Annotated in this window: 59 protein-coding genes and 1 tRNA gene (1 of these 60 running past the window's edge); 19 read left to right on the top strand and 41 right to left on the bottom strand. The window is 44.3% G+C overall.

The annotated features are described in order from the left end of the window. The 4 genes from nifA to B5D54_RS00285 form a co-directional block, all read left to right on the top strand. On the top strand, positions 1–1,570 hold the 3' portion of the coding sequence (nifA, locus tag B5D54_RS00300) for a nif-specific transcriptional activator NifA (RefSeq protein WP_078924475.1). Its footprint begins 29 nt before the window's first position; 1,570 of the gene's 1,599 nt are visible here — the last part of the coding sequence; its start codon lies off the left edge, out of view; the stop codon is at positions 1,568–1,570. Positions 1,571–1,712: 142 nt separating this feature from the next. After that, on the top strand, positions 1,713–3,038 hold the full coding sequence (gene nifB / locus B5D54_RS00295) for a nitrogenase cofactor biosynthesis protein NifB (RefSeq protein ID WP_078924474.1): 1,326 nt from the start codon (positions 1,713–1,715) through the stop codon (positions 3,036–3,038). Next, complete coding sequence (locus B5D54_RS00290; RefSeq protein ID WP_078924473.1) at positions 3,016–3,276, top strand: 4Fe-4S dicluster domain-containing protein; 261 nt, start codon at positions 3,016–3,018, stop codon at positions 3,274–3,276. Before nifB ends, B5D54_RS00290 begins: the two co-directional genes overlap by 23 nt. After that, complete coding sequence (locus B5D54_RS00285; protein ID WP_078924472.1) at positions 3,276–3,800, top strand: nitrogen fixation protein NifQ; 525 nt, start codon at positions 3,276–3,278, stop codon at positions 3,798–3,800. Before B5D54_RS00290 ends, B5D54_RS00285 begins: the two co-directional genes overlap by 1 nt. A 91-nt stretch (positions 3,801–3,891) precedes the next feature. On the opposite strand, the gene modC is transcribed toward B5D54_RS00285, so the two are convergent. The 19 genes from modC to nifH all read right to left on the bottom strand — a co-directional run bounded on the left by modC (position 3,892) and on the right by nifH (position 20,686). After that, on the bottom strand, positions 3,892–5,001 hold the full coding sequence (gene modC, locus B5D54_RS00280; RefSeq protein ID WP_078924471.1) for a molybdenum ABC transporter ATP-binding protein: 1,110 nt from the start codon (positions 4,999–5,001) through the stop codon (positions 3,892–3,894). An 8-nt stretch (positions 5,002–5,009) separates the two neighbouring features. Then, the gene (gene modB / locus B5D54_RS00275; protein WP_078924470.1) at positions 5,010–5,678 is read right to left on the bottom strand and encodes a molybdate ABC transporter permease subunit; all 669 of its coding nucleotides are present in this window, start codon (positions 5,676–5,678) and stop codon (positions 5,010–5,012) included. A 20-nt stretch (positions 5,679–5,698) separates the two neighbouring features. After that, the gene (modA, locus tag B5D54_RS00270; RefSeq protein ID WP_078924469.1) at positions 5,699–6,445 is read right to left on the bottom strand and encodes a molybdate ABC transporter substrate-binding protein; all 747 of its coding nucleotides are present in this window, start codon (positions 6,443–6,445) and stop codon (positions 5,699–5,701) included. Next, a complete protein-coding gene (locus tag B5D54_RS00265; RefSeq protein WP_078924468.1) occupies positions 6,432–7,286 on the bottom strand; it encodes a peptidylprolyl isomerase in 855 nt (284 codons plus the stop codon). The genes modA and B5D54_RS00265 overlap by 14 nt, the downstream gene beginning before the upstream one ends. 10 nt (positions 7,287–7,296) lie before the next feature. After that, a complete protein-coding gene (locus B5D54_RS00260; protein ID WP_078924467.1) occupies positions 7,297–7,749 on the bottom strand; it encodes a nitrogen fixation protein NifZ in 453 nt (150 codons plus the stop codon). A 4-nt stretch (positions 7,750–7,753) separates the two neighbouring features. Further along, a complete protein-coding gene (locus B5D54_RS00255) occupies positions 7,754–8,047 on the bottom strand; it encodes a nitrogenase-stabilizing/protective protein NifW (protein WP_078924466.1) in 294 nt (97 codons plus the stop codon). Between the two features lie 25 nt (positions 8,048–8,072). Then, complete coding sequence (gene nifV / locus B5D54_RS00250; protein ID WP_078924465.1) at positions 8,073–9,215, bottom strand: homocitrate synthase; 1,143 nt, start codon at positions 9,213–9,215, stop codon at positions 8,073–8,075. A 10-nt stretch (positions 9,216–9,225) separates the two neighbouring features. After that, positions 9,226–10,458 (bottom strand): cysteine desulfurase NifS, encoded by a 1,233-nt coding sequence (gene nifS / locus B5D54_RS00245; protein ID WP_078924464.1) that lies wholly within the window; start codon positions 10,456–10,458, stop codon positions 9,226–9,228. After that, on the bottom strand, positions 10,448–11,338 hold the full coding sequence (nifU, locus tag B5D54_RS00240) for a Fe-S cluster assembly protein NifU (protein WP_078924463.1): 891 nt from the start codon (positions 11,336–11,338) through the stop codon (positions 10,448–10,450). Before nifU ends, nifS begins: the two co-directional genes overlap by 11 nt. A gap of 272 nt (positions 11,339–11,610) precedes the next feature. Then, positions 11,611–11,895 carry a ferredoxin III, nif-specific gene (gene fdxB / locus B5D54_RS00235; protein ID WP_229601068.1) on the bottom strand — a complete coding sequence of 95 codons (285 nt, stop codon included), beginning with the start codon at positions 11,893–11,895 and terminating at the stop codon, positions 11,611–11,613. 21 nt (positions 11,896–11,916) lie between these two features. After that, entirely contained in the window at positions 11,917–12,396 is a 480-nt protein-coding gene (locus B5D54_RS00230; protein ID WP_078924462.1) for a NifB/NifX family molybdenum-iron cluster-binding protein, read from the bottom strand. Next, entirely contained in the window at positions 12,393–13,763 is a 1,371-nt protein-coding gene (gene nifN, locus B5D54_RS00225; protein WP_078924461.1) for a nitrogenase iron-molybdenum cofactor biosynthesis protein NifN, read from the bottom strand. Before nifN ends, B5D54_RS00230 begins: the two co-directional genes overlap by 4 nt. A 1-nt stretch (position 13,764) precedes the next feature. Next, positions 13,765–15,183, bottom strand: a complete 1,419-nt coding sequence (gene nifE / locus B5D54_RS00220) for a nitrogenase iron-molybdenum cofactor biosynthesis protein NifE (RefSeq protein WP_078924460.1) — start codon at positions 15,181–15,183, stop codon at positions 13,765–13,767. Between the two features lie 145 nt (positions 15,184–15,328). Further along, positions 15,329–15,646: a DUF6129 family protein gene (locus tag B5D54_RS00215; protein ID WP_078924459.1), complete on the bottom strand. Its 318-nt coding sequence runs from the start codon at positions 15,644–15,646 to the stop codon at positions 15,329–15,331. Then, positions 15,624–16,334, bottom strand: a complete 711-nt coding sequence (locus B5D54_RS00210) for a NifB/NifX family molybdenum-iron cluster-binding protein (RefSeq protein WP_242004479.1) — start codon at positions 16,332–16,334, stop codon at positions 15,624–15,626. Before B5D54_RS00210 ends, B5D54_RS00215 begins: the two co-directional genes overlap by 23 nt. Positions 16,335–16,349: 15 nt before the next feature. After that, positions 16,350–16,571: a putative nitrogen fixation protein NifT gene (nifT, locus tag B5D54_RS00205; RefSeq protein ID WP_078924458.1), complete on the bottom strand. Its 222-nt coding sequence runs from the start codon at positions 16,569–16,571 to the stop codon at positions 16,350–16,352. A 60-nt stretch (positions 16,572–16,631) separates the two neighbouring features. Beyond that, a complete protein-coding gene (gene nifK / locus B5D54_RS00200) occupies positions 16,632–18,197 on the bottom strand; it encodes a nitrogenase molybdenum-iron protein subunit beta (RefSeq protein WP_078924457.1) in 1,566 nt (521 codons plus the stop codon). A 78-nt stretch (positions 18,198–18,275) separates the two neighbouring features. Beyond that, complete coding sequence (gene nifD, locus B5D54_RS00195) at positions 18,276–19,745, bottom strand: nitrogenase molybdenum-iron protein alpha chain (RefSeq protein ID WP_078924456.1); 1,470 nt, start codon at positions 19,743–19,745, stop codon at positions 18,276–18,278. 65 nt (positions 19,746–19,810) lie between these two features. Beyond that, the gene (gene nifH, locus B5D54_RS00190) at positions 19,811–20,686 is read right to left on the bottom strand and encodes a nitrogenase iron protein (protein ID WP_078924455.1); all 876 of its coding nucleotides are present in this window, start codon (positions 20,684–20,686) and stop codon (positions 19,811–19,813) included. 443 nt (positions 20,687–21,129) lie between these two features. Between nifH and B5D54_RS00185 the strand changes: the two genes are divergently transcribed. Then, on the top strand, positions 21,130–21,708 hold the full coding sequence (locus B5D54_RS00185; protein ID WP_078924454.1) for a DUF6795 domain-containing protein: 579 nt from the start codon (positions 21,130–21,132) through the stop codon (positions 21,706–21,708). 2 nt (positions 21,709–21,710) lie between these two features. After that, the gene (locus B5D54_RS00180; protein WP_078924453.1) at positions 21,711–22,847 is read left to right on the top strand and encodes a lipase family protein; all 1,137 of its coding nucleotides are present in this window, start codon (positions 21,711–21,713) and stop codon (positions 22,845–22,847) included. A 154-nt stretch (positions 22,848–23,001) separates the two neighbouring features. Here B5D54_RS00180 and B5D54_RS00175 read toward each other — a convergent pair whose 3' ends face one another. Continuing rightward, positions 23,002–23,676, bottom strand: coding sequence for a fructose-6-phosphate aldolase (locus tag B5D54_RS00175; RefSeq protein ID WP_078924452.1), 675 nt, complete (start codon positions 23,674–23,676; stop codon positions 23,002–23,004). 223 nt (positions 23,677–23,899) lie between these two features. Here B5D54_RS00175 and B5D54_RS00170 point away from each other — a divergent pair, with 223 nt between their 5' ends. From B5D54_RS00170 to B5D54_RS00160, 3 genes are all read left to right on the top strand, one after another. Further along, complete coding sequence (locus B5D54_RS00170; protein WP_078924451.1) at positions 23,900–24,829, top strand: glycyl-radical enzyme activating protein; 930 nt, start codon at positions 23,900–23,902, stop codon at positions 24,827–24,829. A gap of 2 nt (positions 24,830–24,831) precedes the next feature. Further along, positions 24,832–27,255 (top strand): formate C-acetyltransferase/glycerol dehydratase family glycyl radical enzyme, encoded by a 2,424-nt coding sequence (locus tag B5D54_RS00165; RefSeq protein ID WP_078924450.1) that lies wholly within the window; start codon positions 24,832–24,834, stop codon positions 27,253–27,255. A 75-nt stretch (positions 27,256–27,330) separates the two neighbouring features. Further along, complete coding sequence (locus B5D54_RS00160) at positions 27,331–28,071, top strand: DeoR/GlpR family DNA-binding transcription regulator (protein WP_078924449.1); 741 nt, start codon at positions 27,331–27,333, stop codon at positions 28,069–28,071. 274 nt (positions 28,072–28,345) lie between these two features. Here B5D54_RS00160 and B5D54_RS00155 read toward each other — a convergent pair whose 3' ends face one another. Then, positions 28,346–29,908: an alpha-glucoside-specific PTS transporter subunit IIBC gene (locus tag B5D54_RS00155; protein WP_078924448.1), complete on the bottom strand. Its 1,563-nt coding sequence runs from the start codon at positions 29,906–29,908 to the stop codon at positions 28,346–28,348. A 59-nt stretch (positions 29,909–29,967) separates the two neighbouring features. Continuing rightward, entirely contained in the window at positions 29,968–31,293 is a 1,326-nt protein-coding gene (locus B5D54_RS00150) for a 6-phospho-alpha-glucosidase (RefSeq protein ID WP_078924447.1), read from the bottom strand. A 185-nt stretch (positions 31,294–31,478) separates the two neighbouring features. On the opposite strand from B5D54_RS00150, the gene B5D54_RS00145 reads away from it, so the two are divergent. After that, complete coding sequence (locus B5D54_RS00145) at positions 31,479–32,192, top strand: GntR family transcriptional regulator (RefSeq protein ID WP_229601069.1); 714 nt, start codon at positions 31,479–31,481, stop codon at positions 32,190–32,192. Between the two features lie 385 nt (positions 32,193–32,577). Here B5D54_RS00145 and B5D54_RS00140 read toward each other — a convergent pair. After that, positions 32,578–32,665 (bottom strand) — tRNA-Ser (locus tag B5D54_RS00140). A 310-nt stretch (positions 32,666–32,975) separates the two neighbouring features. On the opposite strand from B5D54_RS00140, the gene B5D54_RS00135 reads away from it, so the two are divergent. Next, positions 32,976–33,545, top strand: coding sequence for a UPF0149 family protein (locus B5D54_RS00135; RefSeq protein ID WP_078924445.1), 570 nt, complete (start codon positions 32,976–32,978; stop codon positions 33,543–33,545). Between the two features lie 116 nt (positions 33,546–33,661). Here the strand turns inward: B5D54_RS00135 and nadA are convergent, their stop codons facing one another. The 16 genes from nadA to cysS form a co-directional block, all read right to left on the bottom strand. Continuing rightward, a complete protein-coding gene (nadA, locus tag B5D54_RS00130) occupies positions 33,662–34,723 on the bottom strand; it encodes a quinolinate synthase NadA (RefSeq protein ID WP_078924444.1) in 1,062 nt (353 codons plus the stop codon). 153 nt (positions 34,724–34,876) lie between these two features. Beyond that, positions 34,877–35,659 carry a tol-pal system protein YbgF gene (ybgF, locus tag B5D54_RS00125; protein ID WP_078924443.1) on the bottom strand — a complete coding sequence of 261 codons (783 nt, stop codon included), beginning with the start codon at positions 35,657–35,659 and terminating at the stop codon, positions 34,877–34,879. Between the two features lie 14 nt (positions 35,660–35,673). Continuing rightward, positions 35,674–36,216 carry a peptidoglycan-associated lipoprotein Pal gene (gene pal, locus B5D54_RS00120; protein WP_078924442.1) on the bottom strand — a complete coding sequence of 181 codons (543 nt, stop codon included), beginning with the start codon at positions 36,214–36,216 and terminating at the stop codon, positions 35,674–35,676. A 48-nt stretch (positions 36,217–36,264) separates the two neighbouring features. Next, positions 36,265–37,617: a Tol-Pal system beta propeller repeat protein TolB gene (gene tolB, locus B5D54_RS00115; protein WP_078924441.1), complete on the bottom strand. Its 1,353-nt coding sequence runs from the start codon at positions 37,615–37,617 to the stop codon at positions 36,265–36,267. Positions 37,618–37,629: 12 nt separating this feature from the next. Continuing rightward, the gene (tolA, locus tag B5D54_RS00110) at positions 37,630–38,703 is read right to left on the bottom strand and encodes a cell envelope integrity protein TolA (RefSeq protein ID WP_078924440.1); all 1,074 of its coding nucleotides are present in this window, start codon (positions 38,701–38,703) and stop codon (positions 37,630–37,632) included. Between the two features lie 14 nt (positions 38,704–38,717). Beyond that, positions 38,718–39,161 (bottom strand): protein TolR, encoded by a 444-nt coding sequence (tolR, locus tag B5D54_RS00105; RefSeq protein ID WP_078924439.1) that lies wholly within the window; start codon positions 39,159–39,161, stop codon positions 38,718–38,720. A 3-nt stretch (positions 39,162–39,164) separates the two neighbouring features. Beyond that, positions 39,165–39,848 (bottom strand): protein TolQ, encoded by a 684-nt coding sequence (tolQ, locus tag B5D54_RS00100; RefSeq protein WP_078924438.1) that lies wholly within the window; start codon positions 39,846–39,848, stop codon positions 39,165–39,167. After that, complete coding sequence (ybgC, locus tag B5D54_RS00095) at positions 39,838–40,245, bottom strand: tol-pal system-associated acyl-CoA thioesterase (RefSeq protein ID WP_078924711.1); 408 nt, start codon at positions 40,243–40,245, stop codon at positions 39,838–39,840. The genes tolQ and ybgC overlap by 11 nt, the downstream gene beginning before the upstream one ends. Positions 40,246–40,426: 181 nt before the next feature. Then, a complete protein-coding gene (gene ybgE, locus B5D54_RS00090; RefSeq protein ID WP_167514898.1) occupies positions 40,427–40,732 on the bottom strand; it encodes a cyd operon protein YbgE in 306 nt (101 codons plus the stop codon). Then, positions 40,716–40,823 carry a cytochrome bd-I oxidase subunit CydX gene (gene cydX / locus B5D54_RS00085; protein ID WP_000270284.1) on the bottom strand — a complete coding sequence of 36 codons (108 nt, stop codon included), beginning with the start codon at positions 40,821–40,823 and terminating at the stop codon, positions 40,716–40,718. Before cydX ends, ybgE begins: the two co-directional genes overlap by 17 nt. 11 nt (positions 40,824–40,834) lie before the next feature. Beyond that, positions 40,835–41,971: a cytochrome d ubiquinol oxidase subunit II gene (cydB, locus tag B5D54_RS00080; RefSeq protein ID WP_078924436.1), complete on the bottom strand. Its 1,137-nt coding sequence runs from the start codon at positions 41,969–41,971 to the stop codon at positions 40,835–40,837. Positions 41,972–41,987: 16 nt separating this feature from the next. Beyond that, entirely contained in the window at positions 41,988–43,574 is a 1,587-nt protein-coding gene (gene cydA / locus B5D54_RS00075) for a cytochrome ubiquinol oxidase subunit I (protein WP_078924435.1), read from the bottom strand. Positions 43,575–44,032: 458 nt separating this feature from the next. Beyond that, complete coding sequence (gene ruvB / locus B5D54_RS00070) at positions 44,033–45,037, bottom strand: Holliday junction branch migration DNA helicase RuvB (protein ID WP_078924434.1); 1,005 nt, start codon at positions 45,035–45,037, stop codon at positions 44,033–44,035. A 132-nt stretch (positions 45,038–45,169) separates the two neighbouring features. Further along, on the bottom strand, positions 45,170–45,787 hold the full coding sequence (ruvA, locus tag B5D54_RS00065; protein ID WP_078924433.1) for a Holliday junction branch migration protein RuvA: 618 nt from the start codon (positions 45,785–45,787) through the stop codon (positions 45,170–45,172). Between the two features lie 98 nt (positions 45,788–45,885). Then, positions 45,886–46,407: a crossover junction endodeoxyribonuclease RuvC gene (gene ruvC, locus B5D54_RS00060; RefSeq protein WP_078924432.1), complete on the bottom strand. Its 522-nt coding sequence runs from the start codon at positions 46,405–46,407 to the stop codon at positions 45,886–45,888. A 106-nt stretch (positions 46,408–46,513) separates the two neighbouring features. Further along, positions 46,514–47,896: a cysteine--tRNA ligase gene (gene cysS / locus B5D54_RS00055; RefSeq protein ID WP_078924431.1), complete on the bottom strand. Its 1,383-nt coding sequence runs from the start codon at positions 47,894–47,896 to the stop codon at positions 46,514–46,516. A 146-nt stretch (positions 47,897–48,042) separates the two neighbouring features. Here cysS and B5D54_RS00050 point away from each other — a divergent pair, with 146 nt between their 5' ends. The 4 genes from B5D54_RS00050 (at position 48,043) to B5D54_RS00035 (ending at position 51,148) form a co-directional block, all read left to right on the top strand. Then, positions 48,043–48,537 (top strand): peptidylprolyl isomerase, encoded by a 495-nt coding sequence (locus tag B5D54_RS00050; RefSeq protein WP_078924430.1) that lies wholly within the window; start codon positions 48,043–48,045, stop codon positions 48,535–48,537. A 57-nt stretch (positions 48,538–48,594) separates the two neighbouring features. Beyond that, positions 48,595–49,314 carry a UDP-2,3-diacylglucosamine diphosphatase gene (lpxH, locus tag B5D54_RS00045; protein WP_078924429.1) on the top strand — a complete coding sequence of 240 codons (720 nt, stop codon included), beginning with the start codon at positions 48,595–48,597 and terminating at the stop codon, positions 49,312–49,314. Between the two features lie 102 nt (positions 49,315–49,416). Beyond that, the gene (locus B5D54_RS00040; RefSeq protein ID WP_078924428.1) at positions 49,417–50,631 is read left to right on the top strand and encodes an EAL and HDOD domain-containing protein; all 1,215 of its coding nucleotides are present in this window, start codon (positions 49,417–49,419) and stop codon (positions 50,629–50,631) included. Positions 50,632–50,689: 58 nt separating this feature from the next. Next, complete coding sequence (locus tag B5D54_RS00035) at positions 50,690–51,148, top strand: YchJ family metal-binding protein (RefSeq protein WP_078924427.1); 459 nt, start codon at positions 50,690–50,692, stop codon at positions 51,146–51,148. Between the two features lie 40 nt (positions 51,149–51,188). Here B5D54_RS00035 and B5D54_RS00030 read toward each other — a convergent pair whose 3' ends face one another. Then, positions 51,189–51,857, bottom strand: a complete 669-nt coding sequence (locus tag B5D54_RS00030; protein WP_158117415.1) for a DUF2057 family protein — start codon at positions 51,855–51,857, stop codon at positions 51,189–51,191. Between the two features lie 78 nt (positions 51,858–51,935). Further along, a complete protein-coding gene (locus B5D54_RS00025) occupies positions 51,936–52,877 on the bottom strand; it encodes a porin (RefSeq protein WP_158117416.1) in 942 nt (313 codons plus the stop codon). A 587-nt stretch (positions 52,878–53,464) separates the two neighbouring features. Between B5D54_RS00025 and dinG the strand changes: the two genes are divergently transcribed. The 4 genes from dinG (at position 53,465) to rsmS (ending at position 57,266) form a co-directional block, all read left to right on the top strand. Beyond that, positions 53,465–55,537 (top strand): ATP-dependent DNA helicase DinG, encoded by a 2,073-nt coding sequence (gene dinG, locus B5D54_RS00020; RefSeq protein ID WP_078924424.1) that lies wholly within the window; start codon positions 53,465–53,467, stop codon positions 55,535–55,537. Between the two features lie 193 nt (positions 55,538–55,730). Then, positions 55,731–56,510, top strand: a complete 780-nt coding sequence (locus B5D54_RS00015; RefSeq protein ID WP_078924423.1) for a sulfite exporter TauE/SafE family protein — start codon at positions 55,731–55,733, stop codon at positions 56,508–56,510. After that, positions 56,507–57,070, top strand: coding sequence for a primosomal replication protein PriC (gene priC, locus B5D54_RS00010; RefSeq protein ID WP_078924422.1), 564 nt, complete (start codon positions 56,507–56,509; stop codon positions 57,068–57,070). Before B5D54_RS00015 ends, priC begins: the two co-directional genes overlap by 4 nt. Before the next feature lie 16 nt (positions 57,071–57,086). Continuing rightward, a complete protein-coding gene (gene rsmS / locus B5D54_RS00005; RefSeq protein WP_078924421.1) occupies positions 57,087–57,266 on the top strand; it encodes a pleiotropic regulatory protein RsmS in 180 nt (59 codons plus the stop codon). The last annotated feature ends 405 nt before the right edge of the window (positions 57,267–57,671 follow it).

Below are 57,671 nucleotides of genomic sequence, written 5' to 3'. Positions count from 1 at the left end.
AGAGCGCCAATTACTGGCGGCAATGTATCGGATATCTAGTGTGCTTAACGCTAGTCTCAATTACGTTGAATCATCCGATAAAATACTGAAAATTCTGCACGATGAGTGTCGTTTACAGTGCGGCATGCTCACCATTCTTGACCACCAGAGAAACCTATTATTGGTCAAGTCGGTACACAGCCCAATTAACAACAACAGCCAAGAGCAGAAGAACGTTTACTATAAAACGGGGGAAGGTATTGTCGGCGAGGTCCTTAGCCGAGGAAGCTCCATGGTGATTCGCAACCTAGGGAGTGACCTACGCTTTGCGGACAAATTAGCCATCTATGACTATGATAAACCCTTTATCTGTGTCCCACTCAAAGATAGCCATAGTAAACTTCTTGGCGCACTTTCAGCCCAGCCACCTAATGTCAGTGACGAACACCTAACGCTCCTGTCAAAATTTCTCGATATGATTGGTAATTTAATCGCCAAAAATATTCAATTGTCTCAGAACGTTGAGCAAACTGAAAAAGAGCTTGTTGATGAACGAGATGGGCTACGCCGTAAAGTTCGGAATAAATATAGTTTCCACAACTTAGTGGGACACACCAAAAGCATGAGACAGATTTTTGATCAGATCCGGCTGGTCTCTCGTTGGGATTCTACCGTGCTGGTTCGTGGTGAGTCTGGTACCGGTAAAGAACTCGTAGCGAATGCTATCCACTACAACTCACCTCGAGCTGATCGCCCATTCGTAAAACTCAATTGTGCAGCACTGCCCGATAACCTACTCGAATCAGAACTATTCGGTCATGAGAAAGGCGCATTTACAGGGGCGGTAAAACAACGCAAAGGCCGTTTTGAAATGGCGCATAATGGCACCATTTTTCTTGATGAGATCGGTGAAACGAGTGCTGCTTTTCAAGCAAAATTGTTACGGGTACTACAAGAGAAAGAGTTTGAGCGAGTGGGTGGAACCACAACCATTACGGTCAACGTACGTATTATCGCGGCAACGAACCGACATCTGGAAGATGAAGTGGCGCAAGGGAACTTCCGTGAAGATCTGTATTACCGACTGAATGTTATGCCAATGCACTTACCTCCTCTCCGAGAGCGAATTCAAGATATCCCTGAGCTTGCTGAGTTCATGCGAAAAAAACTCAGTAAGCAACAAGGTCGTCACCTCACCATCAGTGACGATGCAATACGAGTAATGATGAATCACAATTGGCCGGGTAACGTGCGTGAACTGGAAAATGCCTTAGAACGCGCATCGGTATTGTGCGAATCGGGTGTCATTGATGCCAGTTTAATCGCAATAAACCAAGCGGAACCCAGTTTTTCAGCATCGGCTTCCCCCCTGTATTCCCCCTCACTGGCGACGCCCCCTCCTGCTCGTGTTGCCGAAAATAAGCTGATACTACGGGAAAAAAGCAAACCAGCAGATGAGAGAGAACGGGTGATTGATGCGCTAGAGCGCTCCGGTTGGGTAAAAGCCAAAGCCGCAAGGTTACTCAACATGACACCGCGTCAAATCGCATATCGCATTCAAATATTGAATATTGAAATGAAACAAATCTGACAATTTTCGAAAGCTAAATATTGTCAGCTATCAGACAATTGTTATGAGCGACTACCATTTGTTTTTTGAAAATCAATAAATTAAATACGGAATAATGATTGCAATGTTCCTTATTAAAGGCATTTAATCATAAGGGGCAGACATGGACAGTCCTTCACCAGAGGCCAAAAGTGACGAGGGTACAAAAGATAACCTTCATCATTTTTTTAATAAACAAACTCAGGATAACATTGCGAAACACCCTTGCTATTCAAAGCAGGCTCATCAATATGCGCGCATGCACTTACCTGTCGCACCCGCCTGTAACATACAGTGCAACTACTGTAATCGGAAATATGATTGCAGCAATGAATCTCGCCCGGGTGTGGTGTCACACATTATGGATAGTGCCGCGGCGATCAAGCAGTTCTCTATTATTCAAAAACGGGCGCCGAATCTTACTGTGGTCGGGATCGCCGGCCCCGGTGACGCACTCGCCAACCCACAAGCCACATTTAAAACGCTTCTCGATATTCGTAAAGCCGACCCCAATGTACAGCTATGTATTTCAACTAACGGGCTCGCGCTTGCTGAACATGTTACGACACTGGCCGCACTGGGCGTTAATCATCTCACCATTACGATTAATTGTATTGATGCTGACATCGGGGAAAAAATTTATCCTTGGATTTTTTACAACAGGAAAAGGCTCAAAGGCAGAATCGCTGCCACAATGCTCATCGAGCGTCAATTGCTCGGATTAGAGTTAGCCGCCAAGGCTGGTATGCTAGTCAAAGTCAACACGGTACTGATACCGAGTATCAACGATCATCACATCGCTCAAGTATCAGAAAAAGTGAAATCTCTGGGTGCCACATTGCATAACATCATGCCCTTGATTTCAGATCCCAGTCACGGCACCTATTTTGGGCTGAATGGTCAACGAGGACCCACGGACGAGGAGTTAGAACATGTCCGAGAAAAATGTAGTGTACACATGCCACAAATGACCCATTGCAAACAGTGCCGTGCAGACGCGATTGGGATGCTGAGTGATGAAAATGCCGCTCCCTGTGATCCCTCTTCCCAATCATCAGTCTATAGAGTCGCCGTTGCCAGCCATGGGGAAACTCATATCCGATTGCATTTTGGTCACACTGAACGCTTTGAGATCTACCAATACGACCAACAATCTCAGCAATTCTTGTTTGAAGAATCACGTAATGTGGCTCAATACTGTCACGGTCAACTCTCCTGTGGTGAAGAGACACAAAAGGACGCTTTGTTCAACACTATCGCCGACTGCCAAATGGTTCTCAGTGCAAGAATCGGGATCACGCCATGGCGTGAACTCGAGAAACTTGGCGTGGCTCCCAACGTTGATTTTGCCTTCCAACCCATCAGCAGCAGCCTAGAAGCAATAGCAAAACAATATTGTCGTGAAACTGAGCATACGGAGGCAAAACATGAGCTTTTCCATCAACAATAAATGTATCGGCTGCTACGCCTGTATAGCGGTTTGCCCGAATCAAGCAATATATAGGAATGATAGCGCAGACAAACCCTTTGCCATTCATACCAAACGATGTGATGAGTGTGCTTCTTTCTGGCACGAACCACAATGTGTCAGTATTTGTCCTGTCGAAGAGGCGATTGTTGATAGAGCTAACCACCCCTTAAATCCTCTAGGTAGCTTAAGCCCTCCACCGCAAACAGGAGCGGTGTAGTGCAAGAGGAAAAATACCATCAGTACTGGCGCCCGATCATCCACTCTTATTTGAGTGGGCAATCGGCGCTGCCACTCTACCTCGGGTTAGACAAAAACCGCTTTATCCAAGTGATCGAATCCCTCGATCTTAAAATCAACTTAACCCATCTAGAAACAAAACCCGCCACGTTACGTAGCGAATTAATGGCATTCAGAACAGAAGAGTACAACCAGCTGCACCAATTGTTATGTCAGAACCTAGATAACTCCTGCAAGTTTGCCGCAGAAATGGCTATCGTCATATCAAGTGGCTGCTTGGGAAGCCAGCACCTCTGGTATGACTTAGGCCTTCCCAAACGAGCGATATTAACGCATTTGTTTTCTGACTACTTCCCGGCCTTATCCATAGCCAATGTCCACAACATGCGTTGGAAACGGTTTTTATACCGCCAGTTATGTGAAAACGGGGGGGACTATCTATGCCGTTCACCCAGTTGTGAAACCTGCTCAAGCTATCGTGAGTGTTTCGAAATAACCTCATAGCCCCACTCGATGCTGACCCACAGATATTTCTTGAACAGCACAGCCATTGCTTGCATAACAGAGAGAGGGTTTGCATAACACAAGGATTGTTTTAACAAATAGCGACCGCTTTAATCAGCGCCCAAACACGTTTCCCTTGGTGTAAATTGAGTTCATGAAGTGATTTTACGGTTACCTTAGCAAGTAAACGCTGTTGATTAATCAGTTCCAATACCACTAAAACTTCACCCATTTGAATGGATGCGGATTCAACCTCGATAATCGTTGCTGGTAATCGGTTAAGCACCGTCGTAGAAACCGGCTCGTCCAATGCTATCCCCACATCGCTTGCCAAAATACGACATCGCTTTCGTTCTCCAAGAGTGGCGATTTTCCCGGGGACATGAAAAATAACATCACCATACATTAACTCCGTCATTCCGTACTTTTCACCATGTTTTTTTACTACGGTATCAAACACACTCCCCATCTCTTCACCCAATAGATGACTAAATTTAGCATCCGACATGATCTGTTGAGCTCCACCACTGGCGACGATATTTCCCTGATGAAACAAAACGATATGATCAGCTAACCTAGCCAGCTCTTGCACCGAGTGAGTAACATAAATGATAGGCAAATCCCACCTTCGCTGAAGGCGCTCAAGGTAAGGTAAAAACTCTTCTTTTCTGGCATGGTCTAGGGCCGATAACGGCTCATCCATCAGCAACAATTGGGGTTGTGTTAACAATGCACGAGCAATCGCCACCCGCTGTTTCTCGCCTCCGGAAAGTTGGGATGAATAACGATTCAGTAAGGGATTGATGTCTAATAGCGCCAAAATGCTGTCTCGATTAAAAAGGATCGGCGATGTTCTTACCCTCTTCTCCGCATAAGCAAGATTTTGAGCAACATTGAGATGAGGGAATAGGCTGGGCTCTTGAAACACATAACCGATTCGACGTTCAAAGGGAGGAATGAAAACTTTTCCGTCCCAGCTTTGCCACTGTTCGCTGTTGACTCGCACCTCACCTTGTTTGAGCCTGACGAGTCCGGCAATGGCTCTTAAACAAGAGGTCTTCCCACAACCTGAATGACCAAAGAGAACAGTCACACCTCGGCTAGGCAGTGCTAACTCAACCTTAAGCTGAAAATCATCATAGTCGATATTCAGCTTAGCTCGGATGGCACCTTCATTGTCAGTCACTGCCGAATTGTTCATACGTTCTCCTACTCCATTCTGGCTTTATGAAGAGTATTGAGCCAATGAATCAACAACAAGGCTAAAAAAGAAAAACCGACTAGTCCCGCCGATAAAAGATGGGCACTATGGTAGTCGAGCGCTTCGACATGATTGTAAATTTCGACCGACATCACCCGAGTCTTTCCCGGTATATTCCCCCCGATCATAAGCACGATCCCAAATTCGCCTAGAGCATGACAAAACCCCATGACAGCCGAAGATAAGACCCCCGGCCATGCTAAAGGTAACGTGACCGTAATAAACGTATCGAGTGGTGAGGCGCATAAGGTTGCCGCTACCTCTATCGGCCTTTTGCCAATGGCAGCGAATGCGTTCTTAAGCGGTTGGAGGACAAAGGGTAGCGAGTGAACCGTACAAGCGACCGCGATACCCGTGAAGGTAAAAGGCAGCTGTTGCCAGCCCAATTGATAGAATATCTGCCCCACGCTGCCCTGCGGTCCAAGCAGCACGAGCAGGTAAAAACCGAGAACCGTCGGGGGCAACACCAAAGGTAACAGGAGCACAGATTCTATCACGGGCTTAAAACGTGATTGGCTATGGCATAACCACCAAGCTGTAGGTATACCAATCACCAGCAGTGTGCACATGACAACCAAAGCCAACTTCAGTGTCGTAACAATCACTAAACCGTCCAATCGATCCCTTCCCCCTTCTTTCAGTCGGTCAAATACCCATAACTATGAATAATCTCTTTAGCTCGTTCACTGTTTAGATAAGAGATAAATGACTTCACACTGACTTTATCTTTGCTCAACTTTAGAATCACCGCATCTTGCTTAATTGGCGAGTAGTCACCTAAAGGCACTTGCCAAACGCTCCCAGACTGAAATTGTCCTTGCTGATAAACCTGGGATTTTGCCAATAAACCAATTTGAGCATTGCCAGTAAAAACAAATTGATAAGCTACGTTTACCCCTTTCCCGATAACCAGCTTGTTTTGTACACGTTGCCATTGTTGGTATTTTTCCAACACCTGCTGAGCAGCAAGACCATAAGGGGCAAGCCTTGGATCAGCGATGGCTAAATACTGAAAATGCTCTGAAAGCATTTCTGTTTTAACGTCAATATGCTCAGTCGGTGACCATGCGACCAACACACCTTGTGCATAGGTAAAAGTTTCATCAGCCAATTGCTGTTCCACTAGCCACTGAGGGCGATGTTGATCGGCAGAAAAGAACAGATCAAAGGGTGCCCCGTTGAGGATTTGCGCATAGAGTTGTCCACTGGAACCCGTACTGACCTCGACATCATGACCCTGCTGTTGTTTGTAATCTCTCACCAGTGCGTTCATCGACCCGTAAAAATTATTTGCAACCGCGATGGTCAACGTCTGACTTAACGCCGTATGAGAGAACAGGGAAAGCACGAAGCAAGATTGCCAAATAGGTCTATTCTTTGCCATCAAACGCCCCCTCCTCTACCAGCAACTGCGACACCCACTGCTTTTGTATGTACGCTTTAGCTCGTTGTTGATGTTTTTGCTTTAGATATGGATAAGCTTGCTCAAATGAGACCAACTCACTAGGTTTGACGGAGTGAACACGAACTAAGTGAAACCCTATCTCTGTCTCGATGACTGAACTGATCTCCATCAGATCAAGACGTGGCAACTGCTGCACAATTTGCGGAAATAACTTGGGAGCTTCACACCACCCTAGATAACCATCGTTGACCGCACTTAGACACTCAGAATACTTAAGTGCAACAGAAGAAAAGTCTCTCGCTTTTAACTCTTGTTTTGCGGCCTGAATGCGAGCAAAAGCCGCCTCTCGGTGATTTTCTTCAAATTCTCTATTGATGGTGACCAGTATTTGACTCAGTTCCCATAAGCTGGGGCGTACAAACTTATCCTGATTGGCCTGATAATGTTCAAAAGCAACCTCTTCACTGAGTTCGGGAACATCACGACTCACGTGTTCTAACACTTTATTGCAACGAAGTTCATCTTTTAACGCTCGCCTCAGCTCACTTTCCGACAACTGCTGACCTCGCAGAGCACACTCGAACGCTTCCAAACTGGGATACCCACCCATCACATGATCCATCGCTTCTTCGAGTTCACGGTCATGAACATAAGTTTGGATACCTAAACGAGAACTCAGCACGGCAGACTGAATTCGAAATAGCTGTGCAACCTGAACATCGACCGCTTGTCGCTGTTGCTCACTTAGCCACTCAGGGTTTAATTTGAATCTTTCTGCCGCTACTTTTGCGGTAAGGTAGTGACGTTGATACGCTTCCATGCTGACACTCCTATGCCTCTACTGGGGTTAATCGGGAGGCCTCTAACCGGATAATGTGCTCCCCAAATTTAACGTCATAATTCACTGAGCCATCGTCCAAATTTCGGTATGCTCGATGCACGTCGATTACATCACCTTTCGAGGCGAGCGGTTTACCAAACATCGTCAAACTACAGGTGAGCTTTGCTTTATCCTGAGATCGAAATAGACAAGGAACCCAAGGTAATGCGGCGTCAATCACTTCACTCTCTCTCACACCAACCACTTTATTCTCGGCTTCAATAAAAACCTGATAAATGCGCTGTGACTGTAAAAAATCACCGTAACTTCGAACAATACCGATGCTTCCCGAGGTAACCAGTAACTCTCCCTTGTCTCGGTCTTGAAAAGAGCCATCATTACGAATATTTCTTATGACTCTGACTTCGTGACCCGGCTCAAAACGAGGTCTGTTTATCAGCATGTTGTTACTCCGTTTTATCGCAGTCCAATTGACACGTTGCGCAAGCGCTTTTCTTCAATGTCGGCAGTCGCCCATGTGAAATTTGTCTATAGGCCGTTGAGAGTGCATCGCGGTAATCGTCATAATTATCCGTCGCTTTTTTCGCCGTTAATAACTGTCGACACAGCCTTAATAACGGAATGTGCTTGCTTTGCACCACCTGACTGCTGTATTCAATAGCGAAATACTCTAAAAAGTCCTCTACACTCTCAAGTTGCTCGCAATCTTTAATGAACCGATTCTGTTCGGTGATCTCCATATCATTCACTCCTAAGATGCTGAGGCTAAGCTTTGTGTAGGATCATTGAGGTAAAATGCCTTAACTGCTGTGGGTCAGGAACGCATTTATACGTTTCTGACCAATGAACCAGCTGTACTTTGATCAATTCACACTGCGCTTTAGTCAGTCGAATTCCCATCCCTGCATAGATTGACTCAATAGCTTGAATTCCTGAGTGCTTCCCTAACACCATTTGATGAGTCCGACCCACTAAACTAGGGGAAACGCCCTGATAGTTATTGATATCTTTAAGTAAACCATCGACATGGATACCCGACTCATGCGTAAAAACACACTCACCAACGATCGCTTTTTGTGGAGTGGACTGTCGTCCAGATGCGATCTGAACATAGCGGCATAATTCATCCAGTTTTAACAAATCAACGCCGGTTTCCGCTTGATTCAACACATTCAAGGCAACGGTTATTTCCTCTAGTGCCGCATTACCGGCACGCTCACCAAGACCATTGACGGTTGTATTGATAGAGTCCGCGCCTGCACGTATCGCAGCCAGAGAATTCGCGGTCGCCATTCCCAAATCGTTGTGCGCATGCATTTCAAGCTGTAAGTCGGTTTTTGAACGTATTTCAGATATGATCTGGTAAGTCGTAAATGGGTCAAGAATCCCGAGTGTATCAGCAAAACGAATTCGGCTAGCGCCAGAAAGTTCTGCCACTTCGAGTACCCTATATAGCACATCATGATCAGCGCGTGATGCATCCTCCATCCCCACACAAACTTTCATTCCGCTCTCAAGTGCTTGTTGAATAATGCGTTCGCAACCCATCAAAACATCAGTCAACGTTTTATTTAACTTATGTTTCATTTGCTGATGCGAAACGGGGACGGAGAGATCGAGCCAGTCGAGTCCGAGGTTACTCGCTCGCTGAACATCTTCTGCCAACATACGACACCACCCCATCGCTTCTGCCTGAGTCAAATGACGAGTGATCGTTTTGATGGTTTCACGTTCTTGTTCTCCCATCGCTGGAATGCCCACTTCAAGCTCGGTGACGCCAGCCGATTCAAGTAACAACGCAATCTTTACCTTTTCTTCGGTCGTAAAACCCACTCCTGGGCTTTGTTCTCCATCACGCAGTGTCGTGTCATTGATGATGACCCTTGCCGACTGCACATCCTTGTCCATAACCATACTCCTAGGCATATACAGGAATGAATTCCGTGGCACTCCCTTGCTGAGTTTCCGTATTCCAGTACGGCGACATTTCGCGCAAGCGCTCCACGATGGGAGGCAAATGCTCTAGCACATGATCGATATCTTCATCACTCGTGAATCTCGATAATGAAAAACGCAATGTGCCGTGTGCTGCAGTAAATGGAATCTGCATGGCTTTCATCACATGAGAAGGCTCTAAAGAACCAGATGTGCAAGCCGACCCCGACGATGCCGCGATTCCGACTTGATTCATCATTAACAAAAGAGCTTCACCTTCAATATATTCCACCGCAATATTGGTTGTGTTCGGAACGCGTCGCTTAGGGAAACCGGTCACAAAGCAGCTTGGAATGCGAGCGAGTAGCCCTTGCTCAAGACGGTCGCGCATCATTTGAATACGCTGGGTCTCTGTTTCCAAAGCCAGGTAAGCCAGTTCAGCGGCTTTCCCCATGGCAATCACAGAAGCGGCATTCTCGGTGCCCGCTCGTCGGCCTCGTTCTTGGTGTCCACCACGGAGTAACGGGCGAAATTTAGTACCCCGCTTTACATAGAGTGCACCAATCCCTTTAGGCGCGTGGAACTTGTGACCAGAAATAGACAACATATCGATAGGGCAGCTTTGCACATTAACCGGACATTTCCCGACCATCTGTACCGCATCGACATGAACGACAACACCATATCTTTTCGCAAGCAAGGCCACTTGCTCAACGGGGAATATCGTGCCCGTTTCATTGTTCGCCCACATGATGGAAAGTATCGCAACATTACGGTTTAAAGCCGCTTTCAACGCCGGCATATCGAGACGACCTTTCTTATCGACACCTATCCAGTGGACAGTGTAGCCTTTACGCTCCAATGCCTGACAAAGTTGCAGTGTCGCCGGATGTTCTACTTGTGTCGTAATGATTTCCTTCTTGTCTGGGTAAGCCTCAACCGCAGATAAAATGGCCGTTGATGTGGCTTCGGTCGCGCAAGAGGTAAAGATGACTTCGCTCGCATATTCCGCACCAATTAACTGTTGGACTTGTTCACGAGCGGTCTCCATCGCATGTCCAACAACAGAGCCTAAGCGATGAAGAGAAGAAGGATTGCCATAGAAAGTCTCTAAATACGGTAGCATCACTTCCAGAACTTTAGGATCAATGCATGTTGTTGCATTATTATCGAGGTAAACCAGCTTATCACTGCTTAATGTTGCGTTAAACGTCATAAGAGCCTTCCTTTTGCATTGTGTTCGATAGGTTTTGCTGAACAGGGAACACCGTATAGGTATCACCCAAAGCTTGGGTAATTTTCTGTTCCAGATTGGCCAGAGTCAGGCCAGATAAGCCACAACCGACACACGCACCACTCATCTCGACAAAGACAATGTTGTCTTCAATATCGAGTAAGCGAACGTCCCCCCCATCGGCTTGTACTGATGGACGAACCTTTTCAATGATCGACTCAACAATAGCAACGATCTCTGTGCTTGGTTCCTCACGGCTTTTGACTCCCTCTGTCATTAGCCCTTTCTCTGCCATTTCTTTAAGGCAACATTCCAGAACCCACTCAATTTTCTCATGACAAGAAGTACACGCCCCACCCGCCTTGGTGTAATTGACCACTTCTTCGAGGGTGCTGAGCTTATTCGCTTCCACCACACGTTTTATCATCAAGTCATCAATAGCAAAGCACTTACAGATGAGCTCCCCTTCCTCATGATCCTCTTCTAACGTTTCACCTCGATAGTTAGCAACTGCCGCATGTAACGCTTCCATTCCCATGACAGAACAATGCATTTTTTCTGGCGGTAACCCATCAAGATATTCCGCGATATCGTTATTCGTAATGCTCATGGCCTCATCCAATGATTTGCCTATGATCATCTCCGTTAAGGCTGATGACGACGCGATGGCACTACCACATCCGAATGTTTGAAAACCCGCATCTAAGATCACGTCACTGTCCGGCTCGACTTTAAGCGTTAAGCTCAAAGCGTCACCACAACTGATTGAACCAACATCTCCACGTGCATTAGCATCACCCACTAATTTTGCATTTCTTGGATGAAAAAAATGTTCCTTCACCTTTTCTGAGTAATCCCACATAGCCCACTCCTTGGTTGGATACCTTTCTACTCTGTCGATATTGTTACCGTTGCAATAAACCCACCAAGATCACAAAAAATATAACCTCATGATTTACATAACCTAAAATAGGCACTTTATGTGGCATCAAAATAACCACAACAAATTTGTCACATTATTTGTAAGGTTTATAACAAAACAAATTGTCCGGTAAGAAACATTAGATCTGGTAAGAAACATGAGAGATGGAGAGTCAATGGGCGAAAAAAGATAAAAGCCCACTCTTTTACCCCTTATGCTGCAGGCGCAGTAAAGGTTTGACAGTTTTTAGGACAAACTTTGGCACATGACATGCACCCTATGCAGTCCATTTGATCTTTTAAAGTCATCACCATCATCATTTCATCATAATCATCCTCTTCGCCAATCTCTTCTTTCTCAATTAAATCGAAGACATTACGTGAACACACTTTAAAACACCGCCCACAGCCTATACATTTTTGCTCATCAATGGCCTCAATAAATTGAGGTGCCCACGGTTCACCACCTCGGGTATAACTAAATTTCGTCGTCATCATGAATCCTCCTTGTATTGAACGTTACCATTCTTCATCCATTAGCTGAGTTAACCTTTTTTGGGTATCAGAAAGATCAGGCAGTTTATTCTTCTTTAGGGCTCGGGAAAGCCATCCCGTCTGAGTACCGTTTAATTCTGCCATCACTTCCGTCAGTAAAAAGTGAATGTGACACCCCTCACTGACTTTGACGGGCTGGATATCACACTCAATCAATTGTCGGATAGCCAGCGCACCACATGCGTTACAAAAGAGCACCGCACACCCTGATAAGTCAGCGATACGGCTCGGCAATTTATCATGTGCAAAACCGCTAGAGCTGTATTCAATCGCTTCCATCAGATGCCATTCGGTGCTGTATATACCATAAATCAATACGCCTTTTGCGGACCCAAAATGCTGGTCGACGGTTTGTCTATCTGAGGTGGTAAACGCGATTTTAACACGCAGGTTATCCTGAGTTGGCTCCGGTGGGAGGTGTAGCCTTCTTTTTGTCGGCCTCATAACCCCTCCGCAGTCGGTAATACGTCATGCGCACTGAAACGATAGGCACTAACGTGTGGTGTTACCTCGTCTTTATGGTTATGAAGTAATAAGTTAGCCAGAGAAAACAATCGTTGCCGAGCACCTTCGTACCCGACTTGTTTTATATCCATGTTGCCAAATTGGTCAAAACATGGGAAGCCGACGCGCATCACCGGAACAACCGACTCACACACATTGGCACAATGGCTATTACCAATCACTAACGTTAAGTCAGGGTTTGCTAAATCAATACACGATAAATCACCAACAATCACTTCTCGTGCCTCCATGTCTTGCAAACTCGGCACATCGAGTGTCGTGACGACTTGACTAACCTCCCCCCCAGCCATAGTAATGAGATCAACGTAACCCTTCGCTAAATCAGGTTCAAGTGCAATGGTGTATTGCTCACCGCTGAGTAGAAAGTGGACATCAAGCAGTGCATCCTGTAATCGTTGGCGTTCACGTGTTATCCACCCCGGTACTGGACGGCCGCTGATCTCAGAAAGCGTCATGATCAATGGATCAATGCTGTCTAAATTCATCGCCATCCCGAACTGGCGATAATGAATACCAAATCGTACATTCAACCATCTTGCGACATCTTCCAGAGACTCGCCAAAGACCAAAGTTTTCGAACTGTCGGCCATGAGCTCAATTTCAAGGACGGAAGTTCCCCCTGAACTCGTTGCACTGAAGTCCTCTCGACCTAAATGACCATCTAACGAAAGCGATAAATCGGGCACAATAACAGAGTCCAAATCGAAGGCTTCCACATAACGTTTAATCGTTTCAATATCAGCAGATGTCATTCCAATAGAACAGAGAACATTCACTTGTGTGCGCTGTTTTTCACGCCCTGTTGGTCCTTTAACCAATTGTTTCACAATGCTACGAACCGTATGCGCGTAACCGGTTTGCATTGACCCGATGAAGTCTGGAGTTATGACTGGGACAATGCTTGTCTCCGAATATTGCGGGTACTGGAGTGTGAACTCAGTAACGATACGATACAGGTCAACCCCCTGCATTTCCGTCAGCCCCGTACTCATGATGACAATCAGTTCAGGGGAGTGCTTCTCGCATAACACCTGTAATGCTTCGCTTATGTTACCCTCTCCCCCCATGACCGCAGAAACTTGGTCAATTGCCGTGTTCTGTAATGGAATGGGCTCCCTTAAATGTTGGATAAGGTAAACCTTAGTAAAGGCACTGCAACCTTGAGAACCATGCATCAAAGGTATGGAACCAGAAAAACCCAGTGTCGCTAAAGTGGCTCCGGTTGCCGGGCTCGTTTTTAATGGCTGAGTAACCAGTGGGGAGTGTTGTTTGATTGGAATAACCATATCAGGCTCCTTTTTCAATGATGGTAGAAGTGAAGGTTACGTCTTCGACTATCCATGGAGCTTGGCGTTGAACCGTCTGCCAGATAGGGGTGTCTATTGTTCTGCACAGTTCTTGCGCTAAGGTGAGCATTCCTTCATACCCAGCATAAGCATGTTCACGTTCTTGGTTGATATCCAAAAACGGCAACTTCGCTTTTAAGGCCGTGTACATGTTTCGGCCCCCCGCAATCATGACATCAGCATGATGCTGGTGATAAGTATCGAGCAGTAAAGTCGCGCCACCTTCATCGAGCATGAGCGCTTCTTTACCCATAATGTCTAGGATTTTATTTTTATCCGATTGTGTGGATTTACGGGTGCCTGTGGCAACACACTCAATGCCTAACTCTTGCAGAGCGCTCACGACTGACCAGGACTTAACCCCTCCGGTATAAAGCAGCGCTCGCTTGCCATTCAACTTTTCTATGTAAGGGGTCAGCGCTGAGCGAATGCGACTTTCTTCCTCTGTAATCAAAAGTTCGACTTCTCTGCTCAGTTTTGGGTCGCCAAGTAGACGGGCAAATTCTCGCAGTGAATGTGATGTATCTTCTATACCGTAGAAACTGCCTTCAAACCAAGGTATGCCCCATCTCTCTTCCAGCTTTCGTGCCACATTCACTTGTGCTCGAGCACAAACCACCATGGCCGCGTCCGCACGGTGCATCGTCTGTATTTGATGAAATTGAGTATCACCCGCCATACAGCACAACACTCTTAACCCTAAACGCTCAAACAGTGGCGACACATGCCAAAACTCTCCGGCGATGTTGTATTCACCGATAAGAACAATGTCATGGACGAGGCGAGTTGAATCATGTCGCATTTGGGGCTTTGGTGGAGGCTCTGCCGACCCAACCACTCGTTCAACCATCACGTTGCCCGCAATTCGGTTACCCAGATTCTTATTGCCATAAAAGCCCGCCGCATCGACAGGGATCACAGGCGTCGCCCAACGCTCGGTTGCTAGAGAGCAAATGGCTTCAATATCGTTTCCCTCTAGGGCGGGAACGCAAGTCATATACACAAAAACCGCAGGAGGCTGATATTGTTTAATCAGCTGTTTTATCGCATGTAACAGCCGTTTTTCCGCACGTCCCATGATGATATCCTGCTCATTAAGATCCGTGGTAAATCCATAACGAAACAGGTTTCTGCCCAGAGCACGAGTCCCGCGATTGTTCCAGCTATTTCCCGCACAACCAATTGGCCCATGAATGAGGTGCCCCACATCCGCGATGGGCAGCAAGCTTATCTGAGCACCATCAAAACAGCATCCTCCAGCCGTTGCGCCCGGTTTAGGTCGGCTACAACCACTTTTTTCTCCACTGTTGTGCTCACAGGCGGGTTCATCTTGCAGTAACGTGATCTCTGATCGCTTCATGCGGCTCTCCTTGAGTTGCAGCAGTTAAAATTGAGATACTGAATACTTCGTTAACTGCAAGTGTTATTCCACTCATAACTTATTGATTAAACTCAACACTGACAAAGACAAAGACTGACATTGTCGTAAAACGAACAAAAAATACTTAACGATCGTGAAGCGCAATCACCACCCCAGAAGCCTGTGTTAACTCCTGAGTCAACGAACTGCACCCAGACAGACGATGAGAGACTAAATGGAGATCAAAACCACTCGCTTCGATGTACGCCTCATGTGAACCCATCTCTTCATCAAAACACAGAGTGAAACGCAATTCAGGGTAACGGACTTGCAAGCGAGATAAGGTGTCCTGACTTATCTCTGATTCATTGCCTAACTGCGAAACAATGTCAGACAACACCCGTTCAGATAAATGGCCCCGTTCAAAGTCAATATCACACTTAGTCGTTGTAGCATGGCTCACCGCTCTCTTCCTCCAAGCGTTTTTCAGATATCTTCATGCCTAGAATACGTTTAATCCATGGCGGTGGGTTGGTGGCAATCACATTTGAGAGCTCCGCTAATACCGCTTCAGCAGACATCGGCGTTGGCTTTTTAATCGGATGAATATTGGCGCGAGTGACGCGAGCAGCCGCAGGCCCCCCGATAGACAATGTGAATAACAGGTGACAATCACGAATTTTATCTAACATCAAGATTGCACGTTCTTCACCCTTTCTCCCTGTCGGCATTTCGCGTACGTCAACCAGACGATGTTCCATTGCACTGACTTCATAAATCAATACCCGTAAACAAGAACCATAATGACCATTCACCATTTCCCCCTGATTCGAGGTCAATGCGACTTTGAGTTTTGGCCCCGTCATCGGCTCTTGTACCGGAACGTGTGGTGCCGAGGCATCGCTCACGTCAGGATGGCACAACACATCCAAAGCACCCGATACCTCTTTGCGTGTTGCTCCAGAACCCAGCGAACTCACCATTAAACGAAACGCTTTCGGTGATAACCCCACTAACTTAGTTTCCGTCAGCGGTTCACCCAGATGTTGGATCAATAGCCCTAACAAAGAACGTAAGTCGATATCAGGTAGCAATTTAGACGCCAACGCAACTCGAAGAGCGGCTTGATCAGAAATCGTCGTGTCCATCATGAGATTCTCCTTAATTTACGCTGCTTGTAACCGTCTGGCTTTCACCGTAATGGGCAATCTTGGTTTACTGGTCATTGGAGCAATATGATAAATAGCACCATTGGCCAAATGCACTTCACCGCCCCATTTCTCTTCAGAATCGAATTCGAAGAAAGTAATGACCTCTTCCAAATCCTTCTTCGGTAAATAAAGCGATAACTGGTGACTTTCGTTGTACTGAATCATGACATTCGCCATAACACATCCCTCATTTTCGGCTAAAAAATGACCGACGATAAATAGCGTCGGTCATTTAAGTTAACGAACTAAATCAAAACCAAGGTCTGTTTTGCCTAGGTCGCTGGTATCACGATCCAGCTTAGCCAGCACTTCGTTAACTAAAGTGGTTAAGATGTACATTGCCCCTTCGTAGGCCAGCGTTGATTGGCGATGCAAGTGGTGACGGTCAAAAATAGGGAAACCAATACGCACCAGTGGTACTTCAAACTCGGTTCCTTTCGCTTTTGTATCCCGCTCGATGAACTTACCATACGAGTTACCGATCAATAGATCGGGCTTGTCCGTAAACATCAGCGAACGTAAGTGCCACAAGTCTTGTTTGAAGAACACTTCTGCATTGGCACCGTATGGTGTTTCTGCCAGTTGTGCTTCCATTTCTTTTTTCCACGCTTTAGAACCGTTATTACAAAGAACGTGTTTAATTTCACAACCCAGCTCGGTTAGGAACTTACACATGCCCAATAGATAATCAGGATCGCCATACAGTGAAATCGTTACGCCGTGTAACCAAGTATGGGAGTCGGTCATCATGTCAACAAGACGACCTCGCTCTTTCGTTAACGATGCCGGAATAGGCTTACCCGTGACCTCAGAAACTTTCATTAAAAATTTGTCCGTCCACTCTAACCCCATCGGGATAGTCGTTTTAGGAACCTCGTGTTTCCAAACACCTTCAATGTATTTCTTAGACTTCACAAGTTGATTTGGCTGAAGCAAGAAAGTGGTTTTAGCATTCGGTGCCTCTTTCATCTCTTCAATGGGCGTTCCACCAGCATACATGCGGTATTCACCGTCTGCCGGGGTATCGAGGACTTCAGAGGGATCACAAAGGAAAGAGTAATCAACGCCCATTTCATTCAACATGCGGTGAATAACACGATAGTTACCAAGATACGTTTCAAATCCGGGAATAATATTGATTTTACCGTTGCTACCGACCTTAATACTTTCTTGATCAGTAAAGTATTTCATCATGCCTTCAAACATGCCATCCCAACCTGTCACATGACTACCAACAAACGATGGTGTATGTGCAAATGGGGTGGGTAGCGCTTTGGGAATATGGCCTTTATCTTTGGCATTATTAATAAACGCATTCAAATCATCACCAATAACCTCAGCCATACAGGTGGTAGACACTGCAACCACCTCGGGTTTATAAAGCGCGAACGCGTTTTCCAAACCCTGAAACAGGTTTTCCTGCCCACCAAAGACTGCCGAATCTTCTGTCATGGAGTCAGAAACACACGCAATGGGCTCTTTGAAGTGACGGTTAAAATAACTCCGAAAGTACGCAACGCAACCTTGAGAGCCGTGTACATAGGGTAATGTTTTCTCAAAACCTAGCGAACACAATACCGCTCCCAATGGCTGACAAGCTTTGGCCGGGTCAATGGTGATGTGCTTACGAGCAAAGTTAATCTCTTGGTATTCTTTCGTGGTTGTCCATTCAAAGATTTCACGAACCTTCTCTGCATCAACGCCTTGTTCAAAAGATGCGCGTTTATTGGCCATCATCTCTTGGTATTCTGGTTGCTGAAAAAGAGCATAACCAGTTTTTATATCTTCAACTTTTTGAGTCATGGGTAATTCTCCTACCGTGCCACTAATCTGTGAACTCCGGCTCGGGTGACATTAATTGGAAATCCATTCCAACTCACATTAAGCAATTTTCACTAGAGCGTCGTCTGATGCTTCTTTCAACCAAGGTGCTTTCATCTTATTCCAGCATGGGTTGTTGATAGTCAAATCCATATCGCGGGCGAAAATAGCGAAGCCATCAACACCGTGGTAAGGGCCTGAGTAATCCCAGCTGTGCATTTGGCGAAATGGGAAACCCATTTTCTGGAATACATATTTCTCTTTAACTCCAGAACCTACAAGGTCGGGTTTAAGCGCTTTAACATACTCTTCCAATTCATAGGCACTTGCATCATCGAATAGCAGCGTTGAATCCTTCAGTTCTGGCGTGGTTTTCACATAGTCATCGTTATGAGCAAACTCATAGCCAGCCCCGGTAATTTCCATCCCTAAATCTTCATAAGCACCAATGATATGGCGAGGGCGCAGACCACCGACATAAAGCATCACTGACTTACCTTCAAGGCGAGGTCGATATTTATCAATCACGGCCTGCCATTGCTCACGGTAGCGAGCGATAACGTCTTCAGTTTGCTTCTGGATTTTCTCATCAAAGAAGGCGGCGATCTTGCGCATTGACTCTTCGATCTTAGTGGGACCAAATAGGTTGTATTCAACCCATGGAATGCCTTGTTTCTCTTCCATGTAGCGAACGATGTAGTTCATTGATCGGTAACAGTGAACCAAATTCAATGCCACTTGAGGTGTGTTTTTCATTTCTGGTAACGTACCATCACCAGACCATTGCGCAACGACACGTAAGCCCATATCTTCAAGGATGATACGGGAAGACCAAGCATCACCACCGATGTTGTAATCACCAATGATGGCGACGTCATAAGGCGTTGATTCGATCTTCGCTTCACCTTCAGAGGCATCCAGTACGTAGTCACGAATCGTATCATTGGCAATATGGTGCCCTAGAGACTGAGAAACGCCACGAAAACCTTCACAACGTACAGGGACAATGGTTTTACCGATTTCTGCGCCTTTTACTTTCGCTACCGCTTCGATGTCATCCCCGATAAGACCCACCGGACACTCTGACTGGATAGATATCCCTTTTGATAGCGGGAACAATTGCTCAAGTTCATCAATCGCAGCGGAAAGTTTTTTGTCCCCACCAAAAACGATGTCACGCTCCTGAAAGTCAGTGGTGACATTCAAAGTGCCAAATGAATCAACTCCAGTCGTACCCGAGTAGTAATTACGACGACCAGCACGAGAGTACTGACCACAACCTACAGGGCCATGTGAGATATGGATCATATCTTTTACTGGCCCCCAAACGACGCCTTTAGAACCGGCATAAGCACAGCCACGCACCGTCATTACGCCAGGCACCGTTTTACGGTTAGAAGTGATACACGTCCCTTCTGATTGAGCGTCGGTAACCGTGACGTGTTTCTTGCGATCATCACGCGCCTTCTCTGGATAGACTTCCAATACCTCGTCTATCAGTGCCTGCGTTTGTTCTTTATTCATCGACATAATCTGCCTCCAAATTGATTTTTCACTTATAACAACTCAATTAATCTCTAATTAATATCCGTTGCTTAAGCCAGTTCAGCGACAGTTTTGCCAACGATGGATTCATCTTCCACTTCCATGATGCCAAACTCCATGAGCAAGTCTTCCAGCTCATCCATCGTACATGGCTCTGGGATCACGAACATTTTGTTCTCAATCACTTTCTTCGCAAGAGCGCGGTATTCATCGGCCTGATTACAAGTCGGGTCATATTCGATAACGGTCATACGACGGATTTCTGCACGCTGTACGATGTTGTCACGAGGAACAAAGTGGATCATTTGAGTGCCGATCTTCGCTGCAAGCGCCATGATGAGCTCATCTTCACGGTCTGTGTTACGAGAGTTACAGATTAAACCCGCGAGACGAACACTCCCTGTTGCAGCGTACTTACAAATCCCTTTAGATATATTGTTTGCTGCGTACATTGCCATCATTTCACCAGAAACGACGATATAGATTTCTTGTGCTTTGTTTTCACGGATGGGCATGGCGAAACCACCACATACCACATCACCAAGAACATCGTAGAATACGAAATCTATATCTTCTTCGTACGCCCCTTCTTCTTCTAGGAAGTTGATCGCTGTGATGACACCACGGCCAGCACAACCAACACCTGGCTCTGGGCCGCCTGATTCAACACATTTAACATCCCCGTACCCAGTCAGCAGCACATCTTCTAGTTCGATGTCTTCAACTGTGCCAGCTTCTGCTGCCATTTCCATGATGGTATTTTGCATCTTAGTGTGGAGGATAAGGCGAGTTGAATCCGCTTTCGGGTCACAACCGATGATCATGACCTTTTGGCCTGCTTCCGCTAGCGCAGCGACTAAGTTCTGAGTTGTCGTGGACTTACCAATGCCACCTTTTCCATAAATTGCACATTGACGAATTGCCATGGTCTATCTCCTTGTTAATTTAGACTCATGACAAACGTTGCGAAATGTATACCAACCGACAAATAAATTATATTTCAGTAAGTTAAGTTATTATTCCTTTATTTCTCTGAAAACAAACAACTGACATTGTTTGTTTTAGTACAAGATTTGTTTGTCGTGATTAAATCGCTGAGAAAGTCTGACTTGTTGAATAACGATATAAGACGAGCTAAAGGTGACTTCGACCCCATGTTGGTACTATTGTGATTTCAAATAATAATTGGGAAAGTTGCTTTTGAAGCAAATTAAGCCACAACGATGATTCAAGCGTTTAAAAAATAAATATCTCAATTACACATTACCTTGAGTTTCCTTCCAAAAATTACCTTCACTTTATGAACATCTTCTACTTATTCATCTTTTTCCATATCATCCCCCAAAATAGTTAATGGATAGAGAAAGCTATGGCTAAAAAACACTCGCTTATATTGGTCTTAGCTCTATTTTCGATAGGAGCAAGTGCAATGATTTGGCCGTTTAAAAAGTACGATGTAGAAATGTCACCAGAGGTTCGTGGTGTCATCAAGCTTAATGGCGAACCTCAAGCCGGGCTAACGGTTTATCGAGAACTTTATTATGAACCATATAAAAATGGAAAAACGCTAAAAGATGAAGCCCAAACCAATGAACTAGGTGAGTTCTTCTTTCCTGGCGTTACTATTCGGTCACGAGCTCCCGGAGATATATTTGGTGGGAGCTTAAACGTCCATCAAAAAATTTATCTCAATTGGAAGGGTGATCAAAAGAAAGTCTGGGGCGTTTGGGCACCACCAGATGGAAGAAAACCATTACTCTCAATGCTCTCGAATGTTAATTGTGAGTTAACCAATATTGAGCGTATTCATGAGGTGGATGTTGCTCCGGAAAAGGGCTTACCTATCTCTGTTTACTCAATTTGTGATTGGAACCACGACGGAGTAACCACTTATTTATACGACGAATACACTGATACTTACATTGCAAAAGATGATATGGCTGATTAGTTATGAATGAAATTTCTCCAAAACAGGCAAGTTACTTGGCGGTGACTGCCTACTCTATAAAGCAGAATTTAAAGGATTTAGAAGTACCACTTGCTCTTCGCAATGACTTCTCTTTCAAGGACATGATCACAGGCACTAGTGGTGGTTTTTTCTTTCGTCCTGAAACTGGTTTTGCTCTGCTAGGTAAGGGAAAAAGTCAGCGTTATAAGCATGATCTTGTTTTAGCTTTCAGGGGCACCGCAGCATTAGCTGACGGGATCACGAATCTAACGTGTAGTGGAAAAGGAACAGACACTGGAGAGATAGTACATTCGGGTTTTCAGTCTACGTTCTATTCTATGAGAAAAGGTCTAACTCGTTTTCTTCGTGATAATCCGATAACAAGTAATGGTACCATTCACTGTGTTGGGCATAGTTTAGGTGGCGCTTTAGCGACGCTGGTTGCGAATTGGATTGCTGCTTCTCCAGAGTTTAAAGGAAAAGTTAATTTGTATACTTTTGGTTCACCAAGAGTCGGATTAAAATCTTTTTCGTTGAACTCATCGTCTCGTATATCGATGCATTTTCGCTGTGTAAATGGTGCCGATCCTGTGACCAAAGTACCAGTATGGCCTTTTTATCATGTGCCTTATGATGGTTCAGAGTATATATTGAATCGTGCTCAAGGCCTTCTTCCTAGTACACATTTTATGTCGGAGTACAGTTCTCATGCAAAGACATCAACGTGGGATAACCTTGGTTTTCAAAAGGCAAACTCGGCTTTTAAACGAGTTGTTTTGAATTACGAAAATCGACTGCAAGCGAAACCTTCAGCTGATTGGGCAGATAAGATTTCGGCCGCGATCCTGACTCTGTTAGTCGATGGTGGTTCCGCGGCGTCAGTCTTTGCTCTGCAAAGTGTAGGCGCTGGTATTGCGACAATCTATGATGCTCTTGCGCGTTCAATTGTTAAAATATCAGAACTCTCTGGTGAATTTGCCGAACGAGTCAAAGGCTTGCTGGGACATATGTTGGTATTTGCTGGCAAAGGGGCTCACATCTCGATTAAATTCACCTACTCCTTTATTCGTTGGGTATTCGAATTGGTGTTAAATAAGTTAAATAAGGCTGTCAAAGCGGCTCTCAAAACCACGTTCTAATCTCAGATAAGCCGCCTTTTCAGTGTATTTTATTCTAAAATATCAGATAAATTTCACAGTGGGTAATTGCGTCAGGTGATGAGCACATAAAGGGCACTCAAAATAGTCGAGTGCCCACCAAGACAGATAAAGCTCACCCATTAATTAAAACATTCTAACTTTCAAATGAAAGTTTCTCGCCGAACACCTCTTTCCAGTCTTTCTCGAACTGCTCCACCGCTGGTTTTACTGCTGGGTGAGCGAACATTTGCGCTGCCACATCGGTCGGTAGCGTAATCGCTTCAATGCCCAGTTTCATGACTGCCATCGCTTGCTGAGTATTCTTGAAGCTAGCAGCCAAAATCTTCGCCGGTAATTGGTTTTGATCCAACAGCAATTGAAGGTCTGCAACCACTTCAACACCATTACCGTTCATCGCATCAATACGGTTGACATAAGGGGCTAAGTAGTCAGCACCACACAGTGCCGCAAGGAAACCTTGTTGAGCCGAGTAAATCGCCGTCGCAAGAACCTGAATTCCTTCTTTTTTCATCAACTTAATTGCAGCCAAGCCCGTTTCTGTTGCAGGCACTTTTACCACCATATCATAAGGTAATTCATGGAGTTGGCACGCTTCTGCAACCATGCCTTCGACCGTAGAACTCACCACCTGAGCATGAAAGCGAGCGTGACTGCCAAGGGCTTCTTGCATGCCTGCGAGGGTGTCATTGAGCCCCTGTTTTGACTTTGCCAAAATGCTTGGGTTAGTTGTCACACCTTTTAGCGGTAAGCATTGGTTAAAACGTTTCACTTCTGCCACATCAGCCGTATCTAAATAAAGTTCAATCATGGTTCCCACCTTAAACAATCTCTTCGTTTTGATGATGGGATCACTATAGATCTGACAATCGTACCCGATCTTGATTTTGATCAATTGAAATTTCATTTGAAACAATCTAATTTCACAATATGAAAGATTGGTGCAGTTGATACACACGCAAATGAAGCGATCAACCAAAGAAAAGTGACCCATAAGTGTCAACCGCGAAGCGTAATCCAAGAGGTAAGCAGAAATGTATTTTAATATTCAGAGATTCTCTACCCATGATGGTGACGGCATTCGTTCCATTCTTTTTCTTAAAGGGTGCAGTTTGTCTTGCCCTTGGTGCCAAAACCCAGAAAGCCGCAGCGAAAAACGCTCGTTACTTTTTGATCCACGAAGCTGTATGGCAGATTGCCAACTGTGTGTCTCCGCTTATCAAGCGACAGTAAACGATGACGAGCTTAATGATGGCATTCGACGTCTTAATAACCAGATCACCATCAATCGTCAAGCAATCACAGACGATCAACTGATTGCGCTGCAAAATGTTTGTCCGACTCAAGCACTCAGTGTATGTGGAGAAGAAACACAATCAGACGAGCTGTTTAAGCTATTAATGAAAGACAAGCCTTTCTATGACCAAAGCCAAGGCGGTGTGACATTCTCGGGAGGTGAGCCATTAATGCAAGCCGATTTAGTCGCCGAACTCGCACAACGTTTACAGAGCAATCAAGTCTCTACCGCGATTGAATCGTGCATGCATGTGCCATGGAAGAATGTGGCAAAAGTGGCCCCACACATCGATTGCTGGCTCGCAGATCTAAAACACACCGATGAAGAAAAATTTCTTAGCTGGGCCAAAGGTTCACTAAAACGCATCAAAGACAATTTCCGAAAACTGGCTCCCATCGCCAAGCGGATTGTGATTCGCGTGCCCGTTGTACCGGGTTTTAACGACACCCTCGAAGAGTTACACAACATCATCGATTTTGCCGCTTCACTAACAAGCTGCCAAGAACTTCATTTGCTGCCGTACCACACACTCGGCATCAATAAATACCGTTTGCTCGATATGCCGTACCTGTGTTCTGACAAACCATTAAACAAGCCAGAACTCCTAGAAAGCGCCATGCAATACGCAAGCGATCATACTCAACTCAACGTGATTGTAAGAGGTTAACCATGAATCTGAACACCCTTCCTGAGCGTATCAAAGCGCACAAATCGGCCCTGATCAATATCGTCACACCACCTATCTGTACCGAGCGTGCTGAGGCCTACACTCGTGCTTATCAGGCCAACGAGGACAAACCTGTGATAGTCCAGCGTGCTTTAGCACTCCAAGAGCACTTACGGACTCGTACCATTTGGATTAAACATGATGAACTGATTGTCGGTAACCAAGCAAGCAAAGTACGTGCAGCACCTATCTTCCCTGAATACACCGTACGTTGGATTGAAGCAGAAATCGATGAACTGGCCGATCGCCCAGGAGCAGGTTTTACTGTCACCGAACAAGACAAACAACGCATCCACACGATGACACCATACTGGCGCGGTAAAACTGTCCAAGACCGTTGCTATGGGTTATTTACCGATGAGCAGCAAGAGATCTTAGCCAGCAGCATCATCAAAGCCGAAGGGAATATGACGTCTGGTGACGCTCACCTAGCCGTTGATAACGAGAAAATCCTTAAGCTAGGTATGAATGGGCTATTAGATGAGGTTCGTCAGCATCGCGCCAACAATGATGTCTCGACATTTGAAGGGCTAAAGAAAGAGCAGTTCTATAAATCTGTCGAAATCGTGTTGCTGGCGATTCAAGAGCACATGGTAAGTTACGCTGATCTTGCGCAAAAAATGGCAACAAGCGAAACACGACCAGAGAGAGCAAAGGAACTAGAGACAATCGCACACATCTGTCGTCATGTTGCCTACTATGCCCCAACCAACTTCTGGCAAGCACTGCAACTGAGCTATTTTGTGCAGTTGATGTTGCAAATTGAGTCGAACGGCCACTCGGTATCATTTGGTCGGATGGATCAATACCTCAACGACTACTACGTACGTGATCTTGAACATGGCGTAATGAGCAAAGCTTTCGCCCTTGAACTATTGCAAAGCTGCTGGTTAAAGCTGCTTGAAGTGAACAAAATTCGCTCCGGCGCGCACTCCAAAGCCTCAGCAGGATCGCCGCTTTATCAAAACGTCTGTATCGGCGGTCAGAAGTTAAATGAAAACGGTGAGCCAGAAGATGCCGTCAATCCTCTGTCTTGGGCGATTTTGGAATCTTGTGGTCAGCTTCGTTCGACGCAACCTAACTTGAGTGTGCGTTACCATGAAGGTTTGAACCAAGCGTTCTTGATGGGCTGCATTGACGTGATTAAATGTGGCTTTGGTATGCCTGCCTTTAACAACGATGAAATTGTGATTCCTGAATTCATCAAGCTGGGCGTAGAGAAACAAGACGCTTATAACTACGCATCTATCGGCTGTATCGAAACGGCGGTTCCGGGCAAATGGGGTTACCGTTGTACCGGTATGAGTTTTATTAACTTTGCTCGGATCCTGTTGGCCGCGCTGAACGAAGGTATAGATGCGACAACAGGTAACGCTTTCTTACCACACGATAAGTCTTTGGCAAAAGGCAACTTCGAGAACTTTGAGCAAGTGATCGCCTCTTGGGCCGAACAAATCCGTTACTACACGCGTAAATCGATTGAGATCGATACCGTGGTCGATAGTGTGCTTGAACAACAAGCGCAAGACATCTTCTGTTCAACGCTGGTAAACGATTGTTTAGCTCGCGGTAAAACCGTGAAAGAAGGCGGCGCAAAATACGATTGGGTATCTGGCTTACAAGTGGGAATCGCAAACTTGGGAAACAGCCTAGCGGCAATCAAACACCTTGTTTTCGATGATGCGCAAATCACCCAGCCAGAGCTGGCAAAAGCCTTAGAAGAAAATTTCGAAGGTCTTGAGAACGAACAGCTTCGTCAACGTTTAATCAATTTCGCGCCCAAATACGGTAACGATGATGACACGGTAGACCAACTACTCGCCAATGCCTACCAAGTTTACATTGATGAGCTAGAACAGTTCGTCAACACACGTCATGGTCGCGGCCCAATTGGTGGCGGCTACTACGCCGGTACATCAAGTATTTCCGCGAACGTGCCATTTGGTGCATCAACCATGGCAACGCCAGATGGTCGTAAAGCGAAAACGCCACTGGCAGAGGGGGCAAGCCCAGCATCTGGCTCAGATCGCTTAGGGCCAACGGCTGTCTACAACTCGGTGGGTAAGATCCCAGCAAACAAGATTCTTGGTGGTGTACTGCTTAACCAGAAGTTAAGCCCATCAGCGGTCGCGTCTGAAGGGGATAAACACAAGCTTTCAATGTTGATCCGTACCTTCTTCAACCATCACAAAGGATGGCATGTACAGTACAATATCGTCTCACGCGATACCTTGTTGGCTGCCAAGAAGAATCCAGAACAATATCGTGACTTAGTCGTACGCGTCGCAGGCTACTCGGCCTTCTTCACCGCGCTCTCGCCAGATGCGCAAGACGACATCATCGCCCGTACAGAGCATGAGTTATAATTGAAACTTCACTTGTGTTTCAAATGAAACAAAGAGGCACTATAATGGTGCCTCTTCTCTATTCGAGCAAACGTCATGAATTCTAGACAGAGTGAAATTTTACATTTAGTCAATAAAGCGAATCGCATTCAAGTATCAGAGCTGATTGAAATTATCGGAGTGTCTGGCGTAACCATTCGCCAAGATCTTAATTTCTTAGAACAAAGTGGGTACTTGAAGCGTGTTCATGGCGCGGCAATATCACTGCAAAACGATAATATTGATTCCCGTTTAGAAGTTTCCTTTGACATCAAACAGACGTTAGCCGAAAAAGCCTCTGAACTTGTATCCCCGCATGAGACCGTATTAATTGAAGGCGGTAGTGCCAATGCTTTACTTGCGCGTGTTCTTGCGGACAGAGGCGATGTAACCATTATTACCCCCTCTGCCTATATTGCACACCTTTTGCGCAATACCTCCGCCAATATCATTTTATTAGGGGGGGTTTATCAGCATCAAGCAGAAAGTCTCGTCGGCCCACTCACCAAAATATGTATCGAACATATTCATTTCAGTACGGCTTTTTTAGGTATTGATGGGTTCCATCAAGATACCGGTTTTACTAGTTGTGATATGATGCGAGCTGATATCGCTTCAGCCATTTTAGCGAAAAAAAGACGAAATATTATTTTAACGGATTCCAGTAAATTCGGAAAAATCTTCCCATCAACCATCGGTGCAACAACCAGCATCTCCATTTTATTGACCGATGGTAAAGCACCGGCTAGTGATATTGAATATCTAAAAAATCAAAACGTCGAGGTCTACACCGTATAGTGTCGCATTTTGTTCGATAATAATTTAACTTTGTTGCTCTTCTTTTCCACATCTCACGCTTTCAAGATACTTTATAAGACGTGATAAAATAGTAATTCATTAATTTATACTAATTTCATATAAAAACGTCCTCCAACATAGTCGCAATGCTGTTCCCTTAAGCGAAGCTGCATTGCACAGTCTAGCTGGGGGCTCTATACAAAAAGCCCCTACCTTACAAATGGCAGGGGCTGGGGGTTGCCTATTAACGATAAGCTCAGGAGCAAACCGGCGATTAGGTAGGTAATCGTATATGTTGGCTCATTTCTTCTCTAACTTGAGGAACAGTTAAACCTACAATAATTTGAAAACTGTCGCCATTTCTCACCACATTTACTGCTCCATGGTGTTGAAAGAATTCTGTTTCAGCAACGTTTTCTGGATAATGTACTTTTACTCTTAAGCGAGTGGCACAGTTAGTCAGTAACGCAATATTTTCTTTACCTCCTAACCCCTCAATAAAGGCCAGCGCTTGGCTGTCTTCGCTAGTGTTCGCTTCCTCACCAACCGCCGCACCTTTTTTAAAGTCAGATTTAGTGTATAGCTTAGCTTGCGCATCACCACGCCCAGGAGTAGGAATATCGTATTTTAAAATTAAGGTACGAAAAACAACAAAATAGATAGCGGTAAAACTTAAGCCAATGAAAACTTGAATGACATAAGTTCCAGCATGATTGCTGCCCAAAGGTAGCCAGTTTTGGAACACAAAATCAATCAAACCTGTCTGGAAGTTACCTGACACACCAAACCAATAAGCAACCGTTGCCATGGTCGCCGATAACGCAGCGTGTAAAGCAAACAATAGCGGAGCAATAAATAAGAAAGTAAACTCAATCGGCTCAGTGATCCCGGTGAGTATGGCCGTCAAAGACGCGCCCAAAACTAAACCCAAGACCATTTTTTTGTTGTTTGGCTTCGCTGTAGAATATAAAGCGAGTGCAATACCCGTACAACCAAAGACTTTACCCATCCCGGTTAACATCAAACCACCTTGAGGAAACTGCTCGGTCAGTGGCGCTGGGTTAGCCGCAAACTCTGGAATATGTTGAATCCAATAGGCCACCGTCCCACCATCCACAGCCACAGGGCCATAAAACACCGGACCATAAACAAAATGATGTAATCCTGTTGGGATCATAATTCGCTCAAGGAAGGTGAATACCCACACCCCAAATGAACCAGCAGAGACTAAAAAGGTTTGTAAGTTATTGATGCCATGTTGAATGCTTGGCCACACTAAACAGGTGACGATCGCCAGCAACACCATAATGGGAAAGCTAATGATCACGACTAATGGGGTGCCGCCAAACACCGCCGCCCAGTTTGGTAATTTTTTGTCAAAGTAGCGGTTGTGAACCCATACCGAGATCCCTGCAATCACAATTGCACCAATCAAGTTAGTATCCAGGGTTAAAATTCCGCCAATATCCGTTAAACCACGCTCACCCGCGACATAATTGACCCCTAATTCTGGCCCCCAAAATTGTAGTATCCCACCCACTACATAATTAAAGGTAATGTAAGAAACTAAAGTAGCCAGTACCGCACGGCCAGAGGCTGATTTTGCTAAGGCGATCGGTAATCCCACCGCAAACACCAAAGACATATTCTTAAATACCGCCAATGATGCCTGCAGTAAGATAGTGGATACTTTTACCCAAGTACTCCCTTCAACAGCCCAAGGAAACAAATCTTGATTGAGTAACATAACTGATAATCCAAGCAGCATCCCAGCTGCCGGAAACAATAGCACTGGAACAAACATCGCAGCGCCAAAACGTTGGATCATATCTTTCATAATGACCTCATCCTTTGGTTTATCTTATAAAATAGGCCCGTATAACTGGGCCTGATAATTTATTGAAATTGAGGTAAGTAGGAGGCATTTTCTACTAATAATTTATCCACGATGGCCTGTGCCGTCGGTACATTTACCACGGTGCGATTTAGCGTTAAAGCGTTAACTAAGGTTTGACGACAACCACTAAACCAAGCATCAACCACTAATTTTTCATAACCCAATTGAGTTTCGATCATGGCTTTTTGGAAGGTTGGAATATGGCCAACCGCAAAAGGTTTCGGGCCATCATTGGTCAATGCTGCTGGTACTTCAACCATGGCATCGGATTGAATGTTTGCAATTGCACCTTGGTTCGGCACTATCACAAGATAGGTTTCTCCAAGATTATAGGCTAGTGAAGCAGCAACTCTGACCATATAGCGGCCGTGAATATCGGCATGTAACTGCTCATGCTGTGCTGTGCCCGCTTCAATAATGCGTCGGTTAAGTTCAAACACTCGCTTTTCTCGACCATTAATCACTTGACGGGCACGAGTGTTATTAATGTCTTCTTTGGCAACCATTTTTTCCGGATAGAGATAATACTGCAGGTAGGTATTAGGCAAAAATTGCGGATTATCACGTAACATGATCTGCATATTTTTAAATGTTGCTTGCCATGAAGGATCATCGGCAATTTCGGCATCCACGGCACTGATCCCTTGCTCAAGGATAATGTGTTTAATCTTATCGGTCAGATCTTCCCCTTGGCGATTACGAATTTTAGTAAACCATCCATAATGGTTGAGGCCAAAATACTCTGGAACCAAATCCCAAATTTCACAGTTAAGTAGCTGAGCATAGCTGACCATGATCGCCGCTGGCATATCACAGATATTAAGAATTCGTTTGTCGTCAGGAAACTCTCGATTTAAGGCTTCTGCAACAATGGCTGCCGGATTGGTATAATTTAAAATCCATGCATCCGGAGCATAATGGCGGATCTCATTAACTAAGGTGATCATGTCACCAATAGAACGCAGTCCATAAGCCATGCCACCTGCCCCACAGGTTTCTTGACCGACACAACCGAATGAAAGCGGAATTTGCTCATCACGCTCCCGCATCGCTAGACCGCCGGTACGGATCTGAATAAAAAAGAAATCACTATCGCTAAACGCTTCTGCTTTGTCCGTGGTATAGATAAATTCTTCAACTTCTGGATAGGCTTCACGCAGAACAATTTCGGTCGCTAAAGCATTCGAAGCCTGGCGCTGTTCATCAATATCATAGAAAGTAATTTTACTGAGTGGAAAATTCTCTTTCTCTGCAATCAAGCTATTGATCATGCCTAATGTATAGGTACTACCCGCTCCAACAATGGTGAGTTTTTGTTTTTTCATGCTGTCATCCTCATTCTGTAACCAGCCATTTTGTATTATTAAAGTACCAAACAAATAATACATTAGTAATACATATGAGGTCGTTTTTTGATCTGCACAACACTAGCCTATCGAAAATGTATTTTAAATGTATTAACGATCACAGTTTTGCTATCATAGCTAGCATTAATGGAAGGAGGACTTGCGTGGACAAACCAAGATATTTACAGATTGCCGATCAATTGATCGCAGGTATCAAAAGTGGTGAATACAAACCGGGAACACTGCTCCCCACAGAAGCAATACTACAAAATACATTTTCGGTGAGCCGCGTGACGATTCGTAAAGCCATGGAGATCTTGGTTGAACAAGATTTACTTGTTCGTGTCAGAGGGAGTGGTACTTACGTCAAAGCACCAAAAACTCAACATAATGCCTTTGAGTTAAGCGGATTTATTGAAGAAGTGTCAGCACAAGGCAGAGAACCGTCTTCGCAAGTGATCACATTTGAAATTCAGCCCTGCAATGCTTCAATTGCCCAAAAATTACAACTAGAAGAAGGGCAACTTATCTATGCCGTACAACGCTTGCGTTTGATCGATAAAGAACCGGAAATTTTAGAGTGCACTTATTTACCGGTCGAAATGTTTACCGACTTAAGTTTAGAAGTGATGCAAACCTCAAAATACGATTATATTGAGAATCAAAAAGGACTGACGATAGCCTTAAGCCGACAAGTCATTTGGCCGGATACAATGACCGAAAAGCTAGCTTCTTTACTTAATAGCGAGGTGGGAGCCCCTATCCTTCGCGTCGAATCGGTGGGTGAATTAGTTGATGGTCGACCGTTTGAATTTACTATTAACTATTTTAGACTCCATCAATACAGCTTTGAGTTTGTTGCGCATCGTCGATATTGATATAGACAGATAAAGCCTTTTGTCTATATCAGTGACGTTGTCGTACCAAGCCTAGAAAAATCGAAAAATTTAGATTCCGTATCAGGAGTGAGAAACTTGCCAAAGACGCGCAATATTTTCCGCCACATTACTAAGATTCACTTTAGCTTCTTGTAGTGCATCAGCAAGGGGCATTACCTGTAATAAACAAGTGAATACAGTTTTGATCCCTCAAGTAATACCTGAACAAAGGTCAATTTTCGAAAAATCTAGGTATTACTTTAGATATTACTCTAGACAAGCGCTTTTACGACACTTTATGGAACGCCACGAAACCGTAACTCATTGACTTTGATAATATTTAGATAAGAAAAAAGACGCCCTAAGACGTCTTTTAACATGAATGTGGCGGTGAGTGAGAGATTCGAACTCTCGATACGTTGCCGTATACACACTTTCCAGGCGTGCTCCTTCAGCCACTCGGACAACTCACCGATGCGTTAGCTTTAACTAACGAGGCGCTAATTTAATGATTATCGAATGAATGGTCAAGCATAAATAAGGAAAAAAGCTTAACTCTCTCTCCATCTGCTCATTTATTGATTAATTTGCCTAAAATCAATGCGATAAATATCTATTCGAACAGAGTAGTCATGGATAAATTTTATGTTCAGCGCTTCCAACAACCGAGAAATGAAGGCTTGGCTTAATAAGAGCAAAGTCTGCAATACCAGTACACTCGCATTTTCAGCCTGTTTAAGGTTAATATAGGCATAGATTTTTTGTTATATATGGAATTCCATTTTGACCTTACACGACATTCTGACGTTACCTGAATTCGAAGATAAATTACTTAATGAAGCTAAAACTCGTGGTTTTGTCACGGCAATGGCTTTAGCGCCCAACCTCCTTCCTCCGGAAGAGTGGTTGCCTTTTCTGTGGGGTGGCGATGATGTTGCTCCTTTTCAAGATGGTGAGCTGCTAGAAAGCTACTTAGAGCAGATTATCCATTTATGGAATGTGTACCGACCAGCTCTGATTGATGGTGCTTGGGCTTGGCCTGAAGGGTGTGAACTTGATGAGGCCGATCTTGTTAACCAAGCAACGCGAGATTTTTGTGAAGGGCTATTGCAAGGTTGGCAGCTTACTCGTGATGACTGGGAAGTATTAATGCCTGAAGACAGTCAAGATAATGCCCTACTAGGGGGTGTCCTCTTATCATTAAGCATGCTTTACGATCCTGAAACGTCACTTGCTACGTTAAGTCAGCAGGGAGTTGATGATTTAGATCAGTTTGAAGAAATCTATAATGCCATTCCTGTAATGCTGTGTGGACTAGCCAAACGAGGGATGCAGCTTGCTGAAGCACAATAAGCTGACATTAGCCACATACGGTTAAATAGCCCTAGCGATATAAAAGCCCACTCTTTGAAGCGGGCTTTTTAATATGACTATCAACGTATTTTAGGACGACACAGACAAATAAAATATCAGGTGTTGCCCTTTATTTCTTTATGGATCTGATCAGCAAAGGCTAACATTCGATTAAGCGGAATGAGTGATTTAACTCGGATAGCTTCATCAACAAAAATTTCATGCTCTTGTCCACCATCACGCAATGCACCTTCTATTGCTTTCAAACCATTCATTGCCATCCATGGACAATGAGCACAGCTGCGGCAAGTTGCCCCGGCTCCAGCGGTTGGCGCTTCAATGAGCTCTTTCTCTGGTACCATTTGCTGCATCTTAAAGAAAATGCCTTTATCTGTCGCAACAATCATCTGCTGTTGTGGTAATACTTTCGCTGCTTTAATGAGCTGGCTAGTCGATCCTACCGCATCAGCCAGTTCAACCACACTCGCGGGAGATTCTGGATGAACTAATATTGCGGCATCTGGGTACAACGCTTTCATCTTACGCAAAGCATCAGCGGAGAATTCATCGTGAACCACACACTCCCCTTGCCACAGAAGCATTTCTGCTCCTGTTTTTTTAGCAATGTAAGAACCAAGGTGTCTATCTGGCCCCCAAATGATTTTTTTATCTTCAGAATCCAGATGTTCAACAATTTCTAGTGCAATGCTGGATGTTACAACCCAATCTGCACGCGCTTTGACAGCTGCCGAAGTATTGGCATAAACCACAACAGTATGGTCAGGATGAGCGTCACAAAATTCGGCAAACTGTTCAGCTGGGCAGCCGAGATCTAAAGAACATTCCGCTTCGAGTGTCGGCATTAAAATTCGTTTTTCTGGAGTGAGAATTTTTGCCGACTCTCCCATGAACCGCACACCGGCGATCAGTAAAGTCTGCGCAGGGTGGCGATTACCAAATTTGGCCATTTCAAGTGAATCACCAACAAATCCACCCGTTTCTTCAGCTAAAGCCTGAATTTCAGGGTCCGTATAATAATGGGCGATCAGTACCGCATCTTTCTCTTTTAACCGTTGTTTGATACTGGCTACATAGGTTTGCTTTTCCTCATCGCTTAACGGGATGGGTTTAGCAGGGAACGGGTATACCGTGTCGATTTTATCCAGGATATGGCTCATTGCTCTTGCTCTTGCTCTATGCAACGTTATGTAATGGGGGCATTGTACACTGTATCAACAAAAATAGGCAAAAGTGATTAGATAACCCCCTCTTTCTTGCCACAAAAAAGCCACTAAGAAATAGTGGCCTTCGATAATAAAATAGTTATGCGCTTACGGTTTTAAATTATCTTTAGCCACTTTTGCCGAGGCACTATTAGGATATTCATCAATGACTTGCTGATAATATTTTTTTGATTGAGCCGCGTTATTATTTCGCGCAGCAAGATCCCCTAATTTCACCAGCGCATCTGCACGTTTATTCGAATCTGGGTAACTAATAACCGCAGCAAAACTTTTTACCGCTTCTGGATCTTTTCTCTGAGCAAAGTAGAGCTGACCTAACCAATAATGAGCATTAGCGGCAAAACTTGAATCTGGATAGTCTTTCTGAAATTGTTGAAAAGCGTTGATTGCACCAGCATAATCTCGCTCCTTCAAAATAAGATCAACGGCGCTTTGGTATGCCGCTTGTTCATCTGCGTCACGGCTAAAGGTTCCCAGAGGAATATCATCGTTATTCCCACTGTTGACCGCTTCTGCGGTTGCAGGCCGTTTGGCTTCTCGACGTAAATTATCTAATTCAACAAACAGTTCTCGTTGGCGCTGCAACATTTGTTGCATGTCATAGTTATTTCTTTCTATTTGTCCACGTAGTTCGTTGAGATCGAGCGTCATATCATCCAACTGCTTTTGCATTTGCAATTGCATGCGATTTCGATTTTCAAGTAAGCGTTCTAAACGTGCAACGTCGGTTTCCCCAGAGGTAGAAGAGGGCGTTGAAATACGTTGAGTGCGGTTTCCTAGATCAGATACTGGAGCTGGTGCAGCGAACGATACGCTCGCTGCACTTGCCAGTAACGTAAGCGTAAATACGCGCTTAAGGTTACTGAACATGAGGGATACCCCAATTAGTAGACAAGAACAGCACGGCGGTTCTTAGCATAAACTTCTTCAGTTTGACCAAGAAGCAATGGTTTTTCTTCACCGTAGCTAACAATAGCAATTTGATTAGCCTGAACACCCAAAGCTTCTAGGTATCTTGCTACCGCCTGTGCACGACGCTCACCAAGAGCGATGTTGTATTCAGGAGTACCACGCTCATCCGCATGACCTTCAACGGTCACTTTTAAACTTGGGTTCTTGCTTAAGTAAGCAGCGTGAGCAGATAGCATTTCTTCATAGTCACGAGCAATCGTGGCATTATCAAAAGCAAAGTAAATGGTTTGAGTTTCGCGCAGAGCTTGTTCTTTCAGCTCTTGCTCTGAAAGTTGTGCATTCTCATCAATTGGTGATACAACGGTTGTATCTACACCTTGAGTGCGTGAACTACCAGTGGATTGGTTAGTTTGTGTAGAAGAAGCACTTGCTGCCTCATCACTTGAACTACATGCTGTCACTGCAAGAACAGGTAGCGCAATAAGTAGCCCTTTAAGAACCTTGTTAAGTTGCATCTTAATTTTCCTTACTATGAAATAGTTAGTTGCTAAATTGTGAGTTTGCTATAAAAACGGAGACCATGCAGGAGCCCTAACGCGCCCATTCGTTGCTGGTAACCTTGCTTTAAATCGCCCATCTATAGAGACCATAGACAAGACATTAGCCTGATTATACATTGAACTATAAATAACTATACCACCATTCGGGGCAATACTTGGAGACTCATCTAACAATGTTTTTGTTAAAATTTGTACCGCTCCGGTTTCCAAATCTTGCTTTGCCAGATTAAAACCCGAATTATTTCGATTTACCATGATAAGGAATCGGCCATCAGGCGTGATTTGTCCACCAAGATTCTGACTTCCCTGCCATGTTAAACGTTTTGTTGCATTATCGCTTAAATTTACTTGATAAATCTGTGGGTTACCACCCCTATCAGACGTAAATATTAATGATTTTCCATCTGGACTCCAAAAAGGTTCCGTGTTGTTCGAGCGACCTTGCGTAATTTGAGTCAGTTTACGCGTCGAAAGATCCATCGTGTAGACATGCAAACTGCCTGTTTTTGATAAGACTAAAGCCAATTTTTTTCCATCAGGAGAAAAACGAGGGGCACCATTATGACGAGGAAAAGAGGTTACTTTTTCTCGCTCACCAGTATAAATATTCATTAAGAAAATTTCGGCTTGCCCATTTTGAAAACTCACATAGGCCAGTTGGCGTCCATCGGGTGACCAAGCCGGGGACATCAATGGCTGTTTTGAACGTAAAACAAGGCGCTCATTATAACCATCATAGTCCGCCACTCTTAATTGATAAGGGTAACTATCTTTATCGTTGACAACGACATAAGCGATACGAGTAAGAAATGCCCCTCTTTCTCCGGTTAATTCCTCATAGACTAAATCCGCTATACGGTGCGCATATTCCCGCATGCGATTAGCTGGCACCGTTGCCACTTTATTAAATAAGACATGATCTTTCGATAAGACCAACTCACCATCAGCACTTAACGCACGGCTTTGACCTTGAGTCAACTGGCCTCGAACGACATCTACCAGTTGATAATTAATCACGTACTGCCCTTGAGCATTCTGGGTAATGGAGCCCGTTAATAAGGCATCTACGCCCATTCGATTCCACGCCTCAAATTTAACATCCGCTTCATGGTAAGGCGTTTGTGGCATTTGATTTGTCGCTATAGGGCTGAATTTTCCACTACGCTGCAGATCCGAGGCAATCACAGCAGAAATATCTTGAGGAAGTGCTTTCGCCCCCTCCCATTTGAAAGGCACGATGGCAATTGGACGAGCTGAATTAATACCGTCCGTGATAATCAGTTCAAGTGCCCCATGGGCCAATGATATGCCGTTGGTTATGATCAACAGGCATCCTAATAGTAATCGCTTTAACACGAGTTTTTCCTTTTAATCTGGAACAACGGTTAAGTTAATATTCTTTATCTTGGCTATCAGATCAGACTCTTTAGGCAATGGAAAATTACCTACCTGCGCAACGGCACGCTTCACCGCCGCACAAAGTCGAGTATCACCATCTAAAATGCGTAAATCACCAACAATAGCATCTGCACCAGTGGGGATTAGACGAAGATTAACCCGACACTGTTTACCTCGAAAGCTGTCTTCTAATAATAGGTTTTGCTGAATAAGTTGAGTATAAATCGCCCCCCAACGCTCAGCTTCCGTCGCTATATACTGAGATCGAGCGGCTGAAATATTTTGAGCTTCACTTTCAAGCCCAGAAAAAATACTGTTCAGGGCTGCTTCTTGTTCTCTACGCTCACGCTCTAATCGTTCTAGTCGCTGCTGCTCTTGACGAGCTTTCTCTGCTGCCGCTTTCGCTGCTTTTTCTTTGGCGACACGTTCTTTTTCTGCTTGTTCGGCAGCTTCTCGTTCACGCTGTGCTCTCTCCTTCGCTTCTTGAGCGGCCTTCTCTTTCGCTAAGCGTTCTTGTTCTGCTTTTGCTGCGGCAGCCTCTCTTGCAATACGTTCTGCCTCTGCTTTCTTCGCCGCTTGTTCTTGAGCTTTTCGCTCAGCTTCAGCTTTCGCAGCACGCGCTTGTTCTTGACGAGCTTTCTCCGCCGCTGCTTTCTGTTCTTGTTCTTTCTGCTGACGAGCTTTTTCTGCTTCACGAGCCACCTTGGCTTCTCTTGCTTGTTGCTCTTTCAGTTGACGAACTCGCTCTTCAGCTTCTTTACGATTCCGTTCAAGTTGTTCACTCTCACGCCGTAATTTATCTAACCGTTCTTGTTCTTTCTTTTCAGCAGCCTCACGCTGGCTTCGAATTTGCTGGGCTTGCTGCTTGATTAGATTTGGGTCAATGACTACCGCTTGCATGATTGCCCCACCCGCTTTAGGTGGCGGTGGTGAAAAAGAAAAATCCGCCCCCGATACGAGTATAATCAGCAAAGCCGCATGCAACACCACTGAAATAATCAGCGGTTTTTTATCTAACGCTTTGTTCGATTTTTTCGCTTTCATCAACGCTTATAAGCCTATTCTTTGATATCGGTGAGTAAGCCCACTTTTGCTATGCCAGCCCGACTTAATTCATCCAACACTAGCACTATATCCGCATAAGGTGTTGCCGCATCCCCCCCAACCGCAACGGGTGAATCGGGTTTCAGTGACAACTCGGCTTTAACACGCACGATAACATCCTGCAAAGACAACCCACGTTGAATTTCTTCATCGTTGACGCTTAAACCTAAAACTCCAGTTTTATCGATTTCAACAATGATAAAGCTAGAATCAGTTTCTTTTGCCAGATCAGCGGTCGATTTTGCCGTTGAGGTTTTAGGCAGATCGACTTCAACCCCTTGGGTAATAAAAGGAGAGGTCACCATAAAGATAATCAACAAAACCAACATAACGTCAATATAAGGAACAACGTTAATCTCCGCCGTCATCTTCCGTTTTTTCGGTTGATAACCTGCCATCTGTTATTCCTTACCCGCCATAGCTTGGCGATGCAAGATACTATGAAACTCTTCAGAGAAAGTGGCGTAGTTATGCTCCAACTTACTCACTTTACTACTAAATCGGTTGTAAGCCATCACCGCAGGAATCGCCGCAAATAATCCCATAGCCGTTGCGACCAACGCCTCTGCAATACCAGGAGCAACCATTGCTAATGTGGCTTGCTTCACTTCACCGAGCGCAATGAAAGCATGCATAATGCCCCATACTGTACCAAATAAACCGATGTAAGGGCTGATTGACCCCACGGTCGCTAGAAAAGGCAGATGGGTTTCTAATTCATCAACTTCTCGAGAAACCGCCACTCGCATTGAGCGTCCAGTTCCTTCCATAACATAATCGGGAGAAGAGGCATGCAGTTTGTGCAAACGAGCAAATTCCGTAAAACCGGCATAGAAGATTTCTTCGGTTCCCTCTAGCGTCTCCTTTCGTTTCTTAACCTCTTGATATAAAACAGACAAGTCATTCCCCGACCAGAACTTATCTTCAAATTTTTCTGCACTTTTCTCTGCAAGAGAGAGCACTTTACTGCGTTTGATGATCATCGCCCATGACGCGATAGACATACCGAGTAAAATAAGCATGACTAACTTAACTAATAGACTGGCCTGCAAAAACAGATCGAACATAGAAATATCAGCGGTCACTCTTCGTTAACTCCAAAATAATTGATTGAGGCATGGCTTGCGGTCTCATCTTTTGATTATCAATACATGCTACCTTAACTAATGCTTTACACAATAGTTGCCCTTCAGGATTGACCAGCTCTTGACAGAAAGTCAGAGAGGCTTTCTTTAACTCAGCAATACAGCTTCTCACCTTAAGTTGATCATCTAAACGAGCAGCGTGAAAAAAATCGATGTCCGCATGTCGGACCACGAAGCCAAGCTTTTGTTCCAGTAAAATACGTTGTGAAATACCAAGTGCTCGAAGCATTTCGGTTCTAGCACGCTCAAAGAATTTAAGATAGTTAGCATGGTAAACCACACCACCTGCATCCGTATCTTCATAATAAACCGTGATAGGCCAGTCAAACACTTGCATCATCGAACAATTCCACGTTAACAATGGGAGGTTAAGCTGAATACTATACCGCATCTTTTTAGGGGAAGTACAAAGAGAAGCGTAAGATTTTATTTGGATCGAATAAAAAAATAGCGTTACCTCAGAGAGGTAACGCTATCCTTTACTCAACCTTAACAAGTTGATTAATATTCCGTCACGGCTATCCCATTAATCGTATAATGAGAAAACCCATCATAATTGGAAGTGAAAAATAGGGGCTGAAAAAGATCTGCCAAATCCAGTGGCGAGGTTTAAAGCCGACACCAAACACCATACTTGAGCACATTCCCCAAATAAGCAGCGGTGCAACGAACGCATTAAACCCACCAATACTGACGGCATAAGCTTCTGGATCCCACATCACCATAGCAACATGGTAAAATCCGAGCAAGATAGATAACGCTCTAAATAGGGCCTTATCTAACGGCTGGTGAAGCTTAGCCAACCAGTTATTCACTGTCTTTATCCATCATTTCACTGTGCTCTAACCAAAGAGCATTAATGATGCCAAAAGCACATGCCAGCAAGACACCAAGAATCCATGCAAAATACCACATCGTTTCGCTCCTTAGTAAAGTGAATTTTTGTTATCTTCGATAAACTTGTTATCCAAGCGACCAAACATTTTATAGTAAGACCACGCGGTATAGCCCAAGATAATCGGTACCATAACGAATGCGATAAAGGTCATCACATTCAACGTCAATTCACTTGAGGTCGAATCCCACATCGTTAAGCTGTGACTTGGAACTAAGCTTGATGGCATCACAAATGGGAACATAGCAAAACCGGCAGTAAAGATCACACCCGCATTCCCTAAGCTAGAAGTTAGGAAAGCCAATGCACATTTCTCAAAGCGAGAAGCTAACACAGCAAGTAGAGGCATAAGTACCCCAAGCGCTGGAGCTAACCAGAGAATGGGATAAATTTCAAAGTTATGCATCCAAGCACCCGCTTCACGCACGACTTCCTTATTTAGAGGGTTTGACGCCGCGGCACCATCAATCGCACTCACAACAACATAACCTTCCATATTTTGCACCCAGAAACCCGCGGCAACAAATAACAGACAAGTTAATACCCCAGTCAATTGAGCTGTTGTACGAGCACGTGTATGCAATTCGCCGGTAGTTTTCATTTGTAACCAAGCAGAGCCTTGCATCAGAATCATAAAGAGACTGACCAAGCCACAAACAAGGGCAAAAGGATTCAACAAACCAAAGAATGAACCATGATAGCTTGGCATGATCAGCTCATTTAATTGGAATGGAACGCCTTGCAGCAGGTTACCAAATGCCACACCAAAAATAATAGGTGGAACAAAACCACTGATCGAAATACAAATGTCCCACGTATTCCGCCAGTTAGGATCTTCAATTTTTGAACGATAATCCAAGCCAATTGGACGTAGCCAAAGCGCCGCCAATGTCACAATCATGGCCATATAAAAGCCTGAGAATGACGTTGCGTAAACCAATGGCCATGCAGCAAATAATGCACCCCCAGCGGTAATCAACCAAACTTGGTTACCATCCCAGTGCGGAGCGATAGAGTTTATCATCACCCGACGCTCTGAATCATTTTTACCGAGAACAGGAACCAGAGCTCCCACGCCCATATCAAAGCCATCTGTAATGGCAAAACCAACTAGTAAAACGCCGATCAGCACCCACCAGATAAGTCGTAAAAGTTCGTAATCAAACATATTGCTTTCTCCTTGGCTAGGCTTCTACTTGGCGGTTGAGTTGATCTTCAACAGAGTTGCCATTTTGTTCGAAATGGTAGCGGCCCGTTTTCAAGCTGCTTGGTCCTTTACGAGCAAACTTCACCATTAAGTAAACTTCAGCAATTAAGAATACCGTGTACAACGCTAAGATAGCGAACAATGATGTCCAGATTTGGCTTGCTGTCAGTGCAGAAGCCGCAATATTGACAGGCAATATTTCACCGACTGCCCATGGTTGACGGCCATATTCTGCAACAAACCAGCCCGCTTCAACCGCAATCCAAGGAAGAGGAATACTCCAAAGTGCCGCTTTGAGTATCCAAGGTTTTTGTTCAATTTTTTGGCGGCATGTCTGAATAAAGGCTGCACCAAAAACAAACAGCATAATGAAACCACAAGCAACCATAATACGGAACGACCAGAATAGAGGCCATACGGTTGGAATTGAATCGTCTGCTGCCGCTTGGATCTGTGCTTCTGTTGCATCAGCAACATTCTCGGTATAGCGCTTGAGCAATAAGCCATAGCCAAGATCGTTTTTCACTTCATTAAATGCTTGGATATTTTCATCAGATTTATCTCCAGCACGCAGTGTTTGCAACAACTCATAAGCATACATACCATTGCGAATACGATCGATATGCTCTTCACGCAGATCACGCAAGCCTGTCACTTCTTTATCTAAAGAACGTGTTGCAATAATCCCCATAACATAAGGAATCTTAATTGCATAGTCGGTTTGCATGGTTTCTTGGTTTGGTAGACCAAATAAAGTGAAGGCTGCGGGTGCAGGCTCGGTATGCCATTCAGATTCAATCGCGGCGAGTTTCACGCGTTGAACATCACCAAGTTCATAACCAGATTCATCCCCCAAGACAATAACAGAGAGAATGGCAGCTATACCAAAAGAAGCGGCAATCGCAAATGAGCGGCGAGCAAACGCAACATCACGGCCTTTTAGTAGGTAGTATGCGCTGATCCCAAGAATGAACATCGCACCAGTGGTGTAGCCAGAAGCAACGGTATGAACAAATTTAACTTGTGCAACCGGGTTAAGTACCACTTCAGCAAAACTCACCATTTCCATACGCATGGTTTCGAAATTGAACTCTGCGCCAACCGGATTCTGCATCCAACCATTGGCAACAAGAATCCACAATGCCGAAAAATTTGAAGCTAAAGCGACAAGCCAAGTCACGGTTAAATGCTGACGCTTAGAAAGGCGATCCCAACCAAAGAAGAACAAACCGACAAAGGTTGATTCTAAAAAGAAAGCGACCAGCGCTTCAATGGCGAGCGGCGCTCCAAAAATATCGCCGACATAGTGTGAGTAGTAAGACCAGTTCGTACCGAACTGGAACTCCATAGTAAGGCCAGTAGCCACACCAAGAGCAAAGTTTATCCCAAAAAGCTTACCCCAGAACTTAGTCATGTCCTTATAGATTTGCTTATCGGTCATTACATAAAGCGACTCCATAATGGCAAGTAGAAACGCCATCCCTAAAGTCAGTGGAACGAACAAGAAGTGATACATCGCTGTGAGTGCAAACTGCAACCGCGATAGATCAACGACATCAATCATGGTAACTCCTTTGTGTCGGCTGAATGACACTTTTGACATAATCGGTCAACAAGAAATAAGTTAACGCACGGCATTACTCGTTAACCAAGTGTAACATCTAGTTGCAATTATGTACCATTGTGGTTAGTTAATTGTTAAGCATCAGCTAATATAGCTGTGACTAATACTACTTCCAAAACCTTTGAGTTTCAAAAGGTTTGTTTGCACAAACGCTTTGATTTAAATCAATTTTTACCACTGACAATCGGTTAAAAAAACAACAAAATGATTTAGATCAAATAAAGTCGCCATTTATCCTTTAGAGGAAGTAAAAAATGAATAAACAAAAGCACACATTCAACACAATGGGTTAACACTAACCGATAAATAATTACGAATGGTGAAATTAAGAAATATGTCAAAATGTGACATCTGTTTAGAAATGCCTCTTTTTCCTATAGCTTAGCTGAAAACTCAAGCTACTTTTGTAAGCCAAAATGCAAGTAGGCCCTATCGGTAGCAATGCGTCCTCGTGGCGTTCGCTGTAAATAACCTTGTTGAATGAGGAAGGGTTCAAGTACATCTTCGATAGTATCTTTCTCTTCACCAATCGCTGCCGCCAAGTTATCTAACCCAACAGGCCCGCCTGAGAATTTTTCCATGATGGCCAATAACAGCTTTCTATCCATATAATCAAAACCTTGGTGATCGACATCTAGCATATCCAGAGCTTTATCTGCCGTATGGGCACAGATATGACCATTTCCTTTCACTTCAGCATAATCTCGGACGCGACGTAATAACCGGTTAGCGATACGAGGTGTACCTCGAGCACGGCGAGCCACTTCTAATGCTCCATCAGAATCCATAGAGAGACCGAGATGGTGAGCACTCCGTTGCACAATATGTTGCAAGTCGGCTACGTTGTAATACTCCAAGCGCTGTACAATACCAAAGCGATCTCGTAACGGGGATGTTAATGAACCAGCCCGTGTGGTGGCGCCTATTAAAGTAAAGGGAGGAAGATCAATCTTGATGGAACGCGCCGCAGGGCCTTCTCCAATCATAATATCCAATTGGTAATCTTCCATCGCAGGATAGAGCACTTCTTCAACCATCGGGCTCAAACGATGAATTTCATCAATGAATAACACATCGTTCTCTTCCAAGTTGGTCAACAGTGCAGCAAGATCTCCTGCTTTTTCTAACACAGGCCCAGAGGTGGTCCGGATATTGACTTCCATTTCATTAGCAACAATATTGGCTAACGTGGTTTTACCTAACCCGGGAGGACCAAAAATCAAAAGATGATCAAGTGCTTCACGACGTTTTTGTGCTGCTTGTATGAAGATTTCCATTTGATCTCGAACATGATCTTGTCCTTGATAGTCAGCAAGTTTCTTTGGTCGAATGGCACGATCAATCACTTCTTCATCTTTAAAAGAAGGGTTTATCGGTGCAATCAGGCGATCGGCTTCGATCATAACAAGGGTTCCATAGTGTTAGGAGCGGCCAATAAAGTTTTCATCAAATCGGGCGTCGTATAAAAATCGTTTATCACTGGTCTGTCTCTTAATTATCTAGCAAGCCGTGGGACATTCATTGATGTATCGAACTTACACCATTGATTTTAAAGCATCGCGGATTAACTGCTCACTGCTCATGCCCGCTTTAGCGACTTGAGCGACCGCTTTTGAAGCTTGAGCAGGTTTATATCCTAATGCCAACAAAGCACTCACGGCTTCTTCTTCCGAATTCTGTTCTGATATCATAGTTCGGTTATCTGCGGGTGCCGCGTCCGTTGTAGGGGTCAGTAAATCCCCCGTTCCCCATCCTTTTAAGCGGTCTTTCATTTCGACGACTAAACGTTCAGCCGTCTTTTTCCCAACGCCGGGTAATTTAATTAAAGTTGAAATATCTTCACGTTCAACACAAGAGACAAACTGGCTTGCCGTCATACCGGAGAGTATTCCTAACCCCATTTTGGGCCCAACCCCATTTGCTTTAATCACTTCTCGAAATAGCGCCCGCTCACTAACACTATTAAAGCCATAAAGGAGCTGAGCATCTTCACGCACGACAAAATGAGTGTAGATAATGGCTTCTTCACCTAAATTGGGTAACTCATAGAAACAGCTCATTGGCATCTGTACTTCATAGCCAATCCCCCCTATTTCTATCAACACTTGGGGTGGTTGTTTTTCAATTAATATTCCACGAAGACGACCAATCACGGCGAATTCCTTTATCGGTAAGTCAGGTTCAATAGGGAAGATGATAATAAAGAACTGGATGGATAGCCAGTAAAACTCGGACGTTCAAAATGGAGAATTTATCGGTAACGTCCTCGACGAGCACTGCTTGCTTGACCAGCCAACGCAATCAACGTCTTGTTCGTATTTGCATGGCAGATAGCCACCCCCAAAGCATCAGCGGCATCAGCCTGAGGTTTGGCGGGTAATTTCAGGATCTGTTGTACCATATGCTGGACTTGGGATTTATCCGCACCTCCGGTCCCAACCACCGCTTGTTTAATTAACCTTGCGGCATATTCATGAACAGGTAAATCAGCATTAACCGCCGCGACAATCGCACTCCCTCGCGCTTGTCCTAGTTTTAGCGCAGAATCGGCATTTTTAGCCATAAACACTTGTTCAATTGCAAACACATCAGGCTGAAACTGGGTAATAATTTCACTCACTCCAGCATAAATTTGTTTTAACCGTAAAGGCAATGCTTGATCGGCCGTTCGGATACAGCCGCTACCTAAATAGATGAGGTGCCGCCCTTGCTGGCGAATAACACCATAACCGGTGATCCGAGAGCCTGGGTCAATCCCCAGAATAATTGACATAAAGCATTCCTAATTCAGCTTATCTGCGAGATTTTCAATGGGTATAAAGATAACAGCGAGGCATAAACCCCGCTGTTGACAATGATAAACTTGGCAATCAAACGATTTACTTGCGTCGCCAGGTAGTACCGCTGGGCCCATCTTCGAGAATGATGCCTAACTCATTCAGTTTATCTCGAGCAAGATCGGCATTCGCCCAATCTTTTGCGGCACGAGAATCATTACGCAACTGAATTAAGGCTTCAATTTGCGCGACTTGTGCTTGGTCTTCTACCTCCCCTTGCATAAAATGTTCAGGATCTTGATAAAGAATGCCAATCACATCAGCCAGTTCACGCATTAATGAACCAAGAGCACTCGCTTTCACGCCATCTTCGCTCTTCAAGCGGTTGATTTCTCGCGCCATATCAAATAGGACAGAGTACGCTTCTGGTGTATTAAAATCATCATTCATCGCTGAGGTAAAACGGCTAACATACTCTTCGCCACCCGCAGCCGGAACCGTCATGTCTAACCCACGCAGTGCGGTGTACAGACGTTCTAAAGAAGCTCGGGCTTGATTCAGGTTCTCTTCACTGTAGTTTAATTGGCTACGATAATGCCCCGACATTAAGAAATAGCGGATCGTTTCTGGATCATAATGCTGCAATACATCACGAATGGTAAAAAAGTTGCCCAGTGATTTAGACATTTTTTCTTTATCCACCATGACCATACCGCTGTGCATCCATGTATTCACATACGGGGTATCATGAGCACAGCATGATTGTGCAATTTCATTTTCATGATGAGGAAATTGCAGATCAGAACCACCGCCATGAATATCAAAATGGTCGCCTAAAATCGAAGAGTTCATCGCAGAACATTCGATATGCCACCCAGGACGCCCAGCCCCCCATGGTGATTCCCAAGTTGGTTCACCTGGTTTCGACATTTTCCAGAGCACAAAATCTAAAGGGCTACGTTTAGCCGTTTCAATATCAACCCGAGCCCCCGCCTGAAGCTGAGCGAGATCTTGTTTAGAAAGTTGGCCGTATTGAGCAAACTTACTCACTTCAAACATCACATCGCCATTATCGGCTACATAGGCAAAACCACGTTCAATAAGCCGTTGGACAAGAGCAATGATTTCATCAATGTACGCCGTCGCCCGAGGTTCAATATCAGGACGCTTAATATTTAATGCATCGAAATCGGTATACATTTCTTGAATCAAACGTTCCGTTAATGCCTCACAAGACTCGTGATTTTCAGCGGCACGTTTAATAATTTTGTCATCAATATCGGTAATATTGCGCACAAAGGTGAGGTCGTAACCTAAATAACGTAAGTAACGAGCGACCACATCGAAAGAGACAAACGTACGACCATGACCAATATGACAGAGATCGTATATAGTGACTCCACAGACATACATGCCGACCTTGCCAGCGGTAATGGGTTTAAATTCCTCTTTCTGTCTTGTGAGTGAGTTATAAATCTTTAACATGATCTCTATCTAATCTACGGTGAATTTCAAAATAGTTTTAGAGTATAACAACTCTATTATCACTAGGTCATCCATTTGATGTTTTGAATGCACAAAAAGTTAGGCTAAAATCAGTCATTCATACAAAACAAGTAAAGGTAATACTCATGATCACGCTGCATACCAATTATGGTGACATTAAAATTCAGCTTAACGAAGAAAAAGCACCAGAAACCAGCGCCAACTTTTTACAGTACTGCCGCGATGGTTTTTACGATAATACGCTGTTCCACCGCGTGATCGATGGCTTTATGATTCAAGGTGGCGGGATGACTTCAGGCCTACGTGAGAAAGAAACGCGTGCCCCGATTCGCAATGAAGCTAACAACGGTTTAAGCAATAAAACGGGGACGCTAGCCATGGCTCGCACGATGGATCCCCATTCTGCTAGCTCACAATTTTTCATCAATGTGAATGACAATACGTTCCTTGATTTTCGTGCAGAAAGTCGTGATGGTTGGGGATACTGTGTATTTGGTGAAGTAGTGGAAGGAATGGATATCGTTAATAAAATCAAAGGGGTGAATACAGGTTCTTATGGTATGCACCAAGATGTTCCTCTTGATGAAGTGATGATTACCAGCACAACGATCGAAGAATAAGATCGACACTTAAATTACCGATGGATGGAGTGCGTGAAGCACTCCACTAATGTTCTTATGCATACTTTATTTATTTCAGATCTTCATCTTTCCCCGGTTCGCCCAGATATCACCCAGTGTTTTTCTCAATTTATGCGCACTGAAGCGCGACAAGCCGACGCTCTTTATGTACTCGGTGATTTATTTGATTTTTGGATCGGCGATGATGACCCAACGCCTTTTGCCCAACAAATTAAATCTGAGTTTCAGCAACTTACCGCATCAGGTGTGCCTTGTTTCTTTATTCATGGCAATCGAGACTTTCTTATTGGTCAGCGGTTTGCTAAAGAAACCGGCGTTACTTTATTAGAACAAGAAACAGTGATTGATCTCTACGGTACCCCTACGGTAATACTGCATGGAGATACCTTATGCATTGAAGATGTTCGATATTTAGCCTTTCGGGCCAAAGTACATAAACCTTGGTTACAGTGGATATTTAACCGTTTACCCTATGTTTTAAAGAAACGCATAGTCAAACGCGTTCAGTCCGATATCCGCAGTGACAAAGAACAAAAAACCATGGCAATTATGGATGTCACCCCCAGCGAAGTGCTACAAGTTATGAAAAAACATCATGTTGATCTTATGATTCATGGGCATACTCACCGCCCTGCGATTCACCATTTGATGGAATCTGACAATAAGGTACGCATCGTCTTGGGCGATTGGTACAGCCAAGGCTCCATCCTAAGCTATTCACCACAAGGGTATAAATTAGAGTCTCGATCTCTGTAATGTGTAACTGGACTTTCTTTGAGTTAACTCGCAGCAACCTACCAAAAAATAGAGGACAATCAGCAAAAGTGCCCCTCAATAATAAATATAAAGAGCAGGTCTATGAAGTATTCCTACATCGCACAACAACCCATACTAGACCGAGAAAGAAAAACCATCGGCTATGAATTATTGTTCCGTGATGGCCCGAATAATACGTTCCCAGACATTGATCCTGAACTCGCCACCAGCCGCCTTCTTTCCGATCACTTCTGGTCAACCCACTACACGGCATTAACACAACACTGGGGCTTTGTGAATTTCCCCTATCAGAGTTTAATCAATCTCATCCCAACATTATTCCCATCCGATAGCTTGGTGGTTGAAGTCCTTGAAGATTGCCCACCAACAGAAGAATTGCTCAACGCAATTAAACAGATACATCAAGCGGGTTATAAAATTGCATTAGATGACTTTATTCCTAACCGAGCTTGGAAACCTTTTCTTCCCTACGTTTCCATCATTAAGTTCGATATTCGCCTTATTCCCGTTGATAAAGCTAAAGTTTTCATGCAAAAACTGGCCGGCACACACATTGAATTTCTCGCCGAAAAAGTAGAGACCTATGAAGAGTTTGAACAAGCCAAACAAGCTGGGTTTACCTATTTTCAAGGCTATTTTTTCAGTAAACCTGAATTAATCCAACGTAAAGCACTAGAGCCTGACTTTATTACCCTTGTTCAACTGTGCAAAGCCATTGCAAAAGAAGAGATCGATTATCAAGAGTTAGAACGTCTTGTAGCAAAAGATCTTTCCCTTTCTTATAAATTACTGACGTTTGTCAATGCTTCTGTCATGGTCAGTGCCAAGATACAATCGTTTAAGCAAGCCTTAGTCTATTTAGGGGAAGAGCGATTACGTAAATTTGCCTCTCTGGTGGCTATCGCATCAACGCACCGCGATAAACCAGATTCTCTCTACCGCTTATCGATTCAACGCGCTCGTTACTGTGAACAACTTTATCTCAAACTCAACGAGAGTAATGCGTCAGGAAATGCTTTTTTAACCGGCATGTTTTCACTGCTAGATAGCTTACTTGATCAACCACTTGAGGAAATCATTGACAAAATACCGATAGAAGATGCGGTTAAACAAGCCTTATTAAAGGGGGATGGCGTACTTGGGCAACTGCTCGACTTGGCGAAAGCCTATGAACATGCCGATTGGAAACAAGTCTCTCAGCGTTCACAGCAGCTCAAACTCCTCGAGTCAGACGTGAGCGATTGCTATAATGAAGCCGTTTGTTGGACGATTGATTTATTAAATGTCAGCGCCTAGACACCACTTGCAGTTCCCCCTAAACTAAGCGGCTATTTCATTGATTAGAATAACCGTCATGACCGTTTGTTACTGTGGTAGTGGTAAAGAATATCACCACTGCTGCCAACCCATTCATACCAACGCTCAGCAGGCACAAACACCAGAGCAATTAATGCGTGCGCGCTACAGCGCCCATGTACTGGGTTTGACTGATTTTGTCGTCGATACCTACCACCCCTCCTGTCAGGCCGATAAGCAACGCGATGAGATTGCCGCATCAATAAATAGCCAGTGGCATCAGTTAGAAGTACTGCGTAGCTGGTCTGGGTCGAATGAAAATGAAGGGTTTGTTCATTTCAAAGCGTTTTACCAAACAGAGCAAACTCTTCTCTGTCTCGAAGAACAATCACGTTTTGTCCATGAGAATAATCAGTGGTTTTATATTGATGGTGTCTTTCCACCAAGAACTAAAATCGGACGCAATGATCCTTGCCTATGTGGCAGTGGTCAAAAATCGAAAAAATGTTGTGGCTAAGAAGTGAACCCCTAATATTAAATCGTTAGGGGTTTAAAGCTTATTCTTGATCAATCATCCATTTACGAAATGCTTTTCTTTGCTCTTTATCCGCTTGTAAATACAGCGTTTGTAAATCATTCAATACCGACTCTGAAGCTAAGCTAACCGGTTTAGCTAAAGAATGTTTATCGTGGGTTGTAACAACCTGTGGCTGATTTTCTACCGTTAAATAACTCATCGTTATGGCGGCTTTGCCTGACTGTTTATTGTATTCAACAATGTTATCGATAAAACTCTGCCCTAATACAAAACCGCTAACAGGGACAATATCACTCACCTGCTCAATCGGTTTCTGGTTATCCATGTCAATCAACTGCCATTCAAAATGAGCGATCTCTTTCTTGGCTTGCTGGGCATTACGATAGCTGGGCACTTGAAAAGTTAAGGCTTGATCTGTCGCATTAAAACGTAGCACCACCAACTCACTATAAACATTATCAACCGTATCCCGGTTAACAAAAGGTTTTACATAACGAAAAGCAATTTGGTTAATACCATCGGGTAGCTCGACCCTTTTAGAACTGCTTAACAAGCCGCCTTTTAGCTGTGGTTTTTCTAAGTTCACAACGGCTAAGCTGATCTCTTCTGGTACCATCAGTTGCACTTTGGCTTGCACAGTCGTTGTTAGGGCTAACCCCACCAATAAGCCATTAATGATATTTTTCATTGTTATCGCCATAACTTACTTATCTCCCATAAAAAAAGCTCGGCAGTGCCGAGCTTATCTTAACGATAAATCATTAAATTACCAGTATACACGAGCACCGATAGCAAGATTGTTCACATCGCTTTGACCATCGGTATCGTTGAAGTTGTATTCAACGTAAGTACGTGCCCACTTAGCAAACATATATTCAACACCTAAATAAAGGTTCGTTACGTCTGCTTCTTCTTTTTTACCATTGATGAACTGACCGCCACCGTACAGTGATGTTTTGCTCGCCACTTCGTATTTAGCACCTAAGTGGAAGCCATCAGATTCAGCTTTTGTATTAGCAACTTTATCTTTGTCTTTGTTGTAAGCATAAGTAAAGCCAATTACACCTTTACCTAGCGCGTATTCCGCTGTTGCTTCAAAGTAAGTTGAGTCAACATTACCAGATGTTTTATCAGACATTGACGCACCACCAATGTGTAAAGAAAGTGCATCGTAAGAAGTACCAACATACAGTTCAAACAACTCAGGGTTTGAATTATTTTCTGCTAGGTTGTACTGAGCTTTAATCCAGCTGTTATCAAGATCTAACTGATATTTGATCGCACTGGTTTGCCAGAAGTTTTCGTCTAAACCACCACCAGCGATATAAGGTGCTAGATCATACTCATAAGCGTAAATTGCGCCATAAACATCATCATAAAGCGGTGAATGCTTACCAAAAGTCATTACGCCAAATTCGGTGCTCAGACCGATATAGTGTTGACGAAGATGCCAATCTTCATCGACGCGGTATTCAACTTTAGCAACAACGTCTAAACCTTCTTCAATCGCATTGTACGTTAGGTTAACGCCAACACGTGAAGAACCTTGGTCGATCTTAGCATCGGTGTTGCTCTTATCAGTAAACTTAACGGTTTGACGAAGCTGACCATAGAAATCAACCAATACGTCATCTGTCTTAAATACTTCTGCTGCATTAACTGATGTTGCCGCTGAAGCAACCAGTAGTGCTACTAGAGTCTTTTTCATATTAATCCACTGCCTTTTCTTAGATGGGAATTCCATTTCGGTTCCCTTTGTTTTAGATGATGGTTGGTTAACTCTTCGGTTAATGACCATCGCCACTGAATTCGCACTTAAGATTGCAAAAGAATATGCTACATGTCAAATGTGCAAAAAAATATTTATAAAAAATACATAAAACCTTAATAAACAATAGATTACATCTTTGTCTCATTTTATTTCGAGCAGTTTCTAACCAAAAAGCTAATTTTTAATAAATATTAATAAAACCAACAGTACAGAATTAAAAACCAAAACAATCATTAGCAATCAATATGTCGGTATTTTATATAGCTCAACACATCATTCATAGCATTTATATCTACTCAATGTAAGATGATAGAGATACGCATAAAGGTTCAGATTATTTTTGTGAGCAAGATCTAGAATTGATTCAAAAACAGAATATTCCAAGCTATTAGTGAGTAGAAAGTCATTTATTCGGAAGGAAATGAAGAGATAAAGCGAGTCCCTAAAAGTTAAAACAGAAGCCCGCGACCGATCTCATTCCACAAATTATGCTACTATCGCACCTCTGCTATTTAGGTCTCGCTATGCTAACCACAAAAATCCAACAATCCATTCGAACGAGCTATCATAATCTGCAGAGTCAGTTAGATAACTTCATTCCACGTCGAGCACAAAATTATCTCGTGGCCGAGATTACCAAGACACTCTGCGGCCGCTATCACTCATCAACACGGATGATTGTTGCAGAAGCAGGAACCGGAATCGGTAAATCTCTTTCTTACCTAATGGCAACCATCCCCGTTGCTATGCTCAATAATCGCAAGGTCGTAATTTCAACTGCGACTGTCGCCCTGCAAGAACAACTGGTACAAAAAGATCTCCCCCTTTATCGACGAATCACCGACCAGAGTTTTTCGTTTCTTTTAGCCAAAGGGCGTCAACGTTATTGCTGCGCAGAAAAGCTGGCCTCAGCCAGTGGCGTGGATGGTGGTCAACTTGCGATGTTTACCAGCAAACCAGAGGCTCAGGATATCCAGTTACTTCAAGCGCTTTATCAACAGCTGGCAAACGGTCAGTGGGATGGTGACCGAGATGCTTGGCCAACCCCCATCAGTGACGCCATTTGGAATACAATTGTCAGTGATAAACATAGCTGTAACGGAAGCTTTGCGGCTCACAGAACGTGTCCATTTCAAAAAGCTCGAGCAGAAATGGATAAAGCCGATGTCATTATTGCTAACCACAGTTTAGTGATGGCTGATGCCGACCTCGGTGGTGGCGTCATTCTTCCAGAACCAGAAAATACCCTTTATGTCTTTGATGAAGCGCATCACCTCCCCCATGTAGCACGAGATCATGCCTCCGCTTCTGCAACCATGAAAGGGGCAGTCACTTGGCTAGAAAAGCTCAATCAGTCATTAGCGAAATTTATTGCTTTAGTTGACAGCAAGCGCGTGTCTCGTTTTCATAATGAGGCTCAAGATGCACTCCAACAGTTGATTCCATCCCTTAATCAACTCCCAAATCAATTTGAAGCCTCCGCCTTTGACGAAGGGGTTTATCGTTTTGAACATGGTGAATTGCCTGAATGGCTAGAGAGCCAAGCTAAAGAACTCAAACAATCGAGCCAGAAGCTCAATCAAGCGATGGGTAAAATCACCGATTTAATTGCTGAAGCGGTCAAAGATGGTGGGATAGCCGCGAGACTAGCCGATCCTGCCCTGTCGGAACTGGGCTTTTATCTTCAGCGTCTGGAGAACCTTGCCCAAGTTTGGCACTTAATGGCGGAACCCAATCGAGAAAAGGGAGCGCCTTTGGCACGCTGGCTAGAAGTCAGCCATGAAAGAGAGGGGGATTACTTAGTCAATGTGTCACCGCTAGAAATTGGCTGGCAGCTTGATCAACAAATATGGAGCCGCTGCGTTGGTGCAGTATTGGTATCGGCGACACTCCGAGCTCTTAACTCTTTTCAGTTTTTCTGTCGCCAAGCTGGGATCAGTGAAAAGAGTGATGATGGTGTCCAATTTTTAGCGCTCGCTTCACCATTCGATTATCAAAATCAAGCCGAGTTGCTGATCCCCCAAATGGATTATGAGCCACAAGCGCCACAATATACCGACTATCTTGCTGGCAAGATAGTCCACTATATTCAGCCCAATAAAGCCAATTTGGTTCTGTTTGCTTCTTACTGGCAAATGAAAGAGGTCGCAGAGAAAATTCGTAGCCAGTGCATCACAAAAGGTTGGTCTTTACAGTTACAAGGAGAAAAATCGAGGAAAGAGATTTTAAACCAGCATAAGACCCTCATCCAATGTGAAAAAACCAGCATCCTTTTTGGAACAGGCAGCTTTTCGGAAGGGTTAGACTTACCCGGCGCATTACTAGAAAACTTGATCATAACCAAAATTCCCTTTGCCGTACCAAGCTCACCTGTAGAGCAAGCTCATGCTGAATACATTCAGCAACGAGGTGGTAATCCGTTTTTACAAATTAGTGTTCCCGAAGCCAGTAAAAAGTTGGTTCAGTCGGTCGGCCGCTTGCTGCGCAAAGAGCAAGACTCTGGTAGAGTAGTCATACTTGATCGGCGGATAGTCTCTAAACGTTATGGCAAATCCTTGCTTGATTCTCTTCCACCGTTTAAACGTTCCATTGAATAGATTCATACCCCAATGTTGCGGCCATACACCGTTCAGTATTGGGATTGCCGTTTACCTCATGATGAAATGGTCTATTCTCACGGGATGATTACCCTATTGTAGGAATACCACGCTGGCTGATTACAGCTTAAGTGGCTAGCGACAGTGATGCGTTGCGATCCGTTTTACCGTTATTTTTAGGACCGAACCATTAATGGAACTTGTCGAACCAACCACTTTATTTATTCTCGCTATCGTTGCCTTTGTTGCTGGCTTTATTGATGCCGTTGCAGGAGGCGGTGGAATGCTTACCGTTCCAACCCTTCTCTCTTTAGGGCTACCGCCTCATATTGCGCTTGGCACCAATAAGTTAGCCGCGACATTTGCCTCTTCCACCGCCGCCGTGACTTACTACCGTAAACAGCTATTTACACCCAGTTTTTGGAAAAGAGCCTTCATTGCCACTTTCATTGGAGCCGTGATTGGAACCTTCGCCGTTGACGCCATCAGCACAGCGTGGTTACAAAAAGTCCTACCGTTAATCATCTTGGCGGCGGCTTTCTACACCATATGGTACAAAACACCCCACACGAGCCATACTCATCTGCCGACAAGGTGTCCACACACTCATCGAAAACAATATGTCCAAGGTTTCACCCTTGGGTTTTATGATGGTTTAGCGGGCCCCGGAACAGGGGCATTTTGGACAGTCAGTTCTATGGCGCTCTATCGTCTCAATATCTTACTGGCTTCTGGTTTAGGTAAAGCCATGAACTTTACCAGTAATTTTACTTCTCTTATTACCTTTGCGATTTTAGGGCATATTGACTGGATATTAGGCCTGACAATGGGTCTTTGCCTCATGGTTGGAGCCTTTGTTGGCGCTCACTCAGCGATCCACTTTGGAGGGAAATTCATCCGCCCTGTGTTTGTTTTAGTCGTCAGTGGGCTGGCCGTTAAATTGGCCTATGATGCTTGGTTTGTTGGCTTATGACCCATCGTTTATCTCAATTAACAGCACAACTTCATCACTGGAAGCAGCAAGCTAAGCTTATCGACCAAGCACACACCATTAATGGACCTTGGTTTGATCCCCAGGTGTTTGACTCGGATAGCCGATGGCTAGTGCCCTGTATCGAAGAAACGGAGCAGAACTTGGCAAGAATACTAAGATTGGCTCAAAACCCACGATCCACAACTACTCAGATAGAGCATCTCACTGAGCGTTTATTTGCACAAATGGAAGCACTACAACGCGTCATCACCCACGCATTAGAGAGCTTACGAAATGAGTCAACAAGCACTCACATCGAGACAAAGTTAGCCGAAACAACATCGAAAGCGGCGCTCCAGAAACAGTTAACACAGCATCAAGAATGGGAGCAAAGACTGCGTCAATTAGTACTAAATAAACAGTATGAATTTGACCATGCCCCCGCTCGTTATCACAAAGCCGCCTTGCAAGCCTTAACGGTAGCTCAGCAGCGACTCGCACGTTGCCAACAAGCGAAATCCCGAATCGAAGCACAGCTACTCAGTTGTCATATCCCATAACCGAGAGAATTCCCCAATGAGTCATTCACCCACCTCACTCGATGAGGCTCCTGATGAAATTAAATTGGCGGTTGACCTGATTTATCTACTGGAATCTAACCAAGTTGACCTTAGTGTTGCCCTCAAAGCTATCGATCTGGTTAAACAAGATTTAGAAAACCAGTTGACACAGTCAATATCCAATCCTTCGTCATAACCCCACACAATGGCTGGTTGTCTCGGCCATATAAATACGTACTATAGAAAATATAAAGCAACATATATGGACGCACCTCAGGATGCAATGACTGATTCAATGATACGGTCGCTAACATATATCCGACGTCTTTCTAGGTCTACTATGTGACCTGCGCCATGATGTAATCCGCTCCTCACTGTCTTTTCAAAGCCTCGGTTTCAATAACCTCGTTGCGTTATCAGAGTGTAGTAAGGATGGTTCACCGTTTATTCATCAGCTATTGCAAACTCAGTTGCTTCTTGAGGATATCTCCTTAGAACTTAGTATTTTTAGTCAAACAGGCTTAAATGCCTGATTAATATCGTATTCACTATTTTTCGCCAAGATGTGCCATGCTACCCGACCGAGCTTGTTTGCAAGAGC

This window comes from Vibrio cincinnatiensis DSM 19608 (assembly GCF_900167345.1).
GTDB classification, from domain to species: Bacteria; Pseudomonadota; Gammaproteobacteria; order Enterobacterales; family Vibrionaceae; genus Vibrio; species Vibrio cincinnatiensis.
Note: the sequence above shows the minus strand (reverse complement) of the source record. Positions and strands in the feature narration are given on the sequence as shown.

Excerpts from the sequence above, each read along its gene's own strand:
- nifB (WP_078924474.1), top strand. The coding sequence starts at position 1,713 with ATGGACAGTCCTTCACCAGAGGCCAAAAGTGACGAGGGTACAAAAGAT.
- B5D54_RS00290 (WP_078924473.1), top strand. The coding sequence starts at position 3,016 with ATGAGCTTTTCCATCAACAATAAATGTATCGGCTGCTACGCCTGTATA.
- modC (WP_078924471.1), bottom strand. The coding sequence starts at position 5,001 with ATGAACAATTCGGCAGTGACTGACAATGAAGGTGCCATCCGAGCTAAG.
- modA (WP_078924469.1), bottom strand. The coding sequence starts at position 6,445 with ATGGCAAAGAATAGACCTATTTGGCAATCTTGCTTCGTGCTTTCCCTG.
- B5D54_RS00265 (WP_078924468.1), bottom strand. The coding sequence starts at position 7,286 with ATGGAAGCGTATCAACGTCACTACCTTACCGCAAAAGTAGCGGCAGAA.
- B5D54_RS00260 (WP_078924467.1), bottom strand. The coding sequence starts at position 7,749 with ATGCTGATAAACAGACCTCGTTTTGAGCCGGGTCACGAAGTCAGAGTC.
- B5D54_RS00255 (WP_078924466.1), bottom strand. The coding sequence starts at position 8,047 with ATGGAGATCACCGAACAGAATCGGTTCATTAAAGATTGCGAGCAACTT.
- nifV (WP_078924465.1), bottom strand. The coding sequence starts at position 9,215 with ATGGACAAGGATGTGCAGTCGGCAAGGGTCATCATCAATGACACGACA.
- nifS (WP_078924464.1), bottom strand. The coding sequence starts at position 10,458 with ATGACGTTTAACGCAACATTAAGCAGTGATAAGCTGGTTTACCTCGAT.
- nifU (WP_078924463.1), bottom strand. The coding sequence starts at position 11,338 with ATGTGGGATTACTCAGAAAAGGTGAAGGAACATTTTTTTCATCCAAGA.
- fdxB (WP_229601068.1), bottom strand. The coding sequence starts at position 11,895 with ATGATGACGACGAAATTTAGTTATACCCGAGGTGGTGAACCGTGGGCA.
- B5D54_RS00230 (WP_078924462.1), bottom strand. The coding sequence starts at position 12,396 with ATGAGGCCGACAAAAAGAAGGCTACACCTCCCACCGGAGCCAACTCAG.
- nifN (WP_078924461.1), bottom strand. The coding sequence starts at position 13,763 with ATGGTTATTCCAATCAAACAACACTCCCCACTGGTTACTCAGCCATTA.
- nifE (WP_078924460.1), bottom strand. The coding sequence starts at position 15,183 with ATGAAGCGATCAGAGATCACGTTACTGCAAGATGAACCCGCCTGTGAG.
- B5D54_RS00210 (WP_242004479.1), bottom strand. The coding sequence starts at position 16,334 with ATGATGGACACGACGATTTCTGATCAAGCCGCTCTTCGAGTTGCGTTG.
- nifT (WP_078924458.1), bottom strand. The coding sequence starts at position 16,571 with ATGGCGAATGTCATGATTCAGTACAACGAAAGTCACCAGTTATCGCTT.
- nifK (WP_078924457.1), bottom strand. The coding sequence starts at position 18,197 with ATGACTCAAAAAGTTGAAGATATAAAAACTGGTTATGCTCTTTTTCAG.
- nifD (WP_078924456.1), bottom strand. The coding sequence starts at position 19,745 with ATGTCGATGAATAAAGAACAAACGCAGGCACTGATAGACGAGGTATTG.
- nifH (WP_078924455.1), bottom strand. The coding sequence starts at position 20,686 with ATGGCAATTCGTCAATGTGCAATTTATGGAAAAGGTGGCATTGGTAAG.
- B5D54_RS00185 (WP_078924454.1), top strand. The coding sequence starts at position 21,130 with ATGGCTAAAAAACACTCGCTTATATTGGTCTTAGCTCTATTTTCGATA.
- B5D54_RS00180 (WP_078924453.1), top strand. The coding sequence starts at position 21,711 with ATGAATGAAATTTCTCCAAAACAGGCAAGTTACTTGGCGGTGACTGCC.
- B5D54_RS00175 (WP_078924452.1), bottom strand. The coding sequence starts at position 23,676 with ATGATTGAACTTTATTTAGATACGGCTGATGTGGCAGAAGTGAAACGT.
- B5D54_RS00170 (WP_078924451.1), top strand. The coding sequence starts at position 23,900 with ATGTATTTTAATATTCAGAGATTCTCTACCCATGATGGTGACGGCATT.
- B5D54_RS00165 (WP_078924450.1), top strand. The coding sequence starts at position 24,832 with ATGAATCTGAACACCCTTCCTGAGCGTATCAAAGCGCACAAATCGGCC.
- B5D54_RS00160 (WP_078924449.1), top strand. The coding sequence starts at position 27,331 with ATGAATTCTAGACAGAGTGAAATTTTACATTTAGTCAATAAAGCGAAT.
- B5D54_RS00155 (WP_078924448.1), bottom strand. The coding sequence starts at position 29,908 with ATGAAAGATATGATCCAACGTTTTGGCGCTGCGATGTTTGTTCCAGTG.
- B5D54_RS00150 (WP_078924447.1), bottom strand. The coding sequence starts at position 31,293 with ATGAAAAAACAAAAACTCACCATTGTTGGAGCGGGTAGTACCTATACA.
- nadA (WP_078924444.1), bottom strand. The coding sequence starts at position 34,723 with ATGAGCCATATCCTGGATAAAATCGACACGGTATACCCGTTCCCTGCT.
- ybgF (WP_078924443.1), bottom strand. The coding sequence starts at position 35,659 with ATGTTCAGTAACCTTAAGCGCGTATTTACGCTTACGTTACTGGCAAGT.
- pal (WP_078924442.1), bottom strand. The coding sequence starts at position 36,216 with ATGCAACTTAACAAGGTTCTTAAAGGGCTACTTATTGCGCTACCTGTT.
- tolA (WP_078924440.1), bottom strand. The coding sequence starts at position 38,703 with ATGAAAGCGAAAAAATCGAACAAAGCGTTAGATAAAAAACCGCTGATT.
- tolR (WP_078924439.1), bottom strand. The coding sequence starts at position 39,161 with ATGGCAGGTTATCAACCGAAAAAACGGAAGATGACGGCGGAGATTAAC.
- ybgC (WP_078924711.1), bottom strand. The coding sequence starts at position 40,245 with ATGCAAGTGTTTGACTGGCCTATCACGGTTTATTATGAAGATACGGAT.
- cydX (WP_000270284.1), bottom strand. The coding sequence starts at position 40,823 with ATGTGGTATTTTGCATGGATTCTTGGTGTCTTGCTGGCATGTGCTTTT.
- cydB (WP_078924436.1), bottom strand. The coding sequence starts at position 41,971 with ATGTTTGATTACGAACTTTTACGACTTATCTGGTGGGTGCTGATCGGC.
- cydA (WP_078924435.1), bottom strand. The coding sequence starts at position 43,574 with ATGATTGATGTCGTTGATCTATCGCGGTTGCAGTTTGCACTCACAGCG.
- ruvB (WP_078924434.1), bottom strand. The coding sequence starts at position 45,037 with ATGATCGAAGCCGATCGCCTGATTGCACCGATAAACCCTTCTTTTAAA.
- ruvC (WP_078924432.1), bottom strand. The coding sequence starts at position 46,407 with ATGTCAATTATTCTGGGGATTGACCCAGGCTCTCGGATCACCGGTTAT.
- cysS (WP_078924431.1), bottom strand. The coding sequence starts at position 47,896 with ATGTTAAAGATTTATAACTCACTCACAAGACAGAAAGAGGAATTTAAA.
- B5D54_RS00050 (WP_078924430.1), top strand. The coding sequence starts at position 48,043 with ATGATCACGCTGCATACCAATTATGGTGACATTAAAATTCAGCTTAAC.
- lpxH (WP_078924429.1), top strand. The coding sequence starts at position 48,595 with ATGCATACTTTATTTATTTCAGATCTTCATCTTTCCCCGGTTCGCCCA.
- B5D54_RS00040 (WP_078924428.1), top strand. The coding sequence starts at position 49,417 with ATGAAGTATTCCTACATCGCACAACAACCCATACTAGACCGAGAAAGA.
- B5D54_RS00035 (WP_078924427.1), top strand. The coding sequence starts at position 50,690 with ATGACCGTTTGTTACTGTGGTAGTGGTAAAGAATATCACCACTGCTGC.
- B5D54_RS00030 (WP_158117415.1), bottom strand. The coding sequence starts at position 51,857 with ATGAAAAATATCATTAATGGCTTATTGGTGGGGTTAGCCCTAACAACG.
- B5D54_RS00025 (WP_158117416.1), bottom strand. The coding sequence starts at position 52,877 with ATGAAAAAGACTCTAGTAGCACTACTGGTTGCTTCAGCGGCAACATCA.
- dinG (WP_078924424.1), top strand. The coding sequence starts at position 53,465 with ATGCTAACCACAAAAATCCAACAATCCATTCGAACGAGCTATCATAAT.
- B5D54_RS00015 (WP_078924423.1), top strand. The coding sequence starts at position 55,731 with ATGGAACTTGTCGAACCAACCACTTTATTTATTCTCGCTATCGTTGCC.
- priC (WP_078924422.1), top strand. The coding sequence starts at position 56,507 with ATGACCCATCGTTTATCTCAATTAACAGCACAACTTCATCACTGGAAG.
- rsmS (WP_078924421.1), top strand. The coding sequence starts at position 57,087 with ATGAGTCATTCACCCACCTCACTCGATGAGGCTCCTGATGAAATTAAA.